Raw genomic sequence first — 55434 nt, forward strand, 5'->3', positions numbered from 1 at the left:
TTTTTCCGGTCACTTCTGAAGCGAAAGGAAAAAGAAAAAACTGGAAGTTTCCATACTGCCAATCACCCTCACCATGTCAATCATTCAGCCTTGCTTCTCTTGCAAAGCGGGTGCAAAAGTAGGGCATTTTACAATACGAACAAAATATATGATACTTTTTTTTCAAAAAAAATGAAACGTTTTTTATAACTGGCTGATTTTGAAATATGTGAAAGAAGAGAAAAAGGAAAGAAAGGGGAAAAAGAAAAAAAGACGGGAAAAGAATGACACCTTATTATATATATATAAGCAGAAAGTATTGAAAAAGGGAAAGGGGAAAATAGAAAGAGAAGAAGAAAAAAAAGGGAAAGCAGAGAAAAGGGGAAAAGAAAAGACGAAAAGAGAAGGCGAGGTTATCAAAAAAACAAGGAAGATATTATTAATTAAGGAAGAAGAAAAAGGAAAAAGGATAAAACGCTGATTATTAAAGAAATAACAAAAGACCGATGCAGGGCAGACAAAAGTATAGAGTTATAAAAGAATAAAGTATAGACTATTACCAGGCTAAAGTATAGACTTTGATTGGATAAAAGAGTACACTATTAAAATCAAGGGGAAAGACAGGAAAAAGGGAAGGTTAAAAAAAACAAAGACGTTAAGAAGGAAAGAAAGAAAACTGAAAATTAGATATGGGAAAAAGAGGGAACAAAAGAGAAAAACATATCAGAAGGAAAGAGGGACGATCCAACAGTACTGTCCGCAATTTAATACCAATAGAAAGCTACGGGATTCCGGTTTTATAAGGGACTATCCATAATATTGTATTTTTCATTGAAAAATGAAGTAATAACAGCAACACAAATTACAGACACCAATATAAAGTATCTTATGCTTCTTTAATTCCCTTAATGAACCAGTAAACATAAAAATCGTAGAAGATAATAAAGCTCGACTTATGCTAAAAAACTTGCAAATCATCTTTATCTTTCTCTATATCAGTAATTCGGGTTATATAATCTGTAATTTATATACCGGTATGATGGATAATACTCCGTAATTTTGCATCATCGCAATAAAACCAAATCGAGAATGACGATCCAAAGCATAATTATAGTAGCGACAATATCTATATCGTTGCTCCATACAAGAATTTCATTAAATGCACAGAACATGAACAAAGAGAAAACACCTCAAAATTCGAGATATTTAAACTAAATAATATACCGTATGAAAAGAATTGTATTGATTATGACGGCAATCATCATGTTATGTATTACCGCAAATGCACAAGAACAAAGTAACAAAACTTTGGTTGTTTATTTCTCGGCAACGGGAACGACGGAAAAAGCAGGCAAACTGATTGCCGAAGCCACAAGCGGAACGCTCTACGAAATACAGCCTGTGAAAGAGTATGTTGCTGCCGACCTGAACTGGCACAACAAATCCTCACGTAGCAGTGTAGAGATGGCAGATATAAAATCGCGTCCTGCTTTAAGTTCTAAACCGAAGAATTTAGCAGATTACAATACTGTTTATATCGGTTTTCCCATTTGGTGGGATCTGGCTCCGAGAATCATTAACACTTTTATAGAAAGTTGTGATCTTACAGGTAAAACAATTATTCCGTTCGCCACATCGGGCGGTAGCAGTATCTCCAACGCCGAAAAAGAGTTGCAGAAAACTTATCCCACCATAAAATGGCAGAAAGGTAAACTACTGAATAACGCAAGCTTGGAAGATGTCAAACAATGGATAAAAAATAAATCATTATGAGAAAGAATTTCGGGGCAAAGCCCTTTACCTATCCGCAGCCGGTATTTATCATCGCTGCTTACGATGAAAACCATATCCCCAATGCGATGAATGCAGCTTGGGGTGGTATCAGCGAAATGAATGAAATCAGTATTTGTGTCAGCAAAGGACACAAGACAACTGCAAATATCCTAAAACGCAAAGCGTTTACAGTAAGTATGGCAGAAGCCGGACAAGTCGTAGCCTGCGATTATGTAGGCATTGTTTCCGGCAATAAAGTAGCAGATAAATTTGCACGTGCCGGTTTCCACGCTACCCGTTCGGAGTTTGTGGATGCTCCGTTAATTGACGAATTATCCGTAGCAATGGAATGCAGACTGAAAGACTACAATCCCGAAACCAGTATTCTGCGCGGCGAGATAGTAAATGTGAGCGTAGATGAACGTGTACTCGGCGAAAACGGCAAAGTAGATGCTTCCAAAGTAGTTCCCATCATTTTCGATCCGTTCAACAATGACTATCTGAAAGTAGGCGAAAAAGTAGGTAACGCTTTTTCAGATGGCAAAATACTAAAATAAGATGAATAACCGATTAAAAAACGTATGCACAATAACGGCAATGTGCCTTTGCATCGCAGGGCATCTGTTTGCAACAGACAATCATACCAACAACAATAAGATCATGGAAGAGAAATTAAACCTGACTCAAGAATGGGACAAGACGTTCCCTCAGAGCGATAAAGTGAACCATACCAAAATAACTTTCCATAACCGATACGGCATTACACTGGCTGCCGACCTTTATATTCCTAAAAATACTACGGAGAAATTACCTGCCATTGCCATTAGCGGCCCTTTTGGCGCAGTAAAGGAACAGGCTTCAGGCTTGTACGCACAAACACTGGCAGAACGCGGATTCCTAACAATTGCTTTCGATCCGTCATACACAGGAGAAAGCAGTGGAGAACCCCGTTATGTAGCTTCTCCGGATATCAATACAGAGGATTTCTGTGCAGCAGTCGATTACCTTTCTACCCGTAATGACGTGGATACAGAACGTATCGGCATCCTTGGCATCTGTGGTTGGGGCGGTATAGCACTCAATGCAGCCGCCATCGACACCCGTATCAAAGCAACGGCAACAGTAACGATGTACGACATGGGACGTGTAAATGCCAAGGGCTATTTTGACACAGTGGATGCCAACGCCCGTTATGAACTCCGCAAGCAGCTCAATGCCCAACGCACAGAGGACTATCGTAGCGGTACATATGCCCTGGCAGGTGGCGTTGTAGATCCATTGCCTGATGATGCGCCCCAATTCATAAAAGATTACCATGCCTATTACAAAACATCACGTGGTTTCCACAAACGTTCACTCAACTCAAACAATGGCTGGAACAAAACATCCTCACTTTCATTCATCAATATGCCTCTACTATCATATAGTGATGAAATTCGCAGTGCGGTATTGATGCTTCACGGCGAAAAGGCCCATTCGCGTTATTTCAGCGAAGATGCTTTCAAAAAATTGAAAGGGAGTAACAAAGAACTACAGATCATTCCCGATGCGAGTCATGTAGATCTGTATGATAATCTGGAAGTGATCCCATTCGACAAGATAGAACAATTCTTCCGCGAGTATCTTAAATAAGCAAGAGCACAAATGTTAATATTTCAGACAAAAGAAAATAATAAAGAAAGAAATAAAAGTACAATTTAAACATTAAAAATAAAAGACATTTTCAATATTGAACAAACCTCTATGTATCAATACATTAAATAACTCATTACTTTCCTCTACGAGGAACGAGCCGTTCTTCGTAGAGAAACAGGCCGCCCCTCGTAGAGAAACGACGCTTTTCTCGGTGAGGAACCAACCGGATATTTATAAAATACGACAAGCACTATAAAACTAAAAATAAAAACACGCACATTCCGTAAAGAAAAAAGAAGCAAAATAAAAAGTTCACACTTTAGTTTAATTATGTCTATAAGAAAAATATTCGGTTAAAACATTTCTTAGACATTTTCCCAAGACATGTTATTGAAGTTGTTTGATATATAAAAATACATTTCTTTGTACGTAAGAAATATATATTTCGACAAGCAGAAGATTATATCCCAAGAGAACTATCAACAATGTTCAAAAACAGAGACGTGATATCCGGGACACCCTATCACAAGAAAACAAATTAAGAAATGCAAAAAGCGTTGTATCAAAAGATTAAGTAGAAAAAATCTCCCTTCCAGTATTTCTTCAAATACTAAAAGGAAGATTCTACAAAGAAAAGAGGTGTAACTGAGGAAGACTAATCTGTTATGACAGTCTTCTTCCCCTCCCAAAAGGGGATAGTATTACTGCCCCGGCATATACTATTCAAATTCCAAAGGAGGAGGAGAAACCTCGTTGACAACATATACATCTCCCTTTATCTGCTCACCAAAGGGAGCTATTCCCAAATATCAGATTTATTATAAAGAGATACGTTCATCTTTTCCAATGATATTGGTTTCAGAACCAGCGACTCCATTAACAGTACCAGAATTTGTGTTACTATCCATCGATAGTATTCCATCTGTCTTCTTTACCAATCCACATACTCCACCTGCTATATCCGTCGAATTTACCTGTCCTTCATGTCTACAACGAGATAAAGAGAAAGTCAGATTATAAATATCCGCTACTCCCACAATACCACCGGCAATATTCGTAGAAGACACTTCTCCCATATTCACACAGGATTCAAGAGTGGCATTTCCCATTCCGACCTCAGAACAAATACCTCCGGCGGCCCATTCATCAGAAGTTACTTTCGCATAATTTATGCAACCGACTATGTCTCCACCTTCTTCGTGCCGCGAACAGATACCGGCTGCCCTATAGCCACCTTTTATTACCCCATTGTTTTGACAATCAACAATGCGGCCGCGAATTTGATTCAACGACTTCACACAGCCATATGCAATTCCTGACGTAGAATTATCCACATATTCTTCTGCTATAACCTCTGTACCAACAGCCACAATATTTCCATAATTGATACATTTCTCTACCATGCCTCCATACATCATACCTACTATCCCGGCTCCCGAACAAGCCTTCACATAAGCATAATTTTTGCAGTTGGAAATAGAAGCATTGTCCCACAAAGCTCCACAAAACATGCCAAAAGTAATTACTGATTCAGCTATATTTATCGGACTATCATCCGGAGTCATTTTAAGTTCACATCCTTCTCCCATCGTCAGATTACGTATAACCCCATAATTTTGATTGATAAAACCAAGTACTATCCATCCGGTACTGGCTGCCGGTTTTTCCTGCAATTCCGAATAATAGATTTTCAAATTTGATATGGTATGCCCATTTCCTTCCAAAACATAGTCAAATCTATTGATCGGCTGCCAACTCACCTTACCCGCCATATCTATATCCGCATTAATATTCACAACACCTGATGCATCTTTCCAATTTGATAAATCAGCTCCCGCATTACACGCATCCCGAAAAGCCATCAAATCTTCTGCAGAATTAATGCCCTGCCCCACATTTCCTCCGGGAATCGTATACGAAAATACATCACCATAACCCGTTCCTTGGGAACCGGTAGCATAAGCACGGATATAATAGGTATTTCCGGGAACCAATCCACTGACAGTTTCGTATATCACCGTATCCGGTATATTGGAAATGACACGCATATCGGTAACCTCCGGCAATTCTTTAGTCGAACTATAACAAAATCCTTTCTCAGTCACAGTAGAAGCATTACCCAAAATACGGGCTAACATAGTGATAGAGGTAGAGGTCGAATCACTGGGAGTACAAGAAGATACAACCGGAAGATCTGTAGCATTAGTTGTCAGATACGTAGTGGTTCCATACCCCAGGCCATTACTATTGACTGCAAATGCACGAACTGCATACTTACGACCGGGCTTCAAATCGTTCACACGCCATTGATATTCGGCAGAAAGATCCAGATTCTTCGATTCATCGATTACCTCGGGATCATCGGAATCACCACTCACTTCCTTCCAACAGAAACCCTTCATGACAATATTACTGCCACCCTCGTCAAGGATAGAAGTATTCACCACAAAGCTTTTCTCATCCACATCTTTGATCTGTAAAGTACTGAAAACGGGAACTTCACTGGCAACCGTAACAAAACTCTTCACCTCACCACGGGCAATGCTATATCCACTGCTGGCATAAGCACAATAATAATAAGTCTTACCAGCCTCCAAATCGACTAACTGGGCACTGAATTTACCATTATTGTCATTATCGGCTGTCTTTGTCTCATATTCCGCCATACTCTGAAGAGTGGAATAAAGAATACCGTATTCTTTCACAACTACCCCCTCGGGTTTTACCATTTCACCAAACAGCGTAGCACCTGTACGGAAGATACCGTCAACCTTACCCGTTGTTAATTTAGGAGCAAAATTTACAGGCTCCGTATCCTTTTCACAGCCCGACATCACAAAAAACAGGCTACATAATATAAGAAGATATCCGATTCTTTTCATTTTCATTGCAAATAATTAAAACATTATACCAATACCTACAGCAACCTCATGGTGCTTAAAATTAACGGTATGAAAACCGACCGAAAGGGCAAACTTCCCTAAACGACCGATGACACCCAGCTCGGCAGCAACACCGGATGCAGAATGATCCGTATTCTTCACCAATTCACCCTCGACCGTTTCCCATGCCAGCGTACGGCTACCATAGCCGCCACCGGCATACACATAAACAGGCTTCCAAAGCTGGCGCAAATAACCGGCCGTCACAGACAAGCGGGATTTCTGGCTGAATCCTTCTTTATAATAAGGAGTACCTTCACCACCGGAAGTCAGAGCACCACTGTCGTCGCATTCAAGATCGGCAGAAGCAGAACCGAAATCACTCCGGAATTTCACATAGGCACCGTTCTTACGGACAAAACCGATCATACCACCATAAGAAACTTGAGAAGAATGATAACCAACCTCAGCCATAACCAGCATACGACGTGGCTCTTTGGGCTTGATGGTGGAAATCATGGTAAAAGTCTGGCTATTCGTCTCACCGGAAGAGATGCTGACCAAGGTATCAATGGGAAAGAAAAGATCCTTTTCAATGCGTATACGGTAATCACGGATAGGCATACGGTCACTCTTGTAAGGGGTCTGTCCCGCCAACATGCCGTCAATATAGACATTGGCATCCTGTTCGGGCAAAGAGAAGACTTCCAGATAGCCGAACTTAGGTTTCAAGGTAACGCTCATAATCTTTTGTTCACTGCCAAGATCGATTACACCGGCTTCGGGAGCATACATAGGAGATTCAACACGATAAGTGTGGCTACCCTTCTTCATCGTGGCAGTAAAAAGGCCTTTCTCGGTAGGAACTTTTTCATCATCGATATAAACGGTAGCATCAGCAGGCTCGGGACGCATCACCAACAGTTGCGTATTCGTATCCACAGGAGCTTGGGAAGTACCGTCATTCACACGGACCTCCATCTCATAAACAGTGCTTTTATCGATTATATCAGGGTAGAAGTAGTTGCGCAAAACACCATATTGATCATGCATGATAGAAATGCGACGGGCACCACGGGGAACATAAAGCCAGATCTCGCCGGGTTTATTCTCACGGGCAGTGATACCTAAGGCGTCAGGTTCGAACATCAAATCTTTAACTGTGGTAACGATACGGATCAAAGCACAGAGCTCGCCATTCTGGTCACGTTTGGGAGCGGTGACACGAGCGGTGATGTCAGTCTCCATACGTTGAAAAGAAACAACTTCTATTTTGCCTTGGGCAAAAATCTGATGTTGGGAAAAGAAACTGAACAAAAGAAAGAAAGGCAAAAAAATGCCATACCTTATACTGTTTGTCATTGTATGTAATTGTTTATTCCGTCTGCCCCCATCAACGGCGGTTAAATAGATAAAAAAAGCATGAGGGCTGTTAAGCCTATTCTTCAACTATGAATAACAGCTTTACGCTTCTTTGTTTTTTTTAAGATATAAAAACCGCCGCAAATATATTATTATTTTAATCATCTACACACTAAATAGAAAGAAAAAATAGAAGATCATATATTGTTTTATTTTTACATACCGGAAAACCGTTACAACATACAAAGCCATTAATGTCACTCAAATACATTTGTGGATAAAATATCACAATTTATCTATCCATAAAAACATGCATTTCACAACCAATTCACGCAAGAGATACTGAATTGAAACAAAAAAACAACTCCCCGTTACGTAATCTCTTCCTATCACGAGTTCTTTAAGTAAAACCATCTATATCAGTTTCTTTTATGATAAGAAAACTACCATCCAATACAATGAAAGACCAAGTTCCCTCATCCACCCGGAAACGATGGGACGACGACTCATAGAAAACTAAGTCCAATAATATAGATAGGATGAAGCATTTTATGAAATACTAAAAAACACCCCTGCTATGACAAATGAAAACAATGTCAATGAATCAATTCCGATCAATCAATTATAATAAATCTTATAACATGTACAACAGCTATCATTTAAATCAATCAATTATGAGAAACACTTTCATGGTGCTCACGCTGGTTATCAGTGTACTGCTTCCCAGTAAGGCACTTGCTACAGGTATTGATTTTCAAGTAAAGAATGTGACTGTACGCGAAGCTGTATTGAAACTGCAACAGCAATATGGATTTTCCGTAACAGTAGAATCGAATGAGGTGGATATGAATCGTAAAGTTTCAGTCTCAGCTAAAAATGAATCCATAAGTACAATACTCAGCCATATATTTACGGGGCAAAATGTCACCTATACGGTAACCAACAAAAGTATTGTCATCCAAAGCCGGAAACAACCTACCGGGAATACACCTGCGACACAAAGGCCACGCCTGATTACCGGGAGAGTGATAAACGGTGCAGATAAAGAACCATTGATCGGTGTTACCGTCCAAAATCCCGAATCGGGCAAAGGCGTAATCACCAATGTAAACGGTGATTATTCCATTGAAGCGATTCCAGGACAAACACTCAAATTTTCTTATGTAGGTTTTTCCGATATTTCGATAAAAGTAGGTAGCTCGACCGTTTTGAATATTACCATGACTGAAAATTCGACTATACTCAATGAAGTAGTAGTAGTCGGATTCGGCAGCCAGAAAAAGGTAAACCTGACAGGAAGTGTCGGAGTTATCGGAAATGAAGAGATCAACGGGCGTCCTGTTTCTTCGGCTGCACAAGCCCTGCAAGGCCTGGATCCATCACTAAACATCGGTATTAATACCGGTAGGGCCGATTCGGGTTATGAAATAGATATTCGCGGTGCCGCATCCTTAAACGGAGGAACCCCGCTCATTCTTGTCGACGGTGTAGAAATGGAACTAAACAGACTCAACCCTAACGATATAGAATCGGTTTCCATATTAAAAGATGCTGCAGCAGCTTCGGTATACGGTGCAAAGGCCTCAGCCGGTGTAGTATTGGTTACTACTAAAACCGGCAGTGATTCGAACGTAAAGGTTACTTATAACGGTCGTTTCGGTTTATTAAAAAACACCACGAGTACCGACTACATAACCAGTGGTTACGACTGGGCCAAAGTAGTCGACCGCTTTTTCTATTATTCGAATAAAGGGATAAACTATCTTAAATATGATGAGGACGACTGGAACGAACTCGAGATGCGTCGCGGCGATAAGACGGAAAATCCCGCCCGCCCATGGGTAGTAACCGAAGAAGACGGAACATACAAGTATTACGGAAATTTCGATTGGTACGATTACATTTACAAACGTACCCGCATGCAACATGAGCATAATGTATCGATAAGAGGGGGAAATGACAGGGTGAAATACTACGTCAGCGGCCGCTATTACAATACCCAAGGGGTTATGAACCAGCAGAATGACCCTTATGACAATTACAGCATTCGCGGAAAACTGGATATCAACATTACAAAATGGGCCCGCTTTAGTACCAACCTGAACTATTTTTATGGTAAAATGTGGTGGCCGGGAATGAAAAACCAGCAAACGACATTTCGTAACGTAACTATGGGAGGTTCTCCGTTATTTGTCCCCAGAAATCCTGATGGAACTATCGTACACAGCACTGAAATAGTAAATCAAGGAGCCGGTGTACTCGGTGACATGAATCTGATGCTTACTTATGGAAAAACGTCCAACGAAGAGGTAGTAAATGAAGCGACGATTAAAAACAACCTTGAATTAGATATCGTTAAAGGGCTAACCCTACATTTAAGTCATGCCTATCGTTTTTCTCATGAATTCGGACAGTATCGCTATAATAATGCACCATATTCTTCACATGAAGGCGTGATTTCATGGGAAACCACCAGCAAGTTCCGTAACGACCTTCAAGAAACTAACCAGTCACTCTATAAACAGACATTTGAAGCATTTGCCGATTATTCACACACTTGGAATAAAGTACATAACTTCAAGATTGTAGGTGGTATGCAATATGACACCCGTTACTACCGCAAGAATGCAATATCGGTTGATGGAAATCTTTCGGAAGACCTGAATGACTTCAACTTATCAGCCGGATCGACTTATGCCGTCAGTGGCGGACAATCGAAATATAAGACACTTGGTGTCTTCGGACGTATCAATTATGACTACGATGGCAAATACCTGTTCGAAGCCTCCGGCCGTACCGACGGATCGTCGCGCTTCTGGAGTCACAACCGTTGGGGATACTTCCCTTCAGGTTCTGTAGGATGGCGTATCAGTCAGGAAAATTTCTGGGAACCTATGCGACAATGGTGGAACAATGCCAAAATACGTTTTTCTATCGGCAGCCTTGGCAACCAACAGGTATCTGACTATCTGTTTGTTCAAAAGATCAATACCAATCTCACCAATGGAGATTTTACGTTCAACGGTACGGATAAACTGACATACGCTCGTGAAGACGCCCCTGTAGCCAATGATTTAACATGGGAAAAAGTAACGACGTATGACTGGGGAATCGACCTTGCTTTCCTAAACAACAGGCTGACATTCAGCGGCGATTATTACGTACGCAACACTACCGACATGATGATGCCGGGCGCATCGCTCCCCGGAGTTTACGGTGCAAGCGAACCGCGCACCAATGCTGCCGATATGCGCACCAAAGGTTGGGAACTCAGTTTCGTCTGGCGTGACAGAACGACTCTGCTTAACCGGCCATTCTCTTACTCATTACGTGCCGGCCTTGGCGATTACCAGACCAAAGTCACCCGGTTCGACAATGATACCCGACTAATTTCGGAACACTATGTAGGCGAAAAACTCGGAGATATCTGGGGATATAAAATCGATGGTCTTTTCCGTACGGATGAAGAAGCGGCAGAATATACCCAAAAAGTGGACTGTTCCTACTTTACCAAACGCATCGATGCTACTGCCACCCGTAAGGGACTTCATGCAGGTGATCCGAAATTTTTGGATCTCAACGGCGACAATAAAATTTCCATCGGGAAAAACACTGTCGAAGATCCGGGAGACCGGGTAATCATCGGTAATTCACTTCCAAGATACTCTTATACATTCGGTGGTGATTTTTCGTGGAACGGTATTGATTTTTCTATCCTGTTTCAAGGTGTAGGCAAACGCAACTGGTATCCCAGCTCCGGCCAGGCCAATCTTTTCTGGGGTCCCTATTGTCGTCCGCACAATACATTCTTAAGCCAGCAATTGGTAGATCAGGTATGGAGTGAAGATAATCTGGATGCATACTTTCCATTCCCTCGCGGTTATGAAGCATACTCCGATAACACCAATTCCCACTATACTCTGACATCACCTAATGACCGGTATATTCAGAACGTGGCCTATCTGCGGCTTAAGAACCTGACAGTAGGTTATACTCTTCCGGTATTAAAAAAATATCTTCAGCAGATACGCATTTATTTTACCGGAGAGAATCTTGCTTACTGGTCGCCGATGAAAAAATACTGTAAATACATCGACCCCGAAGCGGCAGTTTCATCTTCATCTTACATTGAGAACTCCGGTGAAGTATACAATTTCAGCAAGGTATTCTCATTTGGCATCGATATTACATTCTAAAAAAACAAACCAGCTATGCGTACTATAAAACATATATTCATATCCGCCGCCTTATTAACAGGCTTTGCATCGTGTGACCTTAATGAGTTTCCTAAGGATTCCATCAGTCCCGACACTTTTTTTCATACAGAGTCAGAGTTGGAACTTTATACCAACCAGTTTTACCTCATGGAACCCACCGCAGTCAATCTGTATGACGAACCATCCAACCTAATTGTCGACGGTCTGTCTCAAAGCGATGTCGTAGTAGGGCTGACACGCACTGTTCCTTCCTCCGGTGGAGGATGGTCATGGTCTTATCTGAGATATATCAATTATTATCTTCAGAACTCCCACCGTTGCGAAGATGCAACCGCCCGCAAACGCTACGATGGTGTTGCTTATTTCTGGCGCGCTTACTTTTACTTTGAAAAGCTGAAACGCTTTGGCGAAGTGCCATGGTATGACCAAGTATTGGCATCAGACCAAGATGAACTTCTGGCCAAGCCGCGCGACAGTCGCGACGTCATCATAAATCATATTATAGAAGACTGTGATAAGGCGGCAGAAAATCTTCCGGCATCATCCTCTATTTACAAAGTTTCGCGTTATGCAGCCCTTGCGTTAAAATCGCGTGCGTGTCTTTTTGAAGGTACTTTCCGTAAATACCATGCCGGCCACACATTTAATAAAAACAACTTACCTTATGAAGCTATCTTGCAGGAATGCGTCAATGCGTCACTTGATATTATGAATGATAAAAAGTATTCTATCTACTCGACAGGGAAAAATCCCTATTATTCGCTCTTTACTTCAGAAAACGCCATTGCACAGGAAGTGATCCTTGCACGTTGTTATGGGGGTAATTTCGCACATGCAGTCGACGCCTATGCACTGATGCCGTCCAAAGGTATGGCCGGTTATACCAAAGCACTCGTTTTCTCTTATTTAATGCAAGACGGCAGCCGCTTCACCGATATAGAGGGATGGGCAACGATGCCATTTACTGAAGAGACAAAAGGGCGCGATCCCCGTCTTGCACAGACAGTACTGACACAAAATGCCCAATACGTCGATGGTACAGAAGGAACTTTCAATTTTGCCAATACCGTGACAGGATATCCGATGCTGAAGTATATTTCGGGACCCAATTATATCAATGCCTCTACAATAGATGTGCCTATTTACCGTATGGCCGAAGTATATCTCAATTACGCCGAAGCCAAAGCCGAATTAGGGACATTGACACAAGACGATCTCGATCACTCTGTCAATTTAATCCGGGACCGCGTAGGGATGCCTCATCTGAATAAATCGGCTGCAAATGCTAATCCCGACCCGTTCCTTACATCTGAACTTTATGGATATAAGAATGTAGACAGTGGCTCCAATAAAGGAGTTATTCTTGAGATCCGCCGGGAACGTTCGATAGAGATGGTAAGTGAAGGTATCCGTTTTTCCGATCTATGCCGATGGCGTGAAGGTCAGCTTCTGGCCCAGCCATTTTATGGTCCTTATGTACCCGGTGAAGGCCGTTATGACATGGATGGTAATGGAAAAATCGACTTTGTGGTTTATCTGGACCGCCGTATTCCTGCTCCGGGAGTAACTCCATTGAAAATAAATCAGGATATATTCCTTTCAGAAGGAGAGACCGGCTATATCCTGGCTCACGGACAATTGATGAGGGCTTTCAATGAGGACCGCGATTATCTCTATCCGGTCCCGAGTAACGAACGCACACTTACCAAAGGCATGATTACACAGAACACCGGCTGGGACGATGGACTTGATTTTTAATCGTTACTCACAAATAAGCTATTACTAAGTTTTAAATTACAAGTAAACAGTATGTTAAAAAGAAAATCAATCTATGCATGGATATCTGTCTTGATGGTTTCCATAAGCGGTTTTTGCATGGATACCATGAATGGAGATGAAGTACGCACTCCGCAGAAGTTGCGTATAGGAACAACCATAAGCGTTTTCGGCGGTTTAGAGGGACTGACCTATGAAAATCTGAAAGAAGCGCGGTCTGCAGGTATCTCCGACATAGAGATTTCTCTCACCGGCTTGGTCAATGGAGATCATCCTATTCCAAATGCCGAATTAAAAGAGAAGTTCCGCCGGGTAAAACACGATGCCGACAGTGCCGGAATCAACATCTGGTCGATACATATGCCTTATGGGGCCGACTGTGACCCGTCGCACGTTGACGAAACGATCCGTTCGCATTCGGAAAATGCCTACCGTGGCTATATTGATGTTGTCGGTGTATTAGAGCCGGAAGTTATACTGTTTCATCCAAGCTGGCGGTTGGGCCTCAACGAACGCAAGCAACGCATGAGCCAGTTGGTAAAAACCATCACCTCCCTGAATAAAGATGTAAAGGAGACAGGAGCCATTATCGTACTGGAAAATCTTCTCGGGTATAAGTTGCTTCGCAGCCCCGGAGTAGAACGCCCACTGGGCCGTACGGTCGAGGAGATGGTTGAAATCATGGATTTAATGCCGGCCGATGTTTATGCTGCCATCGACATGAATCACATTAAAAATCCCGAACGGCTGATCGCCGCACTCGGTTCTCGCATAAAGAGTGTCCATATTGCCGACGGAGACGGAGAGAAAGAGTGCCATCAGCTCCCGGGACGTGGCAAAAACAACTGGACCCTTATTCTTCAGGCGCTTGACCGTGCCGGCTATACCGGCCCGTTCCTCTACGAAATAAGGGCAAAGGAGGTCAATGGGTTTACGGATCTCGTTGCCACCTATCACCGGATTTATGAAGACTACATAAAGTCTTTACAACCTTAAAAAGCTGCCTTGGGGACTCCCTCAAAAGTATAAGAGCCTGTTTAAACTTTCCTCTTAAAATAATACTGAGCAAAATTTAAACAGGCACTAAAAGTTCCAAGTGATTTTATCAATACATTATTAACAAATCTATGAGAATTATGAAACTAAAACATTTCTTACTCTACGCAATGGGAATTTTGATTCCTACAACCGTTTTTTCGGCCGAATACTATGTCGTACCGGGTTTACGCTCCACAGGTAACGACGGTTCATCTTGGGAAAAAGCGATTACCATGTACGACGTTTTCGAGAATGATGCCTCTGCTGCAAAAAACGACGAGGTATCCAAATATAAAACCGGAGACGTATTCTTTCTTGCAGGCGGTACCTATTACAATGCTACCAGTCCCGGTGCCGACGCCGGGCGTATTTACCGTGGTTATGTTTTTGTAGGAGGATGCGATCAGAGCAAAGGCGCGGTTACCGAATGGCCTGCCTATCCATCGGCCACACCCACGATATTCTCCGGCGACCTCGATGAAAACGGGGGGCCGAGCGCAGGCGACCTCCGCAACTTAATCCATGTGCGCCAGGCAAGGAACGATGATGCCGAGAACTTGGCCCATATCTGCCGGCTGATAGGTATCGATTTCACCTGTTCATACTCTCCCGAAGGTTCGACTAATGCAAGCGGAGCCGTTTATTGCACACAGGGGGCCATCGAGCTCCAGTATTGCAATATATATAATAATATAAGCAAAGGCGAAGGTGCAGGAGACGGAATCGGCGCCGGTATCCACATCTATGGCGGACTTTATCATATAAAAGACTGCAATGTATACAACAACAAAGCGCACAAGACCGGAGCCGGATTCCGCTGTACCACCCGTAGTTCGAAGAAAGCGAATGGCGTAATCGAACGTTGCTACTTCGGTAATAATGAAGTAGAATCCCGTTATGGTGGTGCCATCGCCCAGTCTTCGGGAGAGAATATGTGGATCATAAATTCTACCATCGTCGACAACAAGGCTTTTTATGAAGGTGCAGGAGTTTGTGCCAATGGCAGTTCTTTTGATGACGATGTACGCGCGGTACATATTATTAACTGTACCATTGCCGGTAATACCTGTTCTGCCGACCCTTCGGAGCTATATGCCGAAGATACGGAAACCGGTACTGTCACTAACCCCGGTTCATGGTTGGGTTCGCAAATACGCATTGCCTGTGATCCGGCGGTGAATATCTGCAATTCGATCATCGTGGGGCGCGATGATGACGGTGCGGTAGCCAAAGCTGCCATCGTTCTTACCGGTACGGAGAAAACACCTTCCAGCGCTTATCTAAATTCTTATGGCGGCAGCATACTGGGCACATTCGGCTCGGTCATGGAATCTCCTACTATTGCTATCAACTGGAACAATGATCATATGGATGGCAACAACCCGAATACTTATTCAAAAATATTCGGTACAACAGCAGCCGGAGAGAATGGTGGATTTACCAAGACATTGAAACCTGTGGATAATGGAATTCTCGATCAGCTCGGAGTTTATGCCCTTTATGGCTTCGAACTCGGAGAGTACATCAAAACGCTAAAAGATGAAGGCAGATATCTACCGTTCGAGATTGATGTTACAGTAGACCAAACCGGTTCGAAACGTAGTCAGGAAGAGGTTAACGGTGAAACTGCTCCGGGAGCTTATGACTTCTTAACCAATCATGGGACCGGTATTGCCAATACGGCCTCCCCGGGGAGTTCTCTCAAATTACAAGCTTCGGGTAATGGTATCTACAAGGTGGTAGGACTCACCGATAATGCTACCATACATATTTATAATTTACAAGGTATGCGCATCCAATCTATTACACAAAGCGATACGATTGATTTGCGTGAACTTGCAAAGGGTATTTACATGGCTAACGTGAACGGACAAACGTTCAAAGTTACCAGATAATATTGTCACTCATTTATTAAACAGGTCCGTCTGCCTCCCGGATACAGGAAGCAGACGACTTGTTTGTTTTATAAATCATTATTATATGGCTTTCTATCACATCAAATATAGGCTATTTGCCATCCTATGGGTGCTTCTACCGACCATTCCAACGGTCAGTGTAGCCAATACCACGACTTTAAATGTGGGGTGTTTTAATATCCGTTTCAAAACAACTGCCGATCAAGGAGAATTAAGCTGGGACAACCGCAAGAGCTATGTTGCCCGGACAATTATCGATTTCAAGTACGACATTGTCGGGGTCAATGAAATGAACGCCGGTTCGCAACAAGAGGATATGAAAAGTTTGCTTCCGGAGTATTCATTTGTAGAATGGGGAGGTAACTCGTCGACGGTGCCCAATCAAGGCACAGTCAATGCGGTATTGTTTCGCACCGACAAATTCGACCTTCTTGAAGAGGGACATTACTTTTTATGTACAGACCCCTCCAAATCGCTAATTTCATGGGACAACAGCAGTGGTAACAAACGTTTTGCCGTATGGGCCAAGTTAAGAGTGAAAGAGACCGGTGAACTGTTTTACTATTTCATCACCCACCTCGATCATTTAGGAAGCGATGCCCGTAATGAAGGAACACGTATTAACATAGAAAAAGTACGTTCCATCTCCGGTCATTATCCGGCAATTATATGTGGTGACCATAACTCATCGGCCATACGCTATCCGTTCTATGACCTTTGCAGTGCCTATCTGTCGGACAGCCGCAAAGTATCGGAAACCCCATTTCCGTGGCCTAAGGACGGCACCTTGTGCAAATGGGACCCTGAGAAGAAAGATGGGACCCGGCTGGATTATGTATGGGTAAAAGGAATGAAAGTGCATACATACAATCACATCAATGAAACTTTTGGACGCGGCGTCACGCCTTCCGATCATTTCCCTGTGATAGTAAGCATTTCATTAATGCCTTTCGTAGCCTCCCATACCCGCTATGTGGATATAAATGCTGCCGATGGCGGCGACGGAAGCAAGTCAGCCCCCTTCCGCAATATTCAGGAGGCTGTCGATGCCACCTGCAACGGTGATACCATTTACGTTGCCCAAGGACACTATTCCGTAACCGAATCGGAGCTATTAAAAGGCCGTAGTGCTACACTCAACATTCCCCATTCGCTGGATATATTCGGCGGCTACGATTCTGCATTTAAAGAAGTGACAGGACGCACAGTCCTATCGGGAGATATAAACGGCAATGATGAAATTGCCGACGGAGTATTGACCGGTAACGAAGAAAACGCTTATCGTGTAGTGACCGTTCAAAAATACTGTGCACTGACGCTTTGCAATTTTGAAATTGTGGGAGGAAATGCCAACGGAAGTGTTACCATAGGTGCAGGCATCGCCGGGCTGGGCTCGCCACTGATACTCAACAATGTGATTATTCGCGACAACCAATCCACAGGTCAGGGTGCGGGAATCTATGCAGCCGGCCAATTATTATGCACCGGCTGCCGATTTATCCGTAACATTTCATCAGCCAACGGTGGTGCATACTTCACCGCCTATGCCGGTGTGGAGCTATGGTGGCGCTATGCCATAACAGGTTGCTACTTCTCTGAAAATGAGGCGGTACAAGGTTCTGCCGGATACCATTCCGGATACTCGTGGGCTTATCTGGGGTACAACACGTATACCTGCAACAAGGCAACTTACGGAGGCACCGTCTCACTCAACGGAACGGCTTATGCTTCTAAAACAACCTTAGTCAATAATACTTTTGTCAACAACCGGATAGAAGCTACCGGCGGTGTCATCAACGAAATAAAAGGAGGATCGGCCGTCTATGCCAATTTGAATGCAGCATCTACACTTTCGATCGTCAACAATACGATTGTCGGAAACCATGCCTCGTGCTATAAAAACGGTACACCTACCGCCGACTTTTACGGTGCTGCCGTACATATCTACAACGGCACACCATTCATTTTCAACAACGTGATTGCCGGAAACCGTTCCACCTCTATATATACCGGTGATGTTTACAATGCAGGGCAACCGGCGACTACCGGCTATAATATCTTTTCGAGTACCGATAACATCGGTATAACACCGGCAGAAACCGATATTTTAGGAACTTCGGCCGATGCATCGATCCTATTGCTCGGCAACATGCTCGAAAGCAATATAGTAGAAGGAGATATCGTTCCTGTTTTGGCTTTAAACGGTGGCTCAATTGAGACAGTCAAGGTGAAAAGACGCTTTTTCGGATCAAATGCAATCAATGTGCTGCCGGCATCGCAGTTTGAAGAAAAATTATTGAAAGGAGATGTAGACAATACGATTGAATTACGAGACAAGCTTATATTCGACCAACGAGGAGTAGAACGTTCGACGGATGGTACTTCATCGATCGGTGCGTATGAGTATGGCAAGGGAGGTACGGGCATTACTGAAACAACAATCACTACCAGTCCGGTCAGCACATACCAGAACGGTTCGACTCTATATCTGTCTGCTGCTATGGCGTTGCAGGATGTGAGGATATTCTCCATGACCGGATCAACAGTCATTCATTTAGGTGAAGTTAATGCAGGAGAGACTCCGGTCAACATTTCCCGGCTTTATCCCGGAGTATATATATTGTCCTGGAAAGGAGGAACTACCCGATTTGTAAAAGGATAAATAAGAATCTGTTTCCATTTTGCATCAAAAACCTTTATAAAATCACCCATACTACAGTCTGACTGTATTCTAAAAGTTGGATAGATAACTTTGGGAATATAGTTCAGACTGTAGCATGGATGATCTTATTGAATACAAGCTACCCATCCCCCACCCGGCGCAAGTCGGATGACAATCTCATTCTGTTCCAATATACCGGACGTTTTCCGATAGTCCTGAGCCGACCGATGGGCATTTATCCCATCACTGAATATCTCGATTCGTTTCCCGATACAATCATCCGGCAATTTCACTGTCAGTTCACGAGTATTCCAATCGCCCAATACTCCGATATACCAATCATCACCTTTGCGCCGAGCCACAACGATATACTCCCCGACTTTACCATCGAGCACGAAAGTGTCATCCCAAACAGTAGGAATCCGGGAAATAAAGCGGATACATTCCTGTTCACGCATATAATTGGACGGAGAATCACAAAGCATGTTAAGCGGAGAATCGAATACGACATATTCTGCAAGCTGATGACAACGGGTGCCCTGACTCATCGGATTACTCCTGTTCGGGAAATATCCGCCTTTGACACTATTACGCATCGCTCCCTGCGTATAATCCATCGGGCCGGCCACCATACGGATGTATGGTAATAAAACATCGTAAGAAACCATATCGACATCGGGTTTAGACCACTTCAATTGTTCAAGGCCGAATACCGCTTCATAATTGACCACATTGGGATACGTACGTTGCATGCCCGTCGGTTTGGGGCAACCATGAAAATCGACAAGCATTTTATGAGCAGCGCATACTTTGGCTGTACGGTACATAAAAGCAATCATCTCCTGATCGTCACGATTAAGGAAATCTATTTTAAAACCTTTAATACCCATATCGGCATAATGCGATACCACCTTTTCCAAATTTAGTTCCATCGCCAGATAACCGGCCCACAAAATAATATCGACCCCTTTTCTCCTTCCATGATCTACTATTGTCTGAAGATCGATTTCCGGAACGACATCAAAAAGATCACACTTTCCTTTGGTAGCCCATCCCTCATCGAGAATAACATACTCGATACCGTTTTCGGAAGCAAAATCGATGTAGTATTTATAAGTTTCTGTATTGATGCCGGCTTTGAAATCTACTCCGTAAAGCCCCCAGTCATTCCACCACTCCCAGGCAACCTTCCCCGGCTTGATCCATGACCGGTCGGCAATACGTGACGGAGCAGCTAACCGGTATACCATATCATTTTCCGTCAACTCTCCATCGCGCTTCGTTACTATGAAAGTACGCCACGGAAAAGTACGCGGTGTATCGATCTTTGCCATATAGGGATACCGCGAAGTAACCAGATATTCAAGGTCATTATGCCCGCCCCGCACCACACTCTTCGGATAAGGAGCAAAGACTCCTTGCAACTGCGGCCTGCAATTATCTGCGGCTAAATACATCCCGGGATAATCTTCAACGTCAGCTTCGGCAATACACAATTTTTCGTCATGCTCCAGATTGACAAGTATCGGTGTAAACAACAGATTATTAGCATCAAAGTCTTGCACCGGAAGATATGTATAAAGATTTTGCATATCATTCCAGAACTGCTGTTCACGGGTAGCGTTCTTTCGTTTCTTACGGTCACGCACATACGGAGCCCATGTCTCAAAGTTCTGAGACAACCGATACACCACCTTCTCATTCTTTATAGTATGTTCCCCCGAAAGCGAAGATATGAAGCGATAAGCCATTCCATCATCATACATCCGGAATTCAATACTGAAACCGGCAGTCGCGTTCAATACCAATCGGTTATACTTATCTCGTACCTGCGATTTCTTATACATTGGAGAAGGAATCACTTCATCGACAGACAAGCGTTGTGCTTTTCTTACTTTCATACCGGCTCCCCAAACTGTACCATCCGTCCATTCTATAGCAATGGTCGATGGTGACAATATCGATTGACGTTCGTCAGAAAGAGTAAACGTAAGACTGTCACCGACATTTATTTCACTCATAAGCCTCCCATTAGGAGAAACCAGCTTATATCCGGTAGCAGCAGCCATTGTAGCAGTGAAAACCGCCATAAACATCAAAAAAATTATCTTATATTTCTTCATCTTTTCAAATCAATAAGTAAATGTACAAATGATAGGATAATGGTCTGAAATCCACCTTACACCGTAAACCGGCTTATCAACCGTTTCAAACACCAACGGGCAAGCGTTACGATAGAATATATGATCCAAATTTTTGCCTCTTACCAAAGGAGACACACGTCCGAAACCATTAAAGCTGGAATGATCATCCGTTCCGGCCGCATCTTCCCGGGCAGAAGCGAACCAACGGTAAAACGGAGTCAGACTCTCACGTCGTGGATCATCGGGATTGTAGGAAGCATTCATATCACCGGTTACGAATACAGTTGCGTCCCTACCGGCAATGGTCTTCATCTGATTGTTTATCAATGAGGCGCACCGGGCACGTACCTCAGTATCCACCGGATCTTTTTTATAGGGCAGATGGGTGGTGACAATATAAAAGTCTTTCCGGCTTTTTTTATCTTTGAGTTGCAACCACAAGGCAGCCCGATAATGCCGGTCAGTCGAATTCCACGGCTGAGACGGAACTTCCGGAGTAGCACTCAACCAAAAATGTCCCGAACGTTCCACTGAATATTTATCACGGAGATATAACAACAATACTCCTCCGGTACGGGAATCGGACAGTGTGTCGTTCATCTCTATACGATAATAACCGTAATCAGGTAGCATATCAAAGATTTGTTGCCACATCTCGTTGCGTGGTTCCTGCATCCCCACCACGTCGGGACGATACTGGGCCATCATACGGGCACATGGTTCCCGACGCCGATCCCATGACGTATCGAGAGAATCGTTCGGATTATTGAAACGAATATTGAACGACATCACCTTTACAGAATCCAGCACGACAACATCGTCATGATAATCCTGGGCGACGGCACAAGAAAAACTCAGCAGTAAAATGCCGGATAAAAGAATGTTTTTTTTCATATATGTATCTTTAAAATTATACTATGAAGACTTAACAAAAGGCACTGAATACGTAACCGCCAATACAAAGCCAACACTGATTTAAAAAACATTAACATGCTTTATTCTGATAATCCAAGCCGTCACAAGCCACAATATTCAAACCAAATAAAAATACCGGCTACGTAGATGCATGATGTAATGTGTTCCTTGAATGAATGTTCCTTTAAATTAAAATATTGACAAAATGAAAAAAAGAAAATTAGGATTGTTCCCTAAAGTATTGATTGCGATAACTATCGGTTCGTTATTGGGGTTGATAGCCCCGGATATTATGATCAGAATACTTAAGACCTTCAATGTGTTCTTTGCGCAAATCCTCAAATTTATCGTGCCCTTGCTCGTAATAGGTCTGGTGACTCCTTCCGTTGCCAACTTAGGACGCGGAGCGGGAAAAATGCTATTGAGTGTTATTGTTATCTCCTATCTGTCGACGATAGGTGCAGGATTTTTTGCATACGGTTGTGCTTCAAACCTGCTTCCCCATTATCTAAGTATCGGTGAAATTTCCACTTCCGCGCTGGAAGGAAAAGTATTCGAACCTTATTTCAATATCAAATTCCCTCCGATTTGCGATATACTGACGGCTCTCCTCCTATCATTCATGCTCGGTGTCGGCATCATTTTCACCAAAGCTCCGGGACTGAAAAAAGCCTTTGATGAATTCGGAGAAATAGTAAAACTCACAATTGAACGTGCCATCATTCCCCTCCTGCCGTTTTATATCTTCACAATGATATGCGAAATGAGTGCCGCCGGTCATCTGTCAACTGTCATGGGAACAGGCATCAAAGTCATTGCAACCGGTGTCATCCTGTCTATCTGCTATCTCATTATCCAATATATCATAGCCGGACTGATAGCTAAGAAAAATCCTTTTAAATGTATATGGAACATTATTCCGGCATATCTGACAGGCTTTTCAATCTGCTCCAGTTCGGCTGTTATTCCTGTCACTCTCGAATGTACCATGAAAAACGGTGCCACCAAAGAGATCGCCAATTTTACCATCCCTCTTTGTTCTACAGTCCATATGTGCGGGTCGACTATCAAACTTATCACTACATCGGTTGCAGTGATGTATCTGAGCGGAATGAATATCAGTTTTGCACTCTTTGTCAATTTCATTCTTTTACAAGGAATTTCTGCCGTAGCTGCTCCCGGAGTAATGGGAGGTGTCTTGATGGCATCGATCGGATTACTGGAATCTGTTCTCGGTTTTTCGCCGGAACAAAGTGCCTTGATGATGACCATTTATCTGGCTCTCGACGGATATGGCCCGGCATGTAATGTCAGTGGAGACGGTGCTATCACCCTTATTATCGACCGTTTTTTCGGGAAAAAATATGCATCTGCGCAACAATAAAAGATCTATTTCAAAATCAGATTACGTAGTCATATTATGTCATGTGTTCTTTTTATATAGAAGAAAGAATAATTAAAAAAATATATGGAGAAAGAAAACATAAAGATGTTTTTCGAGAGTCAGTCCACACCCCCTGATTCCGAGAAAATAGAACAATGGTATATAGACAATATCAATAATACCGAATTGGATACCATCCTTCTGGAATTATTGAAAAAATGTACCCATCAAGATGAGCAAAAAGCCAGATGCGCGTTCAGCCGCACATGCCATCGCATAGGTATCGGATCCCCCAAAGTCACTCAAAAGAGAAAAATAATATACCGTTGGGTATCGGGAATAGCAGCTACCGTATTGGTATGCGGTTTCCTATTGGGTACACATTTATGGAATTCCCGGTCCGGCGATATCAATTTGGAAAAGGTATACGCATCGGCAGGCAATTCAAAGATGGTGATACTTCCCGACTCTACAAAGGTCTACCTCAAACCCACAAGTACCCTTTTTTATGAGGCAAACGACTTTACCCACAACAGAAAAGTTCATTTGTTTGGCGAAGCGTACGTAGAGGTAACCAAGGATGCGAAACATCCGTTTTCCGTTGTATGCAACAATGCCACAATCAAAGTATTGGGAACTAAATTCAACGTACAATCGCATGAATCCGATTCGGAATTTGAAGTAATGCTGTACGAAGGATGTGTAGACGTAGAATCTGAATTCAACAATAAACAGGTAGAGGTACTCATGGCGCCCGGTGATATTGTAAAGATCGACAAAACTACCGGAAATATGTCGCAAATGAACATTTCGACTATAGCTAATCAAGGGCAATCCCGTAAGTTCTACTTTATCGATAAAAAGCTGGAAGATATAACCAACCAGCTCGAACGCCATTTCCAAAAGAAAATTGTAATCACCAACCCCCAATTAAAATCAATAAAATACGATGCAATATTTGCCAACGATGAGACAATTGAACAGATTTTAAATTACCTGAACGCATCACAACAGATGAGCATTATATATCATGACAACACCACTATAGAGATACGGTAACACAATTTCAGTTTTCAACAGGTAAATGATAGAACCCACAAAAAACAATCAGATGAAACGAATCATTTTATTCTTCACCTTTATAGCTCTTGCAAGCAACCTTCTTGCCGCCCGAGACTATCCCAAATGGCTGGAAAGTGCGGCTATATATCATATCTATCCTTCTTCTTACATGGATAGCGACGGAGACGGATATGGCGATTTGGAAGGTATCCGTTCACGTTTGGATTACATAAAAAATTTAGGTTTCAATACCATCTGGATCAGTCCGGTCTTTTACAGCGAATTTGAAGACGGCGGTTATGATATCACCGATTTCTATAAAATCGACCCACGCTTCGGTACAAATACCGATTTAGTAAATCTGGTAAACGATGCACATGCAAAGGGTATCAAGGTGTGTCTCGACCTTGTGGCCGGTCACACTTCAGATAAGCATCCTTGGTTTCTGGAGTCTGCGAATGGAGATCCCAACGGGCATTATGCCGATTATTACATTTGGACGAAAGGTAAAAAAACAACTCCGCCGAAACCGGAAAGAGGAGGCTGGGTAAAAAATGAATATCCGCGCGACGGGTACTATCTGATGAACTATTACGATATTCAACCGGCACTCAATTACGGATATTACCAGCCGGACCTGGAAAATTCGTGGGAACAAGCCTATGATGCTCCCGGTCCGAAAGCAGTCCGCCAGGAGATAAAGAATATCATCTCTTTTTGGTTTGATAAAGGAGTCGACGGTTTTCGTTGCGACCTGGCCTGGTCATTGGTAAAAGGAGATGATGCAGAGTTTCACGGGGTAAGAAAACTTTGGAATGAAATATTTTCCTGGCAGGCAGAAAAGTATCCCGAAACGATCTTCCTGTCAGAATGGTCAAGTCCGATAGAGGCCATTTCTTGCGGTTTCGATATCGATATTATCCGCCACAACGGATGTGGAAAAACCATGTATCGCGATCTGGTGCACAATACACTTCGATATGCAGACCCGGAAACCGGTATGTACCAACCGAAAAACTGTTGGTTTGACAGGGCGGGAAAAGGACAGTTCGCTTCTTTCGTGGAACCTTTCAAAAAAATGTATGAAGTAACCAAAGGACACGGTTTCCCATGCATGCCCACATCCAGCCATGACACCTGGAGACTAAATCGTAACCAGCGTTCCACTCCGGAGGAACTAAAAGTAGCCATGACATTCTTCCTGACAATGCCATGGGTACCGATTGTATATTACGGAGAAGAAATCGGGATGCGTTCAATGGACGGATGGCCGTTTATTGAAGGCAGTCGGGACCGGTCGGCCCAAAGAACGCCCATGCAATGGGAAGCAGGCGCAACAGCCGGTTTCTCTACCTGCGCCCCTTCAAAATTGTACTTACCCATAGACCCGGATCCGAAGCGTCCGACAGTGGCCGGTCAAATCAATGATCCGCATTCCATACTCAACTGTACGAAAGGGCTTCTGGCCCTCCGTTCTTCAGTCCCTGCATTAGGGAATACCGGAGGATGGAAGCTTGTCAGTGATCCGCAGCAGGCATACCCTGCCATATACGAACGCTCCGACAATCACTCAAAATATCTGGTAATTATCAATCCAAGAGAAAAAAATGCTACGGCACTCATTGGAGGGTATGATCAATTAGAAATTATTTGGGGAGATCCCAAAAGTTTGTCAATAAAAAAATCGAAAGGTAAGTTATCGCTGAAAATCCAAGGAGTAAGTTCCGTCATCTGTAAAGTTCTGTAATTCATATTAGTCATCAACAAAATAATAAATCAATGAAAAAGGTTTTCAAATTCTATTTAATGCTGTTCTTAAGTATCACAGGAACAGTTTTTACAACGAATGCAGAAACTAAAAAAATTCTCGTTGTTGGAAACAGTTTCTCATTCGATGCAGCTTTGCAGGAACTTCTTCCGATAGTACAAGCTGCAGGAGATGATATCGTATTGGGATTCCCATATAAAGGAGGAACTACATTAGAACTTCACACGAATTATATTACCGGAAATCAACAGATATATAATTACTACAAAATCAAAGATGGGAAAATGACATCGACAGGAGGAAACAGCCGAAAATTCGATGCAAATATCATTACGGATGAAGACTGGGATATTGTCATTATACAAACCGATCATAATTATTCGGGCGCATACAGTCATTACTTTCCATATTTGGACAATCTGATTACCTATTTTAAAACTTATCTTACGAATAAAAATGCCAAGTTTTATCTTTACATGACCTGGGCCTATCAAAACGGTTCGGCCAAATTAGAAGAGTTAATCAACAAAGGTCTTTATACCGGTCAGATGGATCAATATACAAAAATCATTGATTGTGCAAGCCGCGCCGCCATACAATCGGGAATTGGCGAAGAAAATATAATTCCGGGCGGGACAGCCGTCCAAAACGGGCGTACCAGTTACATCGGCGATGATTATAACCGTGATGGCTATCACATGAATCTCAGCCACGGCCGTTATACCGTAGCATTAACATGGTATGAAAAAATCTTTGGAAAAAGTGTCATCGGATTAAGTTATCACCCTGCTTCCGTCAGCGATTTCTGTGCAGAGATGTGTCAACATGCCGCCCATGAAGCTATTATCAACCCCCAAAGTATCAGCAGCCTTGTGGATACCTATGGAGTAAACCCAAATACAAAATTCAAAGTCATCGACAGACCGTTAATGATCAATTTCGGCATCGGTCTCGGCTCATCTGCAGTTTCTCAATATTCATGGAATAGTTTGACAACTGCATTAACCGGAGCAAATACGGGAAGTTTATATAACAGCAAAGGGTATGGAACAGATGTGAAAGCCTCGATAGACAAACCATTCGACGGCATTTCCTCCATTGGAACAATATCATCGGCAACAGCCTTAGATATGCCTTCGAATGTGTCTAAATCAACCTTTTACGGTACCACAGAGAGTTCGGTCATTATTTCCGGATTATATCCGGGGCAAGCGTATGATATGAGCGTATTTGCTTCGGTTATGAATGCATCGGCCAATGCTGAAACCGTCTACTCCTTCAAAGGAGAAAATGACGGAAGTGCCTCCCTGAATCCAACGGACAACACTGCAAACATTGCAACGGTTCAAGGAATCATCGCTGATGACAAAGGACGTATCTGTTTAACTGTAAAAGCCGGCATAAACAACAACGAAGAAAAGAAAACTTATTATCTGGGAGCATTAATGATAACCCCACACCTTGAGATCCCGGGGAAAATTCCTGTCCATATTAACTTTACCACCAGTGAAAAAGCAACTCAAGAAAACCTTTGGAATAATGTGATATCCCATCTTGCCGGAACCAAAATAGAAAATTTGACAGATTCGGAAGAGAATACTTTAGGCATCTCTCTAAACATCACAAAAAGTTTTGCCGGCATTACTGAAAACGGTGCATCCGAAACAAATACGTTACTCAACATGCCTGCAAATGTATCTTCAACAGGTTATTGGGTAAACGGTGTCGAAAAAGACGGTATTCTTGCCGACAATGCCGAAATTGTATTCAGTGGCTTGAATCCCGAAAAATCCTATGATTTTTATATGTTCGGTTCTTACATGAATACAACAGAAGTTTATGAAGCAGAATATTCGACCTTTGGAACTGTAGAAAATTACATCGGACTAAATGGCAACAACAATGATCAGTCGGTTGCCGAACTCACCTCGATATATCCCGATGCGGACGGACATATCCGATTTACAGTCACCCCGGGAGCTACAAGTGCGGATATCTACAAAATAGGTTATATCAATGCCATGGCCATTATGATTCCGGGTATTGTGAAAGTCATACCATTCGAACCTGTGGCAGAAGGCCCGTGGGATGGTATTTCCATGATTGAACCTGCCCGTGACGTTTCCGGTAATTGTGTTATTTATACAGGAGCAGAATTAGCATGGGTAGCCAATCAAGTCAATCAAGGACATGCCATAACGGGTATAAAGATTGCCAAAGATATAGATTTAGGTAACCAACCATGGACTCCAATAGGATACGGAACTTATTTTACCGGAAAAATAGACGGACAAGGTTATCACATTTATAATATGTATATAAATAAAAGCGACCTTACTGAGAAATCGAACTTTGCAGGCTTCATAGGTGGTACAAACAGTGAGAGTTGTGATATTATTAATATCAACCTCTCAGGAAAAATCGACATTCCCGCATCAGTGGCTCAGAAAACCCAGGTCGGATCATTCGTCGGCAAAGCCAATGCCTTAGGAAATATGATTAATTGTCATAGCGATGTTGAAATTAATATCATGGGAGCACCGGCATATGTAGGTGGTGTATTGGCATTTATGAAAAATGCCAATATAAAAAACTGCTCATACTCAGGTAATATAACAATCGCGACATCCGGAAAAGTAACCAATGGTATCGGCGGTATTTTGGGATGTACAAATTCAAGTACTACCGGCATCGAAGCCGTTATTAACGGATGCTACTTTGACGGTAGTATTAAAAATAACGGTTCCGGAATCCCCAAATATGTAGCCGGAATCAATTCATATTCTAATTTATCAAAAGCTGCCGAAACCATTACGAACAATTATGTTATCGGCACTATCGATTGCACGGCCACAGACCAAGGCACCGTTTATGGAAAGACCAACACGACAAATTTTGATTGTGAAAATAACTATTATTACGCCGACTACACCTTGACAGGCAAAGGTGGAATTCCTATGAAAATAGAAGAATTTCATTCCGGAGAAGTTGCCCATTTATTAAACGGTGATCAAATGGAGTTTCTTTTCGGACAGGAGCTTGATTCTGATGACAACATGCCGGTTGTCTATAGAGGTTCCAACAGAGTATACAAAACAATCTTTATGTATAATGACTACGAATATGCAGTGCTTTATAATAACACAGAAATGAAGTTTCCCAAAAATCCTGTTCCTGATGACAACCCGACATTCGAAGGATGGTATGATGAAAAAGGAAATCGCTATGACAGGAACTCAACTACCCAAACCGACCTAACACTCTATGCTAAAACCGTAGCAACAGGCACCGATAACCTAAAAACTAAAGATAAAATTAGCATCAATAATAATAAAATCGATATAAATTCGGAAAGTGAAATTGGAGACATTACTATTTGGAACATACACGGAACAAAAGTTATTAATAAAACGATCAGAGAGACAACCACAGAATTAGATATAAATTCATTACAAAATGGTATATATCTTTTTAAGAGCAAAAAGAATTGTATCAAATTCACAAAGAAATAAGATGAGAGAACTCGTAACTCAAATCACAATGTAATGTGTCCATAAACCAATATCCAAAATAAGAAAGGAGTTAATTTCGTACGTAATTCACGAAGGGCAAGTTCAATATGTTTTTCTACCGTACGTGCCGAAATATGCATTATTTCGGCTATTTCTTTTGCAGATTTATGTTCAAACCGACTCATTTTGAAAATAGCACGCCGTTTCTCCGGCATTGTTTCAATGGTATCCGCAATCGCTTTCTGCATTTCGTTCCAAAATAGCTCGTTCTCTGCACTTGGAGTAACCACAGTGTCGTGTACACCATCTAAAAATCGGTCTACTATTTGGTTTTGCTTAGAACGAAAATGATTGTATATCTCATATTTAGCAATTACATACAAATAAGAGTGAATCGATAAATTGCTTTGTAATTTTTCCCTATTGACCCACACTTTGATAAATGTATTTTGCGTAATATCTTCAGAAATCCATTCGTCCTTCACCAACCCGAATATAAATTGGTTGAAATGTGAATAGTATTTTATAAAAAGTTCTTCAAAACACTGTACATCCCCATTCTTTATGCCGGTTATCAAATCAGGTTCATTCATTACTATTATATTTAAGACTATACAAACATAACATTTTAATATAAGAAAGAACAATTGTTCCGAACTTTTTCGTTCTATGATATATTTGCAACTCTCCTATATATTACAGAAGTGTTAAGAAAGGTATAATACGTAATTCAAGGTGAAATATCTTCTCTGATTTTTCCTGTTAATTGCAGAGTTACTCTAATATACCCATTCGTTTTCTCAGCAAAAAAGCATCTCCACACTTAATATCCTATTTAAACAAATCATAACTATAATTTTTACTATATTTGCCTGAACTAATACTAATCAATTTTATTATGAGAAAACTTAACCAAGTACTTTTTGCGGTCGCTACATTGACTTTCACTTCATGTAACACACAAAAGGAAGAAGTCAATTATCAGGTAATCCCTCTCCCCCAAGAGGTCGTTGTCAATCAAGAAACTCCTTTCACCCTACAGGAAACTACAAAAATCCTTTATCCGGAAGGAAACAAACTGCTAAAACGAAATGCAGAGTTTTTATCCGGATATATCAAAGAGGCAACCGGAAAAGAACTCGACATTGCAACAATCACGTCGGAAAGTACACCACCCAATGCCATTGTCTTAGGATTGGACAAAAGTATCGTAGAAAAAGAAGGATACGAACTTACAGTATCTTCCCGGCAAATCACCATCAACGGGCAAACACCTAATGGAGTGTTCTATGGTATACAAACCTTGCGCAAGTCAATTCCGGCAATAGTTGCCGGTGCCAAGATCACACTTCCGGCAGTAACCATTAAAGACTATCCACGTTTCAGTTATCGAGGTATGCATCTCGATGTAGGACGTCACTTTTTCCCGGTAGAGTTTGTAAAAGAGTATATCGACCTGCTGGCTCTGCATAATATGAATACTTTCCACTGGCACTTGACAGAAGATCAGGGATGGAGAATTGAAATTAAGAAATATCCGAGATTGACAGAGATCGGCTCGCAACGTTCGGAAACAGTAATAGGACACAACTCCGGCCAATATGACGGAACACCTTACGGAGGTTTCTATACGCAAGAACAAATAAAGGAGGTAGTAGCCTATGCACAAGAAAGATATATTACCATTATTCCCGAAGTAGACCTGCCCGGACATATGCTTGCCGCATTGGCCTCTTATCCGGAATTGGGTTGTACGGGTGGCCCGTATGAAGTAGAAAAAACATGGGGAGTATTCCCGGATGTCATCTGTATCGGTAATGAAAAAGCCATGGTGTTTCTTGAAGATGTGTTAAGCGAGATCGTTGAGTTGTTTCCATCCGAGTATATCCACATCGGCGGTGATGAAGCGCCACGAGACCGTTGGAAAAAATGTCCGAAATGCCAGGCACGTATCAAATCGGAAAACCTAAAAGCCGACAAGAAACATACGGCAGAAGACCGCCTGCAAAGTTATTGTATGTCACGCATTGAAAAATTTCTCAATAGTAAGGGACGACGCATCATCGGATGGGATGAAATACTGGAAGGTGATGTAGCACCGAACGCTACCGTTATGTCATGGCGTGGAATGAATGGCGGTCTGGAAGCGGCCAAGCTAGGACATGACGTCATCATGACTCCCAATACGTATGTATATTTCGATTATTACCAGACGGCAGATACCAAAGATGAGCCGGATGCTATCGGTGGTTGTGTTCCTTTGGAGAAAGTATATAGCCTGGAACCCGTTCCAGCTTCACTAAATGAAAATGAAAAAAAACATATCATCGGTGTACAAGCTAACTTATGGACCGAATATATAGCCACCACCCAGCAAATAGAATACATGGTGCTCCCACGTATGGCAGCCTTGGCAGAGGTGCAATGGACACTTCCGGAAAAGAAAGACTACCGCAACTTCACCAAACGCCTGCCACAACTTTTGGCGTTCTATGACCGTGAAGGTCTCAACTATGGCAAGCACGTATTTAATATAGACTCAAAAATCACGTCTGATCCAGAAAAAAAAGCAGTTATGATAGAACTGAGCACCATCGACGATGCACCTATTTACTATACATTGGACGGAACGGAACCGAGTGCAAAGAACGGAACACTATACAAAGAGCCGATAGCCGTTACACAAGCCGCTAATTTCAAAGCAATCGCCATACGCCCTAACGGTAATAACAGTAAAATCAAATCGGAACAGATCGATTTCAATAAAGCAACTTGTCGCCCCATCGAACTGAAAAACCAGCCGTCTCCTAAATATTCTTATGATGGTGCCATTGTGCTCGTAGATGGTTTAAAAGGAACAAATTCTTATGCCAGTGGACGTTGGCTCGGTTTCCCGGGAAAAGACGTCGAAGCAACCATTCATCTGGAAGAATCTACGGAAATAAGCCGGGTATCAACAGAAGCCATCATCGACCTCAGTGCCTGGATCATGGGAGCCTGTGGACTGAGTGTTGCCGTATCGGATGATGGAAAAGATTTCCGGGAGGTGGCTTCCAAAGACTATCCGATTGAAACAGGTTCTGCTGCTCCTAAAACAACTGAGAGTTACAGCGTAGCATTTCCTCCTGTAAAGGCAAACTTCGTAAAAGTCATTATCAAACATACCCCTGCTTTGCCGAAAGGACATACCGGAGAAGGAAAAGCTCCTTTCCTCTTTGTAGATGAAATAAGTGTGGAATAAGGAAGGTGAGAGACAGAAGATAGGAGTTAGGAGTAAGTAGTTAAGTAGTCAAGTAGTAAGTAGTTATGCAGTAAATAGTTAAGATAAACACATCAAACAAATCATTTCTACTTAACTACTCGACTACTTACTACTTGACTACTCTATATAAATTATTCCGGCTAAAATTGGAAATAAATAAACGGCTGGATTTCACTGCTCTTCATCTGAATGACCAGATAAATCATAGCGACCATCAATACCGCCTTCCCGAGAAAGGGGAGACGGATTACTCCACGACAAACCACATTCTCCCAACGATCGGGAGCGAAATGAAGTAGAAAGCCCAGCAACATCAAAGCAAAGACTTCCCAATATCCCTCGATTAATTGTGGAAAGAGTTGCGGACGGAACACCGTAAATATCTGCCTCAGCATATCCATTGAATTGTGTATATCGGCATTACGGAAGAAGATCCAGCAGAAACAAACGAAATGAAAAGTGATAATGACACCGAAAACACGGCGGATGCCATGACTCTGTTCCCCTTTTTTACGACCGGTAATACTCATCCAAGCTTTATGAAGTGCTAATGCCACTCCATGGAACATCCCCCAAAGAACAAAATTCCAGGAAGCCCCATGCCACAGTCCGCCCAAAAACATGGTAATAATCAAATTGAGATACTGACGAAACTTCCCGTGCCGGTTTCCACCCAACGATATATACAAATAATCACGCAACCAACTGGATAAAGAAATATGCCAACGTCTCCAAAATTCGGTAATGGAAGCCGACTTATAAGGGGAATCAAAGTTCATATTGAAATGAAAACCCAGCAAGAGCGCAATGCCGATGGCTATATCGCTATATCCGGAAAAGTCGCAATAAATCTGTAAAGCGTATCCATAAAGCCCCATCAGGTTCTCCACCCCAGAATAAAGAGTAGGATTATCGAATATGCGTTCTACAAAGTTTATGCTGATATAATCGGAGATTACTGCCTTCTTGAAAAGGCCGGCCACAATGAGGTATATTCCACGTCCGAACATTTCCTGCGACACATAAAGCGGCTTACGAATCTGAGGAATAAAATCGCGTGCCCGGACAATCGGACCGGCTACCAACTGCGGAAAGAAAGAGACATAAAAAGCATAATCCAACAGACTGGTCAACGGTTTTATCTCCCGCCGATAGACATCAATCGTATAGCTGAGCGACTGGAAAGTGAAAAAAGAAATGCCCACCGGCAAAAAAATATCAAGAGCCGTGAACTCCCCGCCCATCAATGAAGCAATCACCCCGCCCAAAAAGTTGGTATACTTGAAATAGCAAAGTAAACCCAAATTGAGACACAAACTCAAAACCACCCATGCTTTTCGCCCGTACTTACCGGTAGTACGATCCATCAAACGTGCAAATACAAAATCACCCACAGTGACAAATGCCAACAGGAAAAAGTACGTACCGCTACTTTTATAATAGAAATAATAAGAAAACAGGGTAACAAACAGAATACGTGCCGTGTATTTATATTGTAAAAACACATACACCACCATAAAGGCGGCAAACAGCCAAAGAAATATTCCACTGGTAAATATCAACGGAGCTTGCGGATCGTATGTAAACACTTCACAGAGGCGGCTAAAATCAATGTCAATGGGTAACATAATCGTTATAGGCTTTTATAAGGGCTTCGTATAATAAATTGCCTTGAAGAATATAGCCTTCAGGCATATAATGCACGTGGTCGGGACGCATCAAGCCGGCTTCCTGCCAGTTTTTACAGGCATGCCGGTTACCTCCAACCACATTGTACATATCCCACACAACCAAATGATGATCACGGGCATACTTCTGAATCATATTTACAGCAGTCACCGTTCGCGGATTCACAGCATACGTCCTGCGTCTCCGTTTCTGACGAAAACTTTCGTATGAGCCGGGAGGAGTGGTCAATAAAATCGGAACATCCGGCAAGCTGTCACGAATCAGTGAAATAAGTTCATCCATTTGATGATAATGCAAATTGGAGTTGTAACGCTTATTGTGGCTCTCGTTCGTCCCGAAAGAGAGTATCAATAGTTCCGGTTTCAAAGCGGCAATAGCGGCAATACGGTTAGGATGAGTAAAAGTAAGACAAGTCGCTCCATTGACTCCCATATCTGTATAAGATACCGCGCCGAATGTTTCGGCCAATCTTTGTCCGGTAGTCTGAGGATAGATATGCCCCCGGATATGACTGTCTCCAATATGCAGAATACGTACCGTGTCTTCCAGAATTCCTCCCTTCACCAAACGCAGATGCTCTAATACAGGAGATAAGATACCCAGGCTGTCGATAATCTCATTATATCCTACTTCCTTAAAAGCAGCAGGCAAATCCACCCGGACTTGTATTGTATCATAAAGCAGTTTCATCTCTTTCATCGGCTTGACGCTTTGCATCAGCTTACCTTTCACCGGACAAGCAGGTAAAGGGTCTTGTGCCAGAAGCTTCAAGACAGAAAGAAGACAAAACAACAATACGCACAAAAATTTATTCAGTCTCATAAGCATGTCTCCTGTCGTATTGTTCCTTTCCATAAATCAACGTTTCATAAAGCAATCCGGCCAGATACTTCCCTCCCCGGAAGTTGATATGCGTATAGTCATAATTGGCCATCGACGGCTTGGCGTGTACCAGCTTCGCCATGCTACCGTCTCCACCCATTGCCTCGAACATGTTCCAAAAAGCAATGCCACTCTCTGCTGCAATATTTTGCTGATAACGAATCAGATTCTTTACACCAGGCATTGTGCGTAATTCACCCGTATCCGTTTTATAATCACGGTCGCCAACACTGAGCAGCAAGAAACCGGATTGTGGAAAACACTTCTTCAAATGTTCAATAGCAGTAACCAAGCCCTTTTGATAACTGTCATAATTGTATCCGCGCTGGGTAGCCACATTCAAACCATATTGCAAAATGATAAGATCATAAGGGCGCTGCCTGTTAAATTCTTTCAGCATATCGGCAGGAATCGTCCGCAAAGAGAGACCGGAACTGCCACGCAAAGAGAAATTATCGACAACGATACCTTCCGTGCCATCCATAGCCATGCCGTAAAACAGAGTAGAATCTGCCCGGTTTATCGTCCAACGTATAGAACCGATACGACCGTCGATTTGTAGTTCCTGTAAATGCCCATTAGGAGCAAAACGGTGGTTTTGTATTTCACCGCGATTCACACGGACGGAAAAGTCGACAGTATCTTTAGTGTAGAAAAAGATAGATGCTTCCCGGCAAGTATCCAGTAAAGAAGCATATTTATTCTGTCCACGCAGTTCAACATATGCATTTTTACCGGGGATGAAATAATGCCCTGATATCCCCTGTTTCCGGCGATCAAAATAGACACTATCGGTTACGGCATGGCTCGACCACCCTTCAAAGGTATGCCGCACGGTAGGACGATACCCATTGGTCATGGAAGTAATAGTAACAAAACCTACTCCACAGCCTCCAAAACGCTTTTGCAACATCTCCCGCAAATCCGCAGTAAATATATCGGCTTCAATAAAAGAATCGCCGAAGACAGCGATACGTACCAGACGCCCTTTTGAAGAGACCTCATCCAACGCACGATAAAAAGGTGTCATACCACGTAAGGTAGAATCGCTGTAATCTTCTATACAAGTCATACCGGTGCGGCAAGTGTCTACAAAAATCGGCTTTACCGCCGGCACGGGAGGCAGACTATCTGTATCTAACTCTTCCATATCGGATTTAGACGGACGTACATCGCTTAACAAGTCCACCCGCCGCATGGTATGTCCGTCAATGGTTATAGCCGGTAACCAGTGCATTGCAATCAGAGCAATCATCACAAAGACAATAAGTCCTAACGAATATTTCAGATAATTCTTCATTGCACTCTCTTATTTTTATAAGGAGTTGCAAAGATAATGCAAACCGAGAGCAGAATAAAATGAACGAGTTCATTTTTTATGCCAAGATGCAGTTCATCTTTGCTTGAAACCAAAGATAGATAAACGCATAAAAAAAGGAAAATCCATATGATTCATGAGATTCTCCTTTCTTATGTTAATGATCGATACGAATCAGATCGTCCGTTCTATATTCCAAACAAATGCCCGCAGTCCGAGCTGTTCCGTTTGCAAATCCATTTTATGTAAAGTATCCAGTAGCGGATCTACCTTTTCGTCTTCAACTACCGACAAGATGGCCGAACACATACTTGGCCAGGCATGGCTTCCGAAGTGTGGGTCACCGGTCTTTGAGCCACGTCCCTGCACACGCTCCAAATAGGTAAAACCACGGCATCCTAAACGATCCAATAGAGCTATGATACGTTCATAATAGGCCTGGTCGAATGTTATTAATACTGATTTCATTATTTCATAGGGTTATTTATGAACTATAAGCCACAAGGGAGCAGCTTATAGTCCTATTTTGTTATTTCTTTATAATCTCGTCTTTATGCGCTTCGAAATAGACATCGAGTTCGCGTTTACGCTTCATCACCTTACGCTGATGCTTGATACCCGTACCGGCGAATATACAATACAGCGTCGGGATCAGAACCAGTGTAAGAATGGTAGATACCGTCAAACCGCCAATTACGGCAATTGCCATCGGGCTCCACATTTCCGAACCTTGTCCACCGCCAACTGCCATCGGAATCATACCGAGAACGGTTGTGGCAGTAGTCATCAATCCCGGACGAAGACGACTCTTACCGGCGGTTACTACAGAGTGCAATACCGACTGACCGCGTTCACGACACAACGTAATATAGTCAATAAGCACAATACCGTTCTTTACCACAATACCGATCAACATAATGGCTCCCAGCAAACTCATGACACTCAATGTACTGTTGGTAAAGAACAAAGCCATCAATACACCGCTGAATGCAAACGGAAGGGAGAACATAATGATAAACGGATAGGTCAACGATTCGAACTGTGCCGCCATCACGATGAATACCAGAATCACAATCAAGACTGCCAAAGTTCCCAAATCACGGAACGAATCCTGCTGGTCTTCATAGGAACCGGCCACCTGTATCGTCACTTCCGAAGGCATTTCCATTTTGTCAATGATCGCATTACCGGCATTCACCACGTCACCCAACGGTGCACCGGAAATAACAGCAGACACGGTAACAATACGCTCACGGTCTTTACGCTCGATAGTAGGCGGTGCAAAGCGTTCGACTACCGTACCGAGGTCTTTAATACGAACGGCCTCACCTTTAGCATTGTATACCAGAATGTTTTCAAGGCTTTCGAGACTCGTGCGATATTCAGGAGCATAGCGCACTTTGATATCATACTCATCTCCATCTTCACGATACTTCGAAGCGACCGCGCCGTTAATACGGTTCCGCAGATAAGTTGCGGCTGTAGAAAGATTCAATCCATGCAATGCTAACTTCTCACGATCAAAATCTACCTGATATTCCGGCTGGTAATCGCTACGGCTGATATTTACCTCAGATACTCCTTTCACATCCAGCAACTGACGTTTCAAACGGGCAGCCACACTATCGGTAGTAGCCATATCATAACCATAAATTTCAAAGTCGGCACTTGCCTGGGCAGACATACCGGTGTTACTACCACCAAGAATAACCTGCGCTTTACTGAACTCCGGATATTTCTTCAATTCCTCACGCATTTCATCACAGACCTGTTCCAGTGTAATATCACGATCGCCCGGATCCACCAAACTGATATTGAAAGAGATAATATGTGAACCGTTGTCCTGCATCGAAGCAAATGTATTATCCGAATCGGCCTGTCCTACAGTGTAGTTACATACTTTCATTATACCTTTGTAATGTTCCAACCAATAATTGGTCAGCTTCTCCGAAATTTCCTGTGCCAGTTCCTTACGGGTACCGATCGGTAATTCCAGTTTTACGGCAATACGGGCATTATCCTGTGCCGGGAAGAATTCCGTACCGATCCCTTTGGCACAGAACAAACTGGCAACAAAGAACACGATACAACCGATAACTATAACCGAACGGTGACGAACCGACCAGTTCAACATACGGGCATACCAATTATCCAAACCATCCAGTGACTTCTCGATAGGACGGTAGAACATCGTAAACGCTTTCGACTGTTTCTTCTGGAGCTTCAGCAACTGGGCGCAAAGCATCGGAGTCAATGACAAAGCAGACACGGTAGAGATAAACATGATAGCACACATCATCCATCCCAACTGTTTGAACATGACACCGGACATACCGCTCACCATTGTCAACGGGAAGAATACGGCAATCATCGTCAACGTAGATGCGATAACGGAAATAGCGACCTCATTCGTTCCATGAACGGCTGCCTGTTTCGGATCGGAACCACGCTCAATATGTGTAGTAACATTTTCCAATACTACAATGGCATCGTCCACCACCATACCGATAGCAATAGAGAGCGAAGACAATGAAATGATATTAATCGTATTCCCGGTAATGGCCAGATAAATAAATGAGGCAATCAGTGAAAGCGGGATAGTGATACAAATAATCAGCGTAGCCCTCCAACGTCCCAAGAAAAGGAATACCACGATTACCACAAACAACAAGGCATAGAGTACCGTTTCAGCCAAACTGTCGATTGTATTCAAAATGTTATCGGAAGTATCTACGATAACCCCTAATTTTACATCACTCGGCAAATTCTTCTGCAAGCGGGGAAGCGCTTCATCCACCTTCTTCGAAATCTCCACAGAGTTGGCGCCGGATTGTTTCTGTACAACAATCATCGCACCCTTCACTCCGTTATTATAAGTTTCCTGTGCACGCTCTTCCACCGTATCCACTACACGGGCTACATCGCGCAAATAGATACTGGCACCATTATAGGTTCCCACCACAACATCCTCCAACTGGCGGGAATCTTGAAACTCACCCTCTACACGCAACGAATAAGTCTCATTACCAATATCAAAATTACCACCCGGAATATTCTTATTCTCGGCACCGATAATGGAACTGATTGTCTCGACCGACAGATTATAAGCCTCCAGTTTGTTCGGGTCGCAATAAACCTGGATTTCACGTTGCGGCGCACCACTAATAGACACCGTACCTACACCGGGGATACGTGCCAAAGGATTCACAACGCGGTCGTCCAATATCTTATAAAGTGCTGCCTGGCTTTCATTGGCCTGCACTGACAGCAGTACAATAGGAATCATGTCCGTACTGAACTTGAAGATGATGGGATTCTCCACATCATCGGGAAGCTGTGAACTTACCATATCGAGTTTGTCACGGACATCATTCGTCAATACGTCGATATCATTACCAAACTCGAACTCCAACGTAATCAGAGACATATTTTCTGACGACCGGGAAGTGATATGCTTCAAATTACTGACAGCATTCAACGTATTTTCCAACGGCCGGGTTACATTATTTTCTATATCCGAAGCACTGGCGCCCGGATAAGCGGTCATTACCATGATCGTATTCGTATCGATATCCGGATACAAGTCGATAGGCAACTTTGATAAAGAGAACAGACCAAAGATCACCACTGCAAGGAAGCAGAGGGAGGTCATAATCGGTTTTTTTACCGCTCCTTCGTATAAACTCATGTTATTTTAGTGATTAGTTGTTTAGTGATTAACGATCAATGAAAGCATATAACTATGCCGGCCACTTATCACTCATCACTAATCGTTAATACTTATTTTTCTACCTCTACTTCAGCACCGTTTATCAAACGTGTCTGCCCGGCAATCACCACTTGAGAGTTGTTGGGCACACCGGACTTCAACTCATATTCTGTACCCATACGACGTCCCAATTCTACCTTGTTGTAGGAAACTTTTCCATCTTTGTATACAAATACATAACGGTCACCGGAACCGGCCTGCTTCACAATAGCCAAATCGGGAACAACCACATTATCCTGGGTTCCGAAATTGAGAGTGGCACGGGCAAACATTCCCGGACGAACACGTTGGTCCTTATTCTCCAATTTAATCTCTACCGGGAAAGTACGGGTAGCTGCATCTACCGTCGGATAAACCAAGCTGATCTTTCCTGCAAATTCTTCGTCTCCGTATACATCGAGTTTTACAGAAACGGGAGCGCCTTTCTTCACCTTTGTAAAATAAGTTTCAGAAACATTGATCATCAATTTCACCGGAGTAATCTGTTCTACTACTAATACCGGATTTCCACCGCTATACATATCACCGTTGTCATAATTACGCGCGGTAACCACACCATTAATGGGGCTAACCAATGTGGTATTCTCCATCAGGTTTTTATAAGCGGTTTCCTGTACTTCAAGTGCCATTTTCAAAGCGTCCCACTCCGATTTAGAGGTACCGCCCACTTTATAAAGTTCATCGGCACGATTAAATTCGAGACGTTTGTTTTCAAGCTGCAATTTCATCTGTTGCAGATTGGCAGCATCCATCAGTACCAATTTCTGCCCTTTGGAAACGCGATCGCCAACTTCAACAAAAATCCGGTCGATTCTTACTGGAGACGACGGTGCTATATTATTCTTGACTTCTGCTTCTACAGTTGCCGTGTATTCTTGTATCTGATCTACAGGGCGTGCCGTTACATCTGCCAATTTCACTCTTGGTTTTTCTTCTACTTTTTCAGCAGCCTTCTGTTCATTTCCTCCAGTACATGAGCCCAACAGCGTAAGGGCAAACAGGGCTACTAATTGGATACTCTTTTTCATATCGTTTTCTATGTTATTTTATTTTTCTGATTTATTCTGTTATCTCTTCTCTTCCTAATACCTGGTCAAGGTCTGCCTTAGATACCAGATAATCATAAATTGACTGGTTGTAAGTAAGTTGTGCCTGAGTCAACGCCACTTCCGAATCGTTCAATTCAAGAATAGTCCCCTTACCTACTTCGTAACGTTTCTGCGCAATCAAACGCCCTTTTTCAGCCTGAACAATATTTTCTTTATTACTGACTACCTGCTCGGTACTCGCTGCCATATTATCGAGATAACTGGTGGCTTGCATCGTCAATTGACGTTCCGTATTCACACGATTCTCAGCCAATTGCTGTATCTGGATCTTTGTCTGTTTCACTTTCGTAAAGTTACTTGCTTTGAACAAAGGAATACTCAAACTCAATCCGACCGTTGAATAAGGGAACCACTTATAATGCGCCATCTTAAAATCATTGTTCAACGAAGTATACATATAGCTGAACGATGCCGCCAACGTAGGCATGAAGTTTGTACGCAATAATGACAGGTTCTTTTCCAACAAAACACCGTTCATATCCATCTGCTTCAAGCTGCTATTATTCTGCAAGCTCAACGGATCAGCGCTTAACTGACGACGAAACATGACCATTTCATAGTCTTTCAAATTACCCTCGACTGCCACAGGAATATCCGTATTCATCCCCATCAACACCTGCAATTGCAATCTGGCCAGATTAATGCCGTTACGGGCGGAAACAACCCCCGGCTTCAAACTACGTACCTGCACATCTGCACGAATCTTATCGTATTCGCTCACAGTTCCCTGTGCATATTTAGCACTCACTACCTCAAAGTTAATCTCTGCCTGATTGTAGCTCTGCAACATTACTTCATAGCTATCCTGCGCCAACAGCAATTGATAGTATGCTTTCGTCACTTGGTTTATCAAATCCAATTTGGAAGAACGGGCCTTTTCCATAGCCAGATCCACATCTGCTTTAGTCAGATTTATACTCTTATAAAGAGCCGGTGCAAAAATCGGCAGATTCACCGTCAATCCTCCACTGTAAGAGTTGTCCGAACCGACCTGAATAGTTTGCGCCTCGCCTGCGAAGTCCATCACCATGGTCTGTTTTTTCAGGGTACGCGAGTAGCTTCCTGACAATGCCACTTCCGGAAATAATCCTCCATAAGCTTCCTTCTTTGCTTCTTTTTTCAATTGGATTTCCTGATCGGCCACCCTCATGGTGGGATTCTCGCTCAGTGCAATCTCCAACGCTTTATCCAAAGTCAAGGTCAAGGTATCTTTCACCTCTTGCGCCCGTACCAAGCCACCGGTAAAGACAGCCAGCACTACAGCCAGAAGTATCTTCTTGCCCAATAATTTTCTCATTCTGTTCATAAAATCAATTTTCTACTTTTTACATTTTAGTTGTTTATCAATCCGAAAGGGTTATTTTCTGCGCGCTCTATTCTATTTTTCCGATATTCCTGTATAAATGTTTCCAATACTTTTGCTCCTTTTTCCGTAGCAATTCCCCTGATAAAAGTGAACATTATAGATTCATAAACTTCCAAAAAAGGATATTCACTACAAATATTCGTATTCAGCAATAAATCAAATTGCTCACGAACCAACAAATTGATAATCGCAAAATTGACATCATCACGAAATATCCCCTGCTCTACTCCGGACTTGAAGAAAGCAATCGTACTTTCCGACTCTTTTTCGCGACTGTTCTTCATCATATTATATATACTGGGGTATTTCTTCAGATCTTCAAAAAAACGCTTGTTGGTCTTATGAAACATCTCGATACTTTTCTGGAAACAGACTAAAATAACTTCCAGTACATTAGTCGATTCAGCAAGGAGATTTTCCAGAAACTCATTCTTATCAACTTGATTTTTCAAAAGAACCTCTCTCAACAGAGTTTCTTTGTCCTCAAAAACTTCATAAAGCGTACGTTTCGATATACCTAACGAAGTGGCAATATCATCCATCGTTATGCTTTTAATACCATGTGCAGTGAATGCTTCGGTCGCCTTCACAATAATTCTATCCCTCAATTCCGCTCTGTTGGAAGTTTCTTTTGCGTTATCACTCATCATCCGTTTCTTTATAATTAGACTTCTAATTGCCAATGATTCCATAATTTATAAATAATGGAAGCGGGACAAAGATAGATAGAAAACTCAGATTACGAATTTAGTTTCCATATAAATCCCCTACATTTGATAATTATTATAGGTTAATAAGCAATCTGAAAACAAGTGTTAACATTTAATCTATTGCAAAAATAGAAAAACGACTATACGCCGAAAAAGTTTTCTCGTCAACATAAGGGTAATAATCGACAAACAACGGATATATTCCGATAAATCACCGGGATATATCCGTTGCTGTTTTCCTTGTATCGAGTGTTGTTTGCACGCAAAAAAGAAAGCAGTTTTCAATAATCGAACTTTGTACGGTTGAGGAAAGCGACTGTTTTATGAATCTCTTTGTACATTACAATATCGTCTTTAACAAAAGGAACCTCCTTACGATACTCGGTAAGGAAACGCTCCAATCTCGGAGAGGTTTTCTCCGGACGCCGGAATTCAATGCCTTGGGCGGCATTCATTAGTTCGATGGCCAGAATATGCTCCAGATTGTCCATTACCTTATATAGCTTCGTAGCAGCATTGGCCCCCATGCTGACATGGTCTTCTTGTCCGTTGGAGGAAACAATGGAATCACTGGATGCAGCATAGCAGTACATTTTATTCTGACTAACCATTGAGGCGGCTGCATACTGAGGAATCATAAATCCGGAATTGAGTCCGGGATTGGCCACCAGAAATTCCGGCAATCCACGGAGCCCCATAATAAGTTGTGCTATACGGCGCTCGGATATATTTCCAAGCTCGGCAAGGGCGATGGCAAGAAAATCATAGGAGATGGCAAGAGGCTGGCCATGAAAATTTCCACCGGAAATGATACGGTCGTCATCGGGAAAAATGGTGGGATTATCCGTTACGGAGTTAATTTCGGTCAGTAGCACGGAAGCGACATAACGGATGGCATCTTTGGTAGCACCGTGTACCTGCGGAATGCAACGAAACGAATAGGGGTCTTGTACATGTTCTTTGGGTCTGGAAATGAGTTCACTACCTTCAAGAAGAGTACGAAAGGCTTCACCGGTTTCTATCTGCCCTTTATGCGGACGAATCTGTTGGATACAGTCCATGAAAGGTTCTATCCGGCCGTCAAAAGCCTCAAGAGAAAGGGCGGCTATGAGATCGGCTCTTTTAGAAAGCCGGAAGGCCTTAAGAATAGCAAACACACCGTTGGCGCTCATAAACTGGGTTCCGTTGAGCAGGGCAAGCCCTTCTTTACTCATCAGTTTCACCGGTTCCCAGCCAAATTCATCGAGCACACTGATAGCTTCACGCTTCTTGCCTTTATAATAAACATCACCAACTCCGATCAATGGCAAAAAGAGATTGGCCAATGGCGCCAGATCACCGGATGCCCCCAATGATCCACGGTCGTAAACGATGGGCATTACATCGTTATTAAAGAAATCTAAAATACGCTGCACAGTAATTACCTGTACACCACTATGTCCCAATGAAAGGGCATGAGCCTTAAAAAGCATCATTAATTTAATAATCACCGGACGAATTTCTTCGCCGACACTGCATGCATGACTCTTTATAAGGTTCTCCTGAAGAGTACCCAACTCATCAGGAGAGATGTTTTTATTGCACAACGAACCGAAACCGGTAGTTATACCGTAAAGAGGGGTGTTGGAAGCAGCAATCTTCTGATCCAGATAATCGCGACATTTCTGAATACGCAGCTTTGCTTCGGGAGCAAGCTCCAGTTTCAGATTTTCATTGATAATGCGTTCGATAATATCGAAAGTAAGTTCACCGGAACCTACGTAATAAACGTTATTCATACTCTTAAATCCTGATTGACTATATCCAGTAATTCTTTCTCTTTTTCACAGGTCTTACGTTCCAGTTCATCGGCTTCGGCCTGGAGTTCTGCGACAAATGCTTTATCCTTTAATGTTCCAAGATTTATACGGACATTCATCAAAGCTCCCAGTACGGCAGATCGGGCGGACATCATAGCAACACAGGCATCAGTCACCGCGTTTCGGTTGCCCAGTCTGGCCACATCGGCAATAATAGCCATTAGCTCATAAGCATTGCGTGCCACCTGCATAGGCACGAGAGCGGCAAACCGTGTTGCTTCCTGGATGGCAGCGCTACGGGCACTCTTCTCGTCCTCTGTCGATTTAGGCATCCGAAAACAATCGAACACTTTATTATAGGCCTCAGAATCACGATCGACATCAATCAGAAACTCCTCTTTCTGACGAATGGTAAGGGTCTGGATACGCTGCATCTGTTCTTCATTCTCTTCATATCCTTTCTTACCGACAGTCAGCCCTGCAACCATAGCTGCCAATGCGGCTGCTATAGCACCGTTAAGAGCGGCAATACTGCCACCACCGGGAACCGGATCACTCCCGGCCACTTTAGCCAGAAAATCTTTGACGGTTGAATCTACTAACATAGTTATTTTCTTTTTTATTTTTATCATTAAACTACGGGATAAAGAACTCCGTTCTTTATCGTGGTATTCACACAATTCATACCTATATAATAAGGTAGAATATTATAATCTGTTGAGTCGAGTACTACAAAATCACCCTGCTTGCCGACCTCGATACTGCCGATTCGGTCTGCACGATTCAATGCGGCAGCCCCATTCAGGGTAAGCGCAGTGATGGCTTCTTCGATGGTAAAGCCCATATAAATGCAGGCCAAAGCAAAAGTGAGAGGAATAGAACCGGAAAAACAACTGCCGGGATTGAGATCGGTTGCCAAAGCTACGGCACAGCCGGCATCTATCATGTCACGCCCACGGGCATAAGGTTCTTTCAGGGCAAATGCAGTCAGAGGAAGCAAGGTAGCCACCACTCCGGCATCGGCCATAGCACGAATTCCGGCATCAGAAGCATGCAGCAAATGATCGGCGGACAAGGCTTTCAGCTCGGCAGCCAGCTCGGCACCACCTAAAGAAACAATTTCGTCGGCATGGAGTTTCAACAAAAAGCCTTGTTCTTTGGCAGCAGCAAGCAGACGCCGGGATTGCGCGATGGAGAACACACCTTGCTCACAGAATACATCGCAACATTCTGCCAGTTCATTCTCACGAACCAACGGAAGCATTTTGTCGATAAGAAAATCGATATACGCATCACTTTCTCCCGCATACTCCGGTGGCAAAGCATGTGCACCCAAGAAGGTGGAAACAATATCCACCCGCTTGTGTTCATCATTATTCAAACTGCGCATGACTTTCAACTGCAGCAGTTCGGTCTCGCGATCGAGCCCGTAACCACTCTTGCCCTCAACCGTGGTAACCCCCATCGTGCTCATCTTTCTCAGAAAACTTTCCGCTTTGGTACGCATCTTTATAAAGTTCAGCTCACGGGTTGCTTTCACTGTGCTGGCAATTCCTCCCCCACGCTGCATAATGGACATATAGCTTTCACCTTTCAGCCGCCAGGAGAACTCTTCGGCACGCTCGCCACCAAAAACAAAATGGGTATGTGAATCTACAAAACCGGGTAACAAGCATTTCCCACGGGCATTATAGTGCCAATAACGGTGATAAAAGCCATCACGCTCCTCACCGCGATTTTCACCGACATAAGTGATAATGCCATCGGTCACTTCCACCGTTCCGTTTTCAATTACATGCAACCGGGATATTTCCTTCCCCTTTCGAGCCGAGAATCCCAAAGGGGTCACAACCTTTGCATTAAATATTATCAGGTTTTCACTCATTATAGTTCATTATTATCAGAACACAAATTTGCCTTCTCCTATTCCTCCATAATCCGCGCTTCAAGCACTTGCTGCATCGAGAAGTTCTCTAAACCGAGGTAATAGGAAGCCGTATCTATCAATGCTTCCATCGGAACAAGACCGATAATCTCGCTACCCACAATACTGACGCCATACCGACGGGCTTCAATACGTACCAGTTCAAAGGCACGATAAAGGGCGGTTTTCGTATAATCGGTCATATTAATGGAAACTTGTGTTATTCCACGGTCTTTCAATTCAACTCCCATCGCCTTGCAGTAACGCAAGCCACCGCCGATAAAACGGATTTTCTTGGCAATGTCATGGGCAATCTCCAAATTAGGTGTACTGAGATTGATATTGTAAGCTACCAATGGCATACGGGCACCGATGGCGACGGTTCCGGCAGTCGGATGCCGTTCAGCAGGGCCGGAATCAGGAATNNGGATGCCGTTCAGCAGGGCCGAAATCAGGAGTCCATTCGGGAAGTTTGATCTTTTCAGCCATGCCTTCAAATTCTCCTTTGCGAACAACTGCCAGATTCTCACGATGAGGGGCGGAAGCAGACTTTTCATAAAGGAAGACGGGAAGGTGGTAGAGTTCTGCCACTTTTGCACCCACTTCTTTGGAAAGGGCGATGGCTTCCTCCATAGTAACATTCTTTATCGGAATGAAAGGAACAACATCAACGGCTCCCATGCGTGGATGTTGTCCGGTATGATGATTCAGATCGATAAGTTCAACGGCAATCCCGATGGCTTCGATCACAGCATCACATAGTGCCGCCGGCTCACCGACAAGGGTTACGACCAATCGGTTATGATCTTCATCATTACTGTAATCAAGTAGTTTCACGCCGGAACGGGCCCGGAATGGGGATACTATTTTATCTATTTTCTTTAGGTCGCGTCCCTCGCTGAAGTTAGGGACACACTCAATGATTTTATTCCAATTCATAGTTGGGCAATTAATTTATTAATAAGTTCTTCATCTGCTACGTAAGGCATGGTAATGTGATAATTATCACCGTGGGTCGTGTTAAAAGTTTCACTCGTCTCCATGGCATGCCCGTTACGGGCCCACGAACGGCGGGCCACACCTCCCATCACGTCCCAAAGCATGGCCGAACGCAGAATCTCATCGACACGTTCGCTACCATCGCACACCATACCGAATCCGCCGTTTATGGCCTTCCCGATGCCTACTCCTCCCCCATTATGCAAGGCAACAAGGCTCATGCCCCGTGCACAGTTACCGGCAAAACACTGCACGGCCATATCAGCCATCACATTACTTCCGTCTTTGATGTTGGAGGTTTCACGGAAAGGAGAATCTGTACCGCTGACATCGTGATGATCGCGCCCCAACATGATAGGACCGACTTCGCCCCGCCGCACCATTTCATTGAAACGAAGAGCGATGTTCATCCGTCCCACTGCATCTTGATACAAAATACGGGCTTGAGTGCCCACCACCAGACGGTTCTTCTCTGCATCACGTATCCAGTTATAATTATCCAAGTCTTGCCCTCGGCGATTCACATCAATACATTCCATCGCAGCATGATCGGTCTTTATCAAGTCTTCGTGCTTGCCGCTCAAGCATACCCAACGAAAAGGACCATATCCATAATCAAACAACTCCGGCCCCATAATATCTTCCACATAGCTGGGCCAGATAAAACCGTCCTTTTCGTCCGTACCATTCCGGGAAATTTCCCGGATACCGGCATCATAAATGGCTTTCATAAAAGAATTTCCATAATCGAAGAAATAAGTGCCACGCGCCACGAGTTTCTTTATAACTTCAAAATGACGGCGCAAGGCCTGGTTCACCAAAAGACGAAATTTTTCGGGAGATTCATGCAACATCCGGGTGCGTTCCTCAAATGTCAGTCCGGCAGGACAATAACCTCCTTCGTAAACAGCATGGCAGGAGGTTTGATCAGAGAGCAATTCAATCGATATATTTTCTTTTTCCGCATATTCCAGCAGATCAACCACATTACCATGATAAGCGACCGAACAAGGCTCTCGACGCTCCATCGCCTCATATACGATACGGAACGCTTCAACTATACAATCGGTAACATGCCCTACCCATCCCTGTTTGTAACGGGTTTCGATACGCGAAGCATCCACTTCGGCAATGATACAGGCGGCTCCGGCAATTTCCGCCGCTTTGGGTTGTGCCCCGCTCATTCCTCCCAAGCCGGAAGAGACAAACAAATGTCCGCGCAAATCTTTATCTTGAGGAATACCGAGTTTCATCCGTCCGGCATTCAATAAAGTATTGAAAGTGCCGTGCACAATACCTTGCGGCCCAATATACATCCAGCCACCGGCCGTCATCTGCCCATAATTGGCCACTCCCATCTGCATGGCGATGTGCCAGTCACGCTGATTATCAAACTGCCCCACCATCATGGCATTCGTAATAATCACTCGCGGAGCATCGGGGCGCGAACGGAATAATCCCAACGGATGTCCGGACTCGATTACTAAGGTTTGTTCCTGTGTCAGTTCTTCAAGATATTGCTTTATAAGACGATACTGCATCCAATTCTGGCATACTTGTCCGGTTTCACCATAAGTAACAAGTTCGTAAGGGTAAAGAGCGATATCGAAACAGAGGTTATTATCAATCATCACTTGAAAGGCTTTCCCCTCTATGCACTTTCCCCGATATTCATCGATAGGTTTGGCTTTCAAATCTCCTGTGGGACGGAAACGATAACCGTAAATTCTTCCACGAGTACGAAGTTCTTCCATAAACTCTGGAATAAGTTGTTCATGAAGTTCGGTAGGAATGTAACGTAAGGCATTCTTCAAAGCCATGACCGTCTGTGCCGGGGTAAGAGTATAGCCGCGATCCGGTGCTCGCCGTATGCCTTCCACAAAAGCCGGATAGGCAGGCAAAGTGTTGCTGAGAGTTATTTTCATAATAAACGATGATTAAGGATTACAAACTGTCAGTTTTTACAGCCTGATAACTCTCCGCAAGATAAATAAAAGAGATGGAATTACAAAGTATTCGGAATATTTATTATCAAAAAGATTATTTATCGAGTTCCTTAAGCAACTGCAGATACTTGCCGGTGGTCTTCGCCGACTCACTGTTTTCCTTCAAATATTCCTCTTTCCACTCGGGATACGACTCCAACAAAGCACACATACGATCCTTTCCGACAAAATCTACTTTACCGGTAGTTGCATCGATCTCGTAATACACTCGTTTCGAAACCAAACCCGAAGCTGCAATGGCGTCACCGACCGATCCCCCTAATGTAACATCCATCGTCACTGACGAACCGCCTGCAACAGATCCCAAAGGTACTGCACTAAAAAAGACATTCCCGTCAAGCCACATAGCAGGAGCATACCAACCGCCGAAGCGTAAACGTTTATAACGCAACTTCTTGCAATTAACATAAAGTGATGTATCCGACTGTACCGCATAACAACGCCCTTTCAGATACTTACACAATGCTTTATTATCATCGGCACTGATTTTATAATCGGCCCCTCCAGACAATGAAATCTGATTCTTCGTCCGTTTTTCGATTTTCAACGCCGCCACCGTATCCCCCTTATGGGCTAACAAATCTTTTAAGGTGGAATAAACAATATCTTGTGCAGCCAGATGCAGTCCCACAAGAGTCATAAAACAAATAATCCACAGTTTCTTCATAAGCATCTCCTTTCACTGGCATTAATCGTTTGGAAAGTTACACCATTTGACTTACTGAAGCAAGTTTTCAAAGCAAAAGTTTCAAAAAAAAGGGAAAAGCTTGATAGAAGCCGCAGATTATAGTATCTTTGTATCACTATTTATAAAGTATATTAAGATTTAAATAGGATAAAAGGAAAAGGTTGCGGCTTTTTCCTTTTTTTATTTTACCTACCGGAGAAAAAACTAATATACCGGATATCCGAACAAGATTTCTACCATAATTTTGTCATTTTTAATGCCGTCTTACGACTAATTAGATAGTATGTCAAGAGTAATCACATTACTTATCAACTCACTTCACATACTATGTGACGAAAAAATTGAGAACGACTTTCGAAACAGATAGGCTTTAGTTAATAAAAAGTAAATCTACTCTTGACAAAAACAAGCTTAATACAGCCTGACTGTTAATATAGTACATTTGTAAAAAACAATAAAGCGGTAATGAAACAATTAGATGACATCATTCAAACTTATCAGAATATCATTAGAGAAACAGAACAAAAGCTAAGTAAAGAGAAACGACGTATCTACCGTATCAGTACTTTACGATTCATTCTTTTTATTGCAGGAATTGTAGGAGTCATTCATTTCTGGGAAAACGGATGGCTCATCGTAACCGGAATAGCTGCCATCACTTTTCTTCCTTTCATCTTTTTGGTAAAGCTCCACAATCGTCTGTTTTATGAAAAAGAATATCTTGAAAAAAAAATAGAAATAAACCAGCAGGAACTGCAAGCTATAAATTACGATACTTCTTCTTTTGACGGTGGGAAGGAATTTATCGATCCGGCGCATCTTTATTCGTATGACTTAGACGTATTCGGTGAACACTCACTTTTCCAATACATTAATCGTACATCAACCGATCTGGGTAAAAAGCGCTTAGTCCACTGGCTTAATAATCACTTGGAAAGTAAAGAAGAAATAGAAAAACGGCAAGAAGGAGTAAAAGAACTGACCTCGGAATTTGAAATGCGGCAGCATTTTCGTATCCTCGGCTTATTGTACAAAGGGAAATCTGCAGATGAAAAAGAGATAATAGCCTGGGCCGACAGTCCGAGTTATTATCGAAATCGCATCTTGCTACGAGCACTTCCCATCATTGTTCCTGTAACTAATATTATACTTATTACATTGGCTATCGCAGGTATAATATCCAGTACAATACCAAGTGTGGCCTTTGTAGGATTCTTTTTGCTCAGTCTGGCTTTTTCCAAAGGCATTACCAAAATACAAACCCTATATGGCAAGAAACTTCAGATATTGGCAACATATGCTAATCTTATCCGTATAATAGAAGAAAAAAGCCTACAAAGCACCGTTCTTCAGGAAATACAACAATTGGTAGGCGGCAAAAAACAAACTGCATCGCAAGCTGTTAAAAAACTCACAGCTCTAATGAATGCCCTCGACCAACGCGGCAATATGCTGATGTCTTTTGTTCTCAATGGCTCGTTGTTTTGGGAACTGAGACAAATCATGAGAATTGAAGCCTGGAAAGAAGATCATGCTTCGGAGCTTCCGTCTTGGCTCAAAGCCATTGGAGAAATAGATGCTTATTGTTCATTGGCTACTTTCGCCTACAATCATCCGGAATATATCTATCCGGAAATCAGTTCGCAACCTTTTGAGATGACAGCTAAAGCACTCGGGCATCCACTGATGAATCGGGATAAATGTATTCGCAATAATATAAATATCACCAAACGCCCATTCTTCATTATCATTACCGGAGCCAACATGGCAGGTAAAAGTACTTATCTCCGTACCGTAGGAATCAACTATCTGCTTGCCTGCATCGGTGCTCCCGTATGGGCCGAACAAATAAAGCTATACCCTTCTCGATTGATTACCAGCCTGCGCACCAGTGACTCACTCACAGACAACGAATCCTATTTCTTCGCCGAATTAAAACGGCTGAAACTGATTATCGACAAGCTAAATGCCGGTGAAGAGCTATTTATTATCCTCGATGAAATTTTAAAAGGTACAAACTCTACCGATAAACAGAAAGGCTCCTTTGCCTTAATCAAGCAATTCATGACCCTACATACGAATGGTATCATAGCTACTCATGACCTAATGTTAGGTACTCTTATCGATCTCTTTCCGAGCAACATTCGCAATTACTGCTTTGAAGCAGATATTACAAACAATGAACTCACCTTCTCTTACCAAATGAGGAATGGTGTTGCACAAAATATGAATGCATGCTTTTTAATGAAAAAAATGGGGATAGCCGTCATAGACGACTAATCCCCATTCCCTGCAAATTAAAGTTAAGCCTTAGCGTAACTTACATTTTGACAGAAAAGCAGCTACAGCAGATGCCTCTCCATTCGTAAAATACTGCACTGAAGTTATAGGATTATATGTATAAGGTACAAACTGGAACAACTGCACAGCCGCAAACTTCTTATCTTCGGAAAGTATTACATCCATACGGATGTTCCCACTACTCTCACTTTTCAGCATCGTATCAACAGGAAACATACCAGATTTCACCATTTCCTTCAATTGATCCATATATTTCAAATCAAAAAATATACTTTGTTCTTTTGCAACACTACCAGTAGGTAGATAAACAACCTCTTTTGATTTCCAGAACAAACGGAAAATACCAATTAAGAACATTCCGGAGCCTATAACCATTAATCCCATACTTAAGGTAGAAGAACGGTCTTCCATCTCAAAAGTAGAGACAAAAGCTAATACACCAACAAGTAAAATTAAACCAGAAAAAATAACTCCAGAAAGACTTGTACGTTTTACAATATCAGGATGAGAAGATGCAAAAATCGTTGCATCGATAGTTTGCGTTGCCATATTATAATGAGTTTAATTTATTAGTAGAATAAAAAATAAGATAAATAATAACACATATATTTGATGCATTATCCAAAATAAAACAGAACCAATAAATTAAAACAGCTAAATAATAATACGCCTTAAAGTAAAGACATAATATTCACTCGACGGGTGACAATAATAAGAAGTAGTAGTACCATATAGTCGCCCACGATGCTGCACCAAAACAGCTTCTCGCGATGAAAGCTTCAGAGCCAAGGCTTTCAAGGACATTGAATATTCAAGTAGATTAATACGCTGTATACGGGAAGTCATTATCTGATGGGATTGAACTGCACTTGACAACTCACCTTCAGGGAAATAAGGCAATTGAGCACTGGTCACTTTCTGCGAATATGCCGTATAAGTAAAATCATATTGACCTTCCACCGGTATTTCAGTGAAAAGATTGCTCGCTACACAATGAAGTGTTACAGCAAACAACAAAAACAATATTACCTTTACAAATTTTGCCATATCTCCCTGCAAATATAACAGAATATCCAATCCGAATGTTCAGTGAAAGAGTTAATTAAAGTATCTTTAGAATTGAAAACAAAAAAGGTCACCTTTTTCAAGGCAACCTTTTCTATATCTATAAGAACAATTACTAAATTATTCTGCCGATTCAGCTTTAGGTTCTTCAGTTGCAAGAACTTCAGCAACAGGAGCAGCCTCTGTAGCGGCTTTTTTCGAACGACGAGTACGAGTAGCTTTCTTTGCAACTTTCTCTTTTGCCATGTTTTCGTTGTAATCAACAAGTTCAATGAAGCACATTTCTGCATTATCACCTAAACGATGACCAGTCTTGATAATACGAGTATAACCACCCGGACGATCTGCAATTTTCACAGAGATTTCCTTGAACAATTCTGTTACAGCAATCTTATCTTGCAAATTGCTAAATACAACACGACGAGAGTTTGTCGTGTCTTCTTTAGACTTTGTGATCAAAGGCTCAACAAATTTCTTCAACGCCTTCGCCTTTGCTACAGTCGTAGTGATTCTTTTGTGCTT

At 42.6% G+C, this 55434-nt stretch carries 37 protein-coding genes and 1 pseudogene; 16 read left to right on the forward strand and 22 right to left on the reverse strand.

Annotation, left to right across the window (positions count from 1 at the left end; all coding sequences use genetic code 11):
- The 5 genes from QVP90_RS12415 to QVP90_RS12435 all read left to right on the forward strand — a co-directional run.
- The coding region (locus QVP90_RS12415) for a hypothetical protein (protein WP_288204438.1) at positions 1 to 189 on the forward strand (189 nt) is incomplete at its 5' end.
- A 19-nt stretch (positions 190 to 208) separates the two neighbouring features.
- Positions 209 to 460, forward strand: a complete 252-nt coding sequence (locus tag QVP90_RS12420; RefSeq protein ID WP_288204439.1) for a hypothetical protein — start codon at positions 209 to 211, stop codon at positions 458 to 460.
- Positions 461 to 1206: 746 nt separating this feature from the next.
- On the forward strand, positions 1207 to 1752 hold the full coding sequence (locus QVP90_RS12425) for a flavodoxin (protein WP_021936616.1): 546 nt from the start codon (positions 1207 to 1209) through the stop codon (positions 1750 to 1752).
- Complete coding sequence (locus QVP90_RS12430) at positions 1749 to 2309, forward strand: flavin reductase family protein (RefSeq protein ID WP_005929168.1); 561 nt, start codon at positions 1749 to 1751, stop codon at positions 2307 to 2309. Before QVP90_RS12425 ends, QVP90_RS12430 begins: the two co-directional genes overlap by 4 nt.
- 1 nt (position 2310) lies before the next feature.
- The gene (locus tag QVP90_RS12435; RefSeq protein ID WP_172680711.1) at positions 2311 to 3384 is read left to right on the forward strand and encodes an alpha/beta hydrolase; all 1074 of its coding nucleotides are present in this window, start codon (positions 2311 to 2313) and stop codon (positions 3382 to 3384) included.
- A gap of 821 nt (positions 3385 to 4205) precedes the next feature.
- Here QVP90_RS12435 and QVP90_RS12440 read toward each other — a convergent pair.
- Together QVP90_RS12440 and QVP90_RS12445 are read right to left on the reverse strand one after the other, a co-directional pair.
- Positions 4206 to 6269 carry a fibronectin type III domain-containing protein gene (locus tag QVP90_RS12440; RefSeq protein WP_005929162.1) on the reverse strand — a complete coding sequence of 688 codons (2064 nt, stop codon included), beginning with the start codon at positions 6267 to 6269 and terminating at the stop codon, positions 4206 to 4208.
- A 15-nt stretch (positions 6270 to 6284) separates the two neighbouring features.
- Complete coding sequence (locus tag QVP90_RS12445) at positions 6285 to 7631, reverse strand: PEGA domain-containing protein (protein WP_005929160.1); 1347 nt, start codon at positions 7629 to 7631, stop codon at positions 6285 to 6287.
- A 674-nt stretch (positions 7632 to 8305) separates the two neighbouring features.
- Here QVP90_RS12445 and QVP90_RS12450 point away from each other — a divergent pair.
- From QVP90_RS12450 to QVP90_RS12470, 5 genes are all read left to right on the forward strand, one after another.
- The gene (locus QVP90_RS12450) at positions 8306 to 11827 is read left to right on the forward strand and encodes a TonB-dependent receptor (RefSeq protein ID WP_021936617.1); all 3522 of its coding nucleotides are present in this window, start codon (positions 8306 to 8308) and stop codon (positions 11825 to 11827) included.
- A 15-nt stretch (positions 11828 to 11842) separates the two neighbouring features.
- Positions 11843 to 13606 (forward strand): RagB/SusD family nutrient uptake outer membrane protein, encoded by a 1764-nt coding sequence (locus QVP90_RS12455; RefSeq protein ID WP_021936618.1) that lies wholly within the window; start codon positions 11843 to 11845, stop codon positions 13604 to 13606.
- Positions 13607 to 13657: 51 nt separating this feature from the next.
- The gene (locus QVP90_RS12460) at positions 13658 to 14620 is read left to right on the forward strand and encodes a sugar phosphate isomerase/epimerase family protein (protein WP_021936619.1); all 963 of its coding nucleotides are present in this window, start codon (positions 13658 to 13660) and stop codon (positions 14618 to 14620) included.
- 140 nt (positions 14621 to 14760) lie between these two features.
- Positions 14761 to 16557 (forward strand): T9SS type A sorting domain-containing protein, encoded by a 1797-nt coding sequence (locus QVP90_RS12465; RefSeq protein WP_021936620.1) that lies wholly within the window; start codon positions 14761 to 14763, stop codon positions 16555 to 16557.
- Between the two features lie 85 nt (positions 16558 to 16642).
- On the forward strand, positions 16643 to 19240 hold the full coding sequence (locus tag QVP90_RS12470) for an endonuclease/exonuclease/phosphatase family protein (RefSeq protein WP_021936621.1): 2598 nt from the start codon (positions 16643 to 16645) through the stop codon (positions 19238 to 19240).
- Positions 19241 to 19365: 125 nt separating this feature from the next.
- On the opposite strand, the gene QVP90_RS12475 is transcribed toward QVP90_RS12470, so the two are convergent.
- Both QVP90_RS12475 and QVP90_RS12480 read right to left on the reverse strand, forming a co-directional pair.
- Complete coding sequence (locus tag QVP90_RS12475) at positions 19366 to 21363, reverse strand: glycoside hydrolase family 97 protein (protein WP_264381005.1); 1998 nt, start codon at positions 21361 to 21363, stop codon at positions 19366 to 19368.
- A 9-nt stretch (positions 21364 to 21372) separates the two neighbouring features.
- Positions 21373 to 22278, reverse strand: a complete 906-nt coding sequence (locus tag QVP90_RS12480) for an endonuclease/exonuclease/phosphatase family protein (protein ID WP_005929140.1) — start codon at positions 22276 to 22278, stop codon at positions 21373 to 21375.
- A 226-nt stretch (positions 22279 to 22504) separates the two neighbouring features.
- Between QVP90_RS12480 and QVP90_RS12485 the strand changes: the two genes are divergently transcribed.
- The 4 genes from QVP90_RS12485 to QVP90_RS12500 all read left to right on the forward strand — a co-directional run bounded on the left by QVP90_RS12485 (position 22505) and on the right by QVP90_RS12500 (position 30025).
- Entirely contained in the window at positions 22505 to 23683 is a 1179-nt protein-coding gene (locus QVP90_RS12485; RefSeq protein ID WP_021936623.1) for a dicarboxylate/amino acid:cation symporter, read from the forward strand.
- 84 nt (positions 23684 to 23767) lie between these two features.
- A complete protein-coding gene (locus tag QVP90_RS12490; RefSeq protein WP_021936624.1) occupies positions 23768 to 24742 on the forward strand; it encodes a FecR family protein in 975 nt (324 codons plus the stop codon).
- A 52-nt stretch (positions 24743 to 24794) separates the two neighbouring features.
- Positions 24795 to 26492, forward strand: a complete 1698-nt coding sequence (locus QVP90_RS12495) for an alpha-amylase family glycosyl hydrolase (protein ID WP_021936625.1) — start codon at positions 24795 to 24797, stop codon at positions 26490 to 26492.
- Between the two features lie 32 nt (positions 26493 to 26524).
- Positions 26525 to 30025 (forward strand): DUF4886 domain-containing protein, encoded by a 3501-nt coding sequence (locus tag QVP90_RS12500; RefSeq protein ID WP_021936626.1) that lies wholly within the window; start codon positions 26525 to 26527, stop codon positions 30023 to 30025.
- Between the two features lie 23 nt (positions 30026 to 30048).
- On the opposite strand, the gene QVP90_RS12505 is transcribed toward QVP90_RS12500, so the two are convergent.
- Complete coding sequence (locus tag QVP90_RS12505; protein ID WP_021936627.1) at positions 30049 to 30618, reverse strand: RNA polymerase sigma-70 factor; 570 nt, start codon at positions 30616 to 30618, stop codon at positions 30049 to 30051.
- A gap of 305 nt (positions 30619 to 30923) precedes the next feature.
- Here QVP90_RS12505 and QVP90_RS12510 point away from each other — a divergent pair, with 305 nt between their 5' ends.
- Positions 30924 to 33266: a glycoside hydrolase family 20 protein gene (locus QVP90_RS12510; protein ID WP_021936628.1), complete on the forward strand. Its 2343-nt coding sequence runs from the start codon at positions 30924 to 30926 to the stop codon at positions 33264 to 33266.
- Positions 33267 to 33427: 161 nt separating this feature from the next.
- Here the strand turns inward: QVP90_RS12510 and QVP90_RS12515 are convergent, their stop codons facing one another.
- From QVP90_RS12515 to QVP90_RS12580, 14 genes and pseudogenes are all read right to left on the reverse strand, one after another.
- On the reverse strand, positions 33428 to 34915 hold the full coding sequence (locus QVP90_RS12515) for an MBOAT family O-acyltransferase (protein ID WP_005929120.1): 1488 nt from the start codon (positions 34913 to 34915) through the stop codon (positions 33428 to 33430).
- Positions 34902 to 35831, reverse strand: coding sequence for an SGNH/GDSL hydrolase family protein (locus QVP90_RS12520; RefSeq protein ID WP_217739749.1), 930 nt, complete (start codon positions 35829 to 35831; stop codon positions 34902 to 34904). Before QVP90_RS12520 ends, QVP90_RS12515 begins: the two co-directional genes overlap by 14 nt.
- Complete coding sequence (locus QVP90_RS12525; RefSeq protein ID WP_005929113.1) at positions 35785 to 37158, reverse strand: SGNH/GDSL hydrolase family protein; 1374 nt, start codon at positions 37156 to 37158, stop codon at positions 35785 to 35787. Before QVP90_RS12525 ends, QVP90_RS12520 begins: the two co-directional genes overlap by 47 nt.
- Positions 37159 to 37350: 192 nt before the next feature.
- Positions 37351 to 37644: a PG0541 family transporter-associated protein gene (locus QVP90_RS12530; protein ID WP_005929110.1), complete on the reverse strand. Its 294-nt coding sequence runs from the start codon at positions 37642 to 37644 to the stop codon at positions 37351 to 37353.
- A gap of 61 nt (positions 37645 to 37705) precedes the next feature.
- Complete coding sequence (locus QVP90_RS12535) at positions 37706 to 40864, reverse strand: efflux RND transporter permease subunit (RefSeq protein ID WP_021936630.1); 3159 nt, start codon at positions 40862 to 40864, stop codon at positions 37706 to 37708.
- Positions 40865 to 40956: 92 nt separating this feature from the next.
- Positions 40957 to 41973, reverse strand: coding sequence for an efflux RND transporter periplasmic adaptor subunit (locus QVP90_RS12540; protein ID WP_007480125.1), 1017 nt, complete (start codon positions 41971 to 41973; stop codon positions 40957 to 40959).
- A gap of 31 nt (positions 41974 to 42004) precedes the next feature.
- Positions 42005 to 43360: a TolC family protein gene (locus QVP90_RS12545; protein WP_007480123.1), complete on the reverse strand. Its 1356-nt coding sequence runs from the start codon at positions 43358 to 43360 to the stop codon at positions 42005 to 42007.
- A 26-nt stretch (positions 43361 to 43386) separates the two neighbouring features.
- Positions 43387 to 44067, reverse strand: a complete 681-nt coding sequence (locus QVP90_RS12550) for a TetR/AcrR family transcriptional regulator (RefSeq protein ID WP_007480122.1) — start codon at positions 44065 to 44067, stop codon at positions 43387 to 43389.
- 344 nt (positions 44068 to 44411) lie between these two features.
- On the reverse strand, positions 44412 to 45908 hold the full coding sequence (gene hutH, locus QVP90_RS12555; protein ID WP_005929095.1) for a histidine ammonia-lyase: 1497 nt from the start codon (positions 45906 to 45908) through the stop codon (positions 44412 to 44414).
- Entirely contained in the window at positions 45905 to 46534 is a 630-nt protein-coding gene (locus QVP90_RS12560; RefSeq protein WP_021936631.1) for a cyclodeaminase/cyclohydrolase family protein, read from the reverse strand. Before QVP90_RS12560 ends, hutH begins: the two co-directional genes overlap by 4 nt.
- A 26-nt stretch (positions 46535 to 46560) precedes the next feature.
- Entirely contained in the window at positions 46561 to 47814 is a 1254-nt protein-coding gene (gene hutI, locus QVP90_RS12565; protein ID WP_021936632.1) for an imidazolonepropionase, read from the reverse strand.
- A gap of 38 nt (positions 47815 to 47852) precedes the next feature.
- Positions 47853 to 48792, reverse strand: a pseudogene (gene ftcD, locus QVP90_RS12570) (glutamate formimidoyltransferase).
- On the reverse strand, positions 48789 to 50777 hold the full coding sequence (locus QVP90_RS12575) for a urocanate hydratase (protein ID WP_021936635.1): 1989 nt from the start codon (positions 50775 to 50777) through the stop codon (positions 48789 to 48791). Before QVP90_RS12575 ends, ftcD begins: the two are co-directional and overlap by 4 nt.
- 115 nt (positions 50778 to 50892) lie before the next feature.
- On the reverse strand, positions 50893 to 51525 hold the full coding sequence (locus QVP90_RS12580) for a DUF6563 family protein (RefSeq protein ID WP_025819175.1): 633 nt from the start codon (positions 51523 to 51525) through the stop codon (positions 50893 to 50895).
- 486 nt (positions 51526 to 52011) lie between these two features.
- Between QVP90_RS12580 and QVP90_RS12585 the strand changes: the two genes are divergently transcribed.
- Positions 52012 to 53826: a MutS family DNA mismatch repair protein gene (locus QVP90_RS12585; RefSeq protein ID WP_005929078.1), complete on the forward strand. Its 1815-nt coding sequence runs from the start codon at positions 52012 to 52014 to the stop codon at positions 53824 to 53826.
- Positions 53827 to 53856: 30 nt separating this feature from the next.
- Here QVP90_RS12585 and QVP90_RS12590 read toward each other — a convergent pair whose 3' ends face one another.
- The 3 genes from QVP90_RS12590 to rplQ all read right to left on the reverse strand — a co-directional run.
- Positions 53857 to 54396: a hypothetical protein gene (locus tag QVP90_RS12590; protein WP_005929075.1), complete on the reverse strand. Its 540-nt coding sequence runs from the start codon at positions 54394 to 54396 to the stop codon at positions 53857 to 53859.
- A gap of 105 nt (positions 54397 to 54501) precedes the next feature.
- The gene (locus tag QVP90_RS12595) at positions 54502 to 54894 is read right to left on the reverse strand and encodes a hypothetical protein (protein ID WP_005929073.1); all 393 of its coding nucleotides are present in this window, start codon (positions 54892 to 54894) and stop codon (positions 54502 to 54504) included.
- A gap of 138 nt (positions 54895 to 55032) precedes the next feature.
- A partial coding sequence (gene rplQ / locus QVP90_RS12600) for a 50S ribosomal protein L17 (protein ID WP_288204450.1) occupies positions 55033 to 55434 on the reverse strand: 402 nt, incomplete at its 5' end.

Origin of the sequence: Bacteroides sp. CAG:189, from assembly GCF_000432295.1 — a bacterium.
GTDB classification, from domain to species: domain Bacteria; phylum Bacteroidota; class Bacteroidia; order Bacteroidales; family Bacteroidaceae; genus Bacteroides; species Bacteroides salyersiae.

Coding starts and splice junctions, on each gene's coding strand:
- QVP90_RS12425 (WP_021936616.1), top strand. CDS start 1,207: ATGAAAAGAATTGTATTGATTATGACGGCAATCATCATGTTATGTATT.
- QVP90_RS12430 (WP_005929168.1), top strand. CDS start 1,749: ATGAGAAAGAATTTCGGGGCAAAGCCCTTTACCTATCCGCAGCCGGTA.
- QVP90_RS12435 (WP_172680711.1), top strand. CDS start 2,311: ATGAATAACCGATTAAAAAACGTATGCACAATAACGGCAATGTGCCTT.
- QVP90_RS12440 (WP_005929162.1), bottom strand. CDS start 6,269: ATGAAAAGAATCGGATATCTTCTTATATTATGTAGCCTGTTTTTTGTG.
- QVP90_RS12445 (WP_005929160.1), bottom strand. CDS start 7,631: ATGACAAACAGTATAAGGTATGGCATTTTTTTGCCTTTCTTTCTTTTG.
- QVP90_RS12450 (WP_021936617.1), top strand. CDS start 8,306: ATGAGAAACACTTTCATGGTGCTCACGCTGGTTATCAGTGTACTGCTT.
- QVP90_RS12455 (WP_021936618.1), top strand. CDS start 11,843: ATGCGTACTATAAAACATATATTCATATCCGCCGCCTTATTAACAGGC.
- QVP90_RS12460 (WP_021936619.1), top strand. CDS start 13,658: ATGTTAAAAAGAAAATCAATCTATGCATGGATATCTGTCTTGATGGTT.
- QVP90_RS12465 (WP_021936620.1), top strand. CDS start 14,761: ATGAAACTAAAACATTTCTTACTCTACGCAATGGGAATTTTGATTCCT.
- QVP90_RS12470 (WP_021936621.1), top strand. CDS start 16,643: ATGGCTTTCTATCACATCAAATATAGGCTATTTGCCATCCTATGGGTG.
- QVP90_RS12475 (WP_264381005.1), bottom strand. CDS start 21,363: ATGAAGAAATATAAGATAATTTTTTTGATGTTTATGGCGGTTTTCACT.
- QVP90_RS12480 (WP_005929140.1), bottom strand. CDS start 22,278: ATGAAAAAAAACATTCTTTTATCCGGCATTTTACTGCTGAGTTTTTCT.
- QVP90_RS12485 (WP_021936623.1), top strand. CDS start 22,505: ATGAAAAAAAGAAAATTAGGATTGTTCCCTAAAGTATTGATTGCGATA.
- QVP90_RS12490 (WP_021936624.1), top strand. CDS start 23,768: ATGGAGAAAGAAAACATAAAGATGTTTTTCGAGAGTCAGTCCACACCC.
- QVP90_RS12495 (WP_021936625.1), top strand. CDS start 24,795: ATGAAACGAATCATTTTATTCTTCACCTTTATAGCTCTTGCAAGCAAC.
- QVP90_RS12500 (WP_021936626.1), top strand. CDS start 26,525: ATGAAAAAGGTTTTCAAATTCTATTTAATGCTGTTCTTAAGTATCACA.
- QVP90_RS12505 (WP_021936627.1), bottom strand. CDS start 30,618: ATGAATGAACCTGATTTGATAACCGGCATAAAGAATGGGGATGTACAG.
- QVP90_RS12510 (WP_021936628.1), top strand. CDS start 30,924: ATGAGAAAACTTAACCAAGTACTTTTTGCGGTCGCTACATTGACTTTC.
- QVP90_RS12515 (WP_005929120.1), bottom strand. CDS start 34,915: ATGTTACCCATTGACATTGATTTTAGCCGCCTCTGTGAAGTGTTTACA.
- QVP90_RS12520 (WP_217739749.1), bottom strand. CDS start 35,831: ATGGAAAGGAACAATACGACAGGAGACATGCTTATGAGACTGAATAAA.
- QVP90_RS12525 (WP_005929113.1), bottom strand. CDS start 37,158: ATGAAGAATTATCTGAAATATTCGTTAGGACTTATTGTCTTTGTGATG.
- QVP90_RS12530 (WP_005929110.1), bottom strand. CDS start 37,644: ATGAAATCAGTATTAATAACATTCGACCAGGCCTATTATGAACGTATC.
- QVP90_RS12535 (WP_021936630.1), bottom strand. CDS start 40,864: ATGAGTTTATACGAAGGAGCGGTAAAAAAACCGATTATGACCTCCCTC.
- QVP90_RS12540 (WP_007480125.1), bottom strand. CDS start 41,973: ATGAAAAAGAGTATCCAATTAGTAGCCCTGTTTGCCCTTACGCTGTTG.
- QVP90_RS12545 (WP_007480123.1), bottom strand. CDS start 43,360: ATGAACAGAATGAGAAAATTATTGGGCAAGAAGATACTTCTGGCTGTA.
- QVP90_RS12550 (WP_007480122.1), bottom strand. CDS start 44,067: ATGAGTGATAACGCAAAAGAAACTTCCAACAGAGCGGAATTGAGGGAT.
- hutH (WP_005929095.1), bottom strand. CDS start 45,908: ATGAATAACGTTTATTACGTAGGTTCCGGTGAACTTACTTTCGATATT.
- QVP90_RS12560 (WP_021936631.1), bottom strand. CDS start 46,534: ATGTTAGTAGATTCAACCGTCAAAGATTTTCTGGCTAAAGTGGCCGGG.
- hutI (WP_021936632.1), bottom strand. CDS start 47,814: ATGAGTGAAAACCTGATAATATTTAATGCAAAGGTTGTGACCCCTTTG.
- QVP90_RS12575 (WP_021936635.1), bottom strand. CDS start 50,777: ATGAAAATAACTCTCAGCAACACTTTGCCTGCCTATCCGGCTTTTGTG.
- QVP90_RS12580 (WP_025819175.1), bottom strand. CDS start 51,525: ATGAAGAAACTGTGGATTATTTGTTTTATGACTCTTGTGGGACTGCAT.
- QVP90_RS12585 (WP_005929078.1), top strand. CDS start 52,012: ATGAAACAATTAGATGACATCATTCAAACTTATCAGAATATCATTAGA.
- QVP90_RS12590 (WP_005929075.1), bottom strand. CDS start 54,396: ATGGCAACGCAAACTATCGATGCAACGATTTTTGCATCTTCTCATCCT.
- QVP90_RS12595 (WP_005929073.1), bottom strand. CDS start 54,894: ATGGCAAAATTTGTAAAGGTAATATTGTTTTTGTTGTTTGCTGTAACA.